Origin of the sequence: uncultured Methanobrevibacter sp. (genome assembly GCF_900314615.1) — an archaeon.
Classification (GTDB): domain Archaea; phylum Methanobacteriota; class Methanobacteria; order Methanobacteriales; family Methanobacteriaceae; genus Methanocatella.
The window spans coordinates 1-50,531 of record NZ_OMWA01000015.1 but is presented as its reverse complement, the minus strand read 5'-3'; the positions used below and the strand labels follow the sequence as shown (position 1 = coordinate 50,531).

Below are 50,531 nucleotides of genomic sequence, written 5' to 3'. Positions count from 1 at the left end.
AAAAACTATTTAAAAGTTAATAAAAAAATAGAATACCCAACTTACAATTCATCCACAACTTACAGAAGTTGTGGTATTCTTGCATTATTAAGATAAAAAAAGTAAAAAATTATATATTGGAATTCTATCCAATATATCTTAAATCATCTGCATTTCCGGCATTAGCTTTATTAATTAAATCCTGTTCCATTTGTTGAGCTTGAGCAATCATTTGTCTGGTTTCTTCAGCTCTTTCTTCAAGCTTATCAACATTTATTTCAAAATTAAGCAAATGAGCTAATTTATGTAATATCGCTTCTGCCGCTTGAGCATCGATGAAATAACCTGGAGTTTCACCCATTAGACAAGACCCCTGAATTCCCTGACGGGTTGCTAAACCTAAAAATAATCCGGAAGCACCGACGATACCACCGTCATTAGCTCTGATTTCAACACCTGCTTCTTTTAATAATTCAATGCAGGCTTCATCAGTAGCGGCACCGAAAACTTTAGGATTTTCTACATTCGGTCCTGTAACCATTCCGCCAAGTGTGTAAATTCTATTAATGTCGTAGCCTTTTACAAACTCTAAAATTTCCTTACAGACCAGATATTGGCCTTCAGGAGATAATGATTGTGTATTACCTACAAGTAAAATTAAATCCAAATTATCTTCCCCGACATCTCTCAGGTAATATAACTCATTGAACATGTTTTCAATAATACCTTCGTCCTTAACAAGAACTTGAGGCGGAAAAGTTGGAGAATAAATTTCTGCAAATTTAGTAGCTCCCAATTCATCAATCATATGATCAGCAGCTAATTTACCAACATGACCTAAGCCAGGTAATGCTTCAATAAATATAGGATTGTCTAATTCAATATCCTCTAAGACAGTAATTTCTGTAGTTTCCATATGGATTTACTCCTTCATTGACTCTTTTTTCAATATACGTCTATATTTACCATACTTATCCTCAACTGAAAATTTGGGAGGATAAATCACTTTGAGTTTGCCGCCGCATTTTGGGCAAGCTTCTTTTAAAGTATAAATGCCACATTCAGGACATTTATTCATTTTCATATTCATAAGAATCTAATTATCCAATTCTCTTAAAAATGAACCATTTCCGTCAGATTCTTCAACAACTGCAATACATCTATCAGCAGCAGCTTTTAATGCTTTTTCTGCTAATAAATAGTCAGTAGATTTTACAGTAATCCTATATCTTGGTGCACCTACACATTGGACTTTAATCTCTTCTTCCTCATCTCCATTATCTTCAGCAGCCTTAAGTGCAGAAATGATAATTTCAACTCCATTAGGCACAAAAGTTTCAATATCAACATATCCGCTGATGTGAACTTCAGGAGGAGTAATGTTCTTTTTAGCTACTTCAGTAATAGCATCTGCCCAATCTTGTGGGATTCCTTCTTCAGTAAGTGATTCAGCACCTTCATCGGAAGCAGTTTCAAAAGCACCATAAACATCACCGAAGATGTCCATAAGTTCGTAACCTACTTCATCATAAGCAGTATCCAAATCTTTATCTAAGGATTTAGCAGCCAATTCCAGGAATTTTTCTGCTTTCTGTTCGATTTTCCAATGTTGGATTTTTTTAGTTCTTTGATCTTCACGGATTCTTTTTAAGGAAGCATCCACATGTCCTTTTTTAGGATTTACACGGAGAACACGGCAAACAATTTTTTGGTTTTCTCTTACATGATCTCTGATATTTTTTACCCAACCAGAAGATACTTCAGAAATATGAATAAAAGCTTCTTTGCCCTGATATTCTTCTAATTTAGCGAATGCCCCATAATTAAGAACTTTGTAGACTGTACCTACAATAAGTTCCCCTTCATCAGGCCATTCTTGACTTTTTCTTACCATACTCTCACCAACATTAAATAAAAATTATATAAAAATAGTAAAAAATAAGTTAAAAACTAGAAATCTAGTTTAAAACTTTTTCGATGTGTGCAGTAATTTTAGCTTTAGCACCACGGGATTTAACGAGTGTTTTACCACAAATAATACATTTTACGTCTGATGCTGCACGGTCGAAAATTACTTGCTCATTGTCACAATCTAAACATTTAACTTTTAAAAAGTTTCCTCTACCTTTACTAACCATGTTAATCACCTATTTTGCTACAAATTCAGGTTTTCCTGTTCTGAAAGATTGTTTAATGTGAGATTTTCCACATTCTTTGCATTTAAGTCTTAAGTCTAATTTTTTAACTGGTTTGTTTCCAGCAGGTAAAGGCCTTGGGTAACCTCTGTAACCAGCAGTTACACGTCTGAATTGTCTTTGTCCCCAGGTTAACTCACTAGCTTTTCTTTTTTTAGCAGTGTGAACTTCATGCATTGTGTGTTTTTTACAATGAGGACAGTATGTTCTTTTTTCTTTTGGTATTTTCATTTTTTCACCGTTTAATACACCATTAGGTGTTTAATTAATAAATCATTGGAAATCTATTCATAAATTTATCTAAACTAAGTTTAAATCAAAAAATATTAGAGATCAAAACTGCATTGTAACGCATCAAGTCTACAGACAGCAGAAATCCAAATTATATAAAATATAATTTTTTAGTATCACAAATAGATATGCAACTATTTCTGTTTTATAAGTTATATAAAGTTAATGGAAAATTAGATTTTTACCTGGCGACCTTTGCGATTTTTGAAAAATATTTTTGCATTGACCATAGGTAAAGTTACCAGATCCTGTGGTCTGAATGGACCGTATACCTTTTCATCAACACCCATTATAGCATCAATATCATCAAAAACAAGCATTGTTACCAGTTCGGTATCCTTTGCAATTTTTTGAGATTCCAAATCATAAAATTCATCGGTTTCTTCGACTGCGTTAGGATTTTCTTCAAGATTCTCTTCAATAGGCTTTTTAGGTTTCACCTGAGGCCTTTCAGCTTCAGCACGTTTTTGCTGTGATTTGATAATCTGCTTTTCAATAGGTTCTCTTTTCTCGCCGACGATAGGTTTGGCTTTGCTGATTTCATCAAGCCTGTTTAAAACTTCATCATCATTTTTAGGAGTCTCTTTAGGAATTTCTTTTGGAGTTTCTTTAGGAGTATCCAAAGTAGTGCTTTGAGTTCCAACCGGATTTATAACAGTTGTTTTTTCTGAATCGTCATCATCTGACAGTTTATCCAAAGAAATGTTTCCCCTATGAGTTTTTAAAGTATCCAATAAGGAGTAGTAAAACTTTTCTTCTTCAGGAGTTAAATTCAGCGGAGTTGTATCAACCAGATCAAATTTTGGTTTTCCTGTGAAAAGATGGTATGAGCGATGAATATTGATTACAGCGGCTTCGCTGATTTTTTTCTCACGCCTTTCACAAATCTCTGTAGCAATAATCTGAGCCTGTTTAAGAGTACCGTGAGCATTAGAGAATGGATCTTCAATGGCCTGTTTTCTTAATCCATTTAAATACTCGTGAATATCGTTGTAAAAAGTTTCTTCTACACGAGCTAATGTACCATTATTACGTTCTTTCTTCTGAACTTTACGTAAAACTTGATAGAATTCATCCACTTAATATCATCTCTAATGTAGTGTTTAAAATAAAAAAAGGATAAACAAATGAAAAAAAATTATTCATCTGTTTCTAATCTAGGAGCAAGCAAGAAACTTAGTTTACCATCGCCAGTAACCATATTAAGGGTTAAACTTAATGGCATGTCAGTACCTAAGCCGATTTCAGCTTCCTCTGAAAATTTATCTGCTTTAAGCATTTCTCTGATTTTATCCAATGAGAATAAAGATTTTGCATGTTCTGAGATATTCTCACCATGGAGATATTTGATACTAGCATCACCAAATTCACCATCAGCTGATGCGATAAAGTAATCTTCATCAACCTGGAAAGCGATTTTATCTGAAAAGATATCAATATCGTTGATACAGTCTTTTAAGATAGAGAAACGTACTTTAAATGATGTTGGGTGATCAATTTGAGGTGGAACAGGGTTATCATATTCCATATCAATTAATCTTATTTTGAAAGTTCTTGTTGCATCTCCTTCAAAAGTAATAATGAAATTACCTTCATCAACAGACATTAAAACTCTGTCCTGAGATTTTGCACGTTTTAAAACTCTCATGAATTCATCAGTATCAATATTAATTTTTTCAGGAACGTCACAAATATATTCATCGAATAAACTTGATTTAAGCTCTAAATGAACGAAAGTTATGTGACTACGGTCTAAGGCATCTAATCTCATGCCCTCACTGTCAGTTTGAATTTGTACTTCATCAACAATTGATGAAATAGCATCAAAACTGGTTTTTAATATGTTAGAATCACTTAATTCTGCTTTAAACATAAATAATCCTCTAATTAGTAATGTATTAATATTTATTTTTTATATATTATAAATTTATCTTTTATTAGATTATTCATTTGCCGCTTTTTTCATGCTGGAAACATATTCTTTTAGAGGTTTTTCAGCATTTTCACCGTATTCTTCGATTATTTTGACAATTGCACTTCCGACAATTACACCATCAGCAATTTTACCTATTTCAGTTGCCTGTTCTGGAGTGTTTATTCCAAAACCTACTGCCAGAGGCAAATCACAAACATCACGAATATCAGATAGAATAGCATTTAAATCAGTTTTAATCTCAGAACGCATTCCGGTAACTCCTAAAGAGGATACAACATACATGAAACCGGTTGCGTCATTAGCTATCATCTGAATCCTTTCTTTTGAAGTAGGTGCAATCAGTGATATGACATCAACATCATTTTTACGTGCAATATCTGCAATTTCGCCTTTCTCTTCATACGGCAGGTCTGGAGATATGATTCCGTCAACGCCTAATTCATTACATTTTTTAAAGAACTCTTCATATCCATAAAAGAAAACGGGATTGATATAAGTTAAAAATACTATTGGAACTTCAGTTTTTTGGCGGACTTTACGAACAATTTCAAATACATCATCTGTTGTAGTATTGTGTTTCAATGCTCTGACATTAGCGTCCTGAATTACAACACCTTCAGCCATAGGGTCTGAAAAAGGAATACCTATTTCTACCAAATCACACCCGGCATCAACCATTGCCAATATATACTCTACAGTTTTTTCAACTGTCGGGTCTCCTGCAGTCAAAAAGCCTATAAATGCTTTTCCGTTTTTAAAAGCGTTTGGAATTCTACTCATCTAACTCAACTCCCCTGTATTCTGCAATTGATCTGACATCCTTATCTCCTCTTCCTGAAAGACAAATCATTATTATATCATCCTTATCCATTGTCGGCGCTATTTTCATTGCATGGGCAACTGCATGAGCACTTTCAATAGCCGGAATAATTCCTTCAGTCCTTGAGAGATATTCAAATGCTTCAACCGCTTCCTCATCATTTACAGGAACATATTCAGCTCTGCCGATATCTCTTAAATAAGCATGTTCAGGCCCTACACCAGGATAGTCAAGGCCTGCTGATACTGAATAAACCGGAGCAATCTGGCCGTAGTCTCCCTGATTGAAAAATGATTTCATACCATGAAATATTCCAATTTTACCTTTTGTTAAAGCAGCTGCATTATACGGAGTGTCAACCCCTTTTCCGCCGGCTTCACATCCAATCAGCCTGACCTCCTCATCATCGATGAAATTGTAAAATGCACCCATTGCGTTACTTCCTCCACCGACACATGCAACAACAGCTGTCGGAAGTCTTCCCTCTTTTTCCAAAAACTGCTCTCTTGCTTCAGCACTGATTACTGACTGGAAATCACGGACCATCATTGGGAAAGGATGAGGTCCCATTGTTGAACCTATTACATAATTAGTATCATGAACTCTTGCAATCCAGTCTCTGAATGCATCATTGACAGCATCTTTCAAGGTTTTTGTTCCTGATTTGACGGAGTGAACCTTTGCACCCAAGAGTTCCATCCTGTAAACATTCAATGCCTGTCTTTTGGTATCAACTTCACCCATGAACACTTCACATTCCATATCCAAAAGTGCAGCTGCAGTAGCTGTTGCAACCCCATGCTGACCCGCACCGGTTTCTGCAATAACTCTTGTTTTACCCATTTTTTTAGCAAGTAAAACCTGCCCTAAAACATTGTTGATTTTATGAGCGCCTGTGTGGTTTAAATCTTCACGTTTTAAATAGATTTTTGCACCGCCAAGGTCTTCTGTCATTCTTTTAGCATAATACAATAAGGAAGGTCTTCCCGCATATTCTTTTAGCAAATCATTCAGTTCATTTACAAAATCGGGATCATTCATGTAATGATTGTACTGCTCCTCCAGATACAGCAGCTCATTCATTAATGTTTCAGATATGTACTGACCTCCATAATCGCCATATCGTCCTTTATTCACTTTATAGCCTCCATGATTTCTTTAATTTTATTTTCATCTTTATAACCGTCAATTTCTAAACTTGAACTTAAATCTATAGCATAGGGATTAAACTGCTCAACAGCCTGTCTGACATTGCTGCTGTCGATTCCACCTGCTAAAAAGAACTTTTTAGTTAAATCTTTTCTAATCAGCTGCCAGTCGAATGTTTTACCACTGCCTTTCCCACTATCCAGCAGAAGATAATCAGCCTGAGATTTATCATGCATCAATAAGTCTGTATCCTGTGACATTTCAACAGCATTGATAATTTTTAGTTCATTATTAGTTTTTTCTTTTAAATTATTAATATAATCTTCACTTTCATCGCCGTGAAGTTGAGCAATTTCTATAATTCCCTTATTGAATAATGTCAATATTTCATCAAGCTCTGCGTCAACAAAAACACCAACAGAAATAATGTTATCATCTAAATTATCTTTCATTTGTATTGCAAGCTCATGTGAAACCTGTCTTTTGGAATTGGCAAATACAAATCCTATATAATCCGGCTTATATCTGTTTACTATTTCAATATCTTTCAAACGTCTTAATCCGCAGATTTTGATTTTAGGCATTTTTGAACTCCGAAATCATAGCTTTTTTATCATCACATTTCATTAAAGTTTCGCCTATTAAAACTGCATCGACATCATTTTCTTTTAATCTCCTTACATCTTCAGGTGTTTTAATGCCACTTTCAGAAATAAACACTACATCACCACTGACACATCTACGTAGACTTATACTATTTTCAATGTCTACGCTGAAATCTGTCAGATCCCTGTTGTTGACACCGATTATTTCAGCCCCTACATTAAGTGCAGTTCTAATCTCATTGCCGTCATGTGCCTCAACAATAGCGGAAAGACCCAAATCATGAGCCAAATCCAAAAATTTCTTTAACTCTACAATGGACAAAATAGAAACAATCAGCAATACTGCAGAAGCACCTATAGCTTTAGCTTCCCAAATCATATATTCATCAATGATGAAATCCTTTCTTAAAATCGGGATTGAAACATTCTCGGAAATTTCTTTAAGGTAATCGTTGGATCCCTTGAAAAAGTAAGGTTCTGTTAAAACGGAAATTGCAGATGCACCTGCATCCTCATAATCTTTTGCAATGAAAACATAATCAAAATCCTCAGCAATCATGCCCTTTGAGGGTGATGCCCTTTTGACTTCTGCAATTATTGATATTTCATCACCGCTTAAAGCCTCTTTAAACGGAAAATCCTGGGTGATGTTCATTTTAGCGACTTCATCCTTAAGATCATCCAATGACTTGTTTTTCTTTGATTCCACTAATCTTTCTTTTGTTTTTTCAACTATTTCATCCAACATGTCAATCATCTGTTTGTACATTCAATAAATCTTTCAAGCTGCTTTAATGCCTTTCCAGAATCAATAATTTCTTCTGCCAATGCAACACCTTCACGCAGGGATTCGACTTTTCCTGCAACATAAAGGCCTGCTGCTGAATTCAATAGAACAGCATTTCTTTTTGGACCTTTTTCCCCATTTAAAATGGAACGGGTAATTTCAGCATTGACTTTTGCATCACCGCCAACCAAATCCTCTTTGGAGGCCTTTTCCATGCCGAAATATTCAGGTGAAATTTCATATGACATTGTTTTGCCGTCTTTAAGTTCACAGACAAATGTTTTGTCACTGACAGAAATTTCATCCATGCCGTCAACGCCGTAAACTGTCAATGCAGATTTAACTCCCAAATTCTTTAAAACATCAGTTAAAGGCTCTACAAGATCTTTTTCATAGACTCCCAGCACTTCCATTGAAGCACCGGCGGGACTTGTCAGAGGCCCTAAAATATTGAAAATTGTTCTGATTGAAAGTTCTTTACGCACACCTGCAACATATTTCATTGACAAATGATAATTCTGAGCAAATAAGAAACATAAATTAATTTCCCTAAGACATTTTAAACTTTTTTCAGGCTCAATATAAATATTTACCCCCAGCTCTTCCAAGACATCTGCAGCACCACATTTACTGGAAGCGGACCTGTTTCCGTGTTTGGCTACAGGAACTCCTGCAGCAGATATTACAATGGATGAAGTTGTTGAGATATTGAATGTATTTGAACCGTCACCGCCTGTACCGACGATTTCCAAAACTTCCTTATCGTTCAGCAATCTTACACAGTGAGCCCTCATCGCTTCGGCTGATGCAGTGATTTCATCAATTGTTTCGCCTTTCATAGACATTGCAGTGAGATATGCACTCATCTGGACTTCACTTGCTTCACCACTCATGATTTCATCCATAGTCTGGTATGCTTCATCATAAGTTAAATCTTCATGTTTGTAAACTTTTAAAATAGCTTCTTTAATCATAAGATTCCCCTCTCTACTTTTTCCAAGAAATTTCTGATAATTGTTAATCCGTCAGGAGTTAAAATTGATTCAGGATGAAACTGCAGGCCGTAAACACTGTAACTTTCATGCTTTACCGCCATCACTTCACCGTCATCCTTTGCTTTTGAAATAATGTCAAGACAGTCCGGAAGAGTGTCCCTGACAAGACTTAATGAATGATATCTTCCGACACTAATTTCACTCGGAAGTCCCTTAAAGAGATAATCGTAATCAAGTGAAATTTTTGATGATTTTCCATGCATCAGCCTTGAAGCATGTGATATTTTACCGCCAAATGCTTCACATATTGCCTGATGGCCCAGACAAACTCCTAAAATCGGAATCTTATCGTAGAAAGTTTTCACAACATCAATGCATATTCCTGCGTTTTCAGGTTTTCCAGGACCAGGAGACAGTATAATGCATTCAGGATTCAAATCTGATATCTCTTCAAGTGTTATCTTATCGTTTCTTACAACCATGATATCCGGATTGATTTCACCAATCAGCTGATAAAGATTATATGAAAAACTGTCATAATTGTCAATTAAAAGAATCATTCTATCCCTCCGTCAGCAATTTTTAATGCATTTATTACGGCCGCAGCCTTATTTAAGCATTCGTCAAATTCATTTTCAGGTACGCTGTCTGCCACTATTCCTGCTCCTGAGCGAATGAAAACCTTATTGTTTCTTGCAAAGGCTATTCTGATTGAAATGCAGGTATCGATGTTTCCGCTTAAATCAACATAGCCTATGGCTCCGCCGTATATTCCACGTTTATTGTCTTCCAGTTCATTGATTATTTCACATGCTCTTAATTTTGGAGCTCCGGACAATGTTCCTGCAGGAAGAATTGAATCAATAGCTACAAGTGAATCCAAGTCACTTCTTAAAGTTCCGCTTACAGTAGATCCTATGTGCATCACATGGGAAAATCTCTCGATAGACAGGTATTTCTCCACATTAACAGAACCAATCTCGGATATTCTTCCGATATCATTACGGCCCAAATCAACCAGCATATTATGTTCGGCCAATTCTTTTTCATCACTGAGCAGCTCCTCTTCAAGTTTTAAATCTTCTTCAGGTGTTTTTCCGCGAGGCCTTGTTCCGGCCAGAGGAAATGTGAAGAGTTTATTGTCTGTGAGTTTAACTAATGTTTCAGGAGATGCTCCTGCAATTTCAATATCGTTACTTGAGAAATAAAACATGTAAGGTGAAGGATTTGTGGTTCTTAAAACCCTGTATGTATCAAAAAGGCTTCCTGAGATTTCAGCTTCTATCCTATTTGACAAAACAACCTGAAATATGTCTCCCTCTTTTATGTAATTTTTGGCTTTCAGAACCATATCACAGTATTTTTTCTTTGAAAATACCGGTTTAAAGTCAGAATGTAATTTTAAAGATTCGATTTTTGCTTTTTTACCGCATTTTATTAAATTTGCCATCTGTTTTAATTCAATGCAGGCAGTTTCATAATTATTTTCCAAATCATCATTCTTCATATTTACGATAAGGATAATTTTCTGTTTAAAATTGTCAAAAGCAATGACTTTATCAAAAAGCATCACATCTATGTCCTTGAACTGATCCTGGTTTTCTGCATCAAGTTTTAGTGAAGGCTCTGCATATTTTATATAATCATAAGCGAAATAACCTACAAAACCCCCAGTAAACGGCGGCAGGTTCTCTAATTTCGGAGACTTATTTTTTTTAACCAGATCTTTTATGATTTCACTGGGGTTTTCAGTTTCGATTACAACCTCGTCGTCGTTGAACTGGTCGAAATTTTCACTGCCTTTAATTTTAACGATGCCGTCCTGACAGGTGAATTCCAGAAGAGGGTCATAACCTAAAAAAGAGTATCTTCCCCAGTTTTGTGAATCTTCTACACTTTCCAGCATGTAACAGTGGTTACTGCAACCTTTTAAAATTCTTAAAACTTCTATAGGAGTTGCAATATCTGAGAATAATTCATAAGCGATTGGTATGCACTTATACTCCTTATTTTTTGAAATATCTTTTACTTCATCTAAACTTGGGAAAAACATTATATCACTAAATTATTATTTTATAAAATGTACTATTTAAAACCTTGTTGTCATTTTTTGTACATTATATTAAAACTTTAAAAAAATATACTTACATTTTATCCTGCTCTTTGGAAAACTCAATGACTATCTTTTTGATTTCACGGCTTTCCAGATAAGGGATTTTTTCTGTAAGTTCTTTTTCCAAATCATTGTTTAACTGCAATCTTTTTTGAACATATTCATCGCCTTCAAATTCACTGCGATACTGCTTATTCAAATTAGAATATTTAGTAATTAACGGCTGAATAACAGTTCCGATATCCTTATCCAACTGATCATTAATCAATTTTCTTTTTCTAATTTCAATGACAAAACCAACAACTGTTAAAAAGAATCCTAACACTGTGACTGTCAATGCAGGCACGAACACTTTATCATTGCCCAAAAACAATATGGCCAAAATGATTCCAATAAAAATTAATGCAACACCGATTTTTCTTAAATCCATGTTAAGATATCTATAATGTTTTATTATTTAACATTTTCAATTCTTTGAAAATTGAGATGAACAGAATTATTGCAGAAATCACTGCAAGAACACCAATAACCAACATGACACCAGGATTGTTAAATAATACCTCATGAACATCAACCAATCTGATAATTTCAGCAAATAAGTTATTTAAGAAATGAGCCAAAATAGGAACGCAAATATTATCGCTTTTAAGATATAAAATTGCCATGCAAATAGCAAAAACAACTGCTGAAGTCATGCTTCCAAAGCTATGAAGCGCACCAAAAAGCAATGAGGAAATCAGTACTGCAAAGACTGTAGGAACAATTAGTCTCAACCGGGACAGGAAAACACCCCTGAATATTAACTCTTCACAAACAGATGCAATAACAACTGTGGAGACAAATCCTCCAATCAAAGGCAAAGTGTCTATAATTGCCATTGAAGGCAGTGAAAAATTTACCAGAAACATTAACTGGGGAAAATAAGATACCGCATAATTTGTCAAATAGAGCATCCCATATGAAAAGAAAATATTCAAAAAAACTACAAACAGTATGAATTTCAAATCAATTTTGGAAAAAACACTTTTTAAATCCTCTTTAAAGCTTTCACCATATCTGCGTAATTTAAATATGAAATAAAAGATTAAAACAATATAAATCCATGTCTGGTTAAATGGAAATCCGAATTTAGATAACAAAAATAAAATCAGATAAGATACAATCAGTATTATCAAAACCGTCCTGATTTTAATATTTTTCAGATTATCGTTAAACAAAGACATAATATCAAATAAAAGTGTTTAAAAAATAAAATTAAAAAAATAGCATATATATTAACAATATGAACACTATATTAACATTTTTTTAGCATATATATTAACAATATAAAAGCATATTTATTAACACATGCAAACCAACTATTTTTTTTACAAATTCAAATGTCATTCAATCATCTTCATTGAACATAAAGACTTCTTCTATAGAATTTTTACCCAAAATTTTTGTAATTTTATAGGCTAATAATAAGGAAGGATTATAACGAGCATTTTCTAAAGCATTTATGGTTTGACGAGTTACTTGAGCCGCATCAGCCAACTCTTGTTGAGTTAAGCCTTTATTCTGGCGCAACTGTCGTATTTTTGTTTCCATATACTCACCTATTGCATAAATTAGAATAATATGCAAGTATATTAAAGTCTTTAAAAGGTGACTATATAAATGTTTTGAAAAAATTAAAAATTTAATAAAAAGAATGAATAAATATATGAATATATTTTAAAAATTATGAGTTGATAAAAAATGGCTATACATCCAATTGAATTTAGATATGGAACTCCCGAAATGAAACAAATTTGGGAAGAAGAAAATAAATTACAGAGAATGTTAGATGTAGAATCTGCATTAGCTCAAGCTGAAGGCAAACTGGGAATTATTCCACAGGAAGTTGCTGATGAAATTGCCGCAAAAGCTAATACAAACTTTGTAAAGCTTGAAAGAATGAAAGAAATTGAAGCAGAAACAAATCACGATATCGCTGCTTTATCAAAATCAATCACAGAAGTATGTGAAAACGGAGCCGGAGAATACGTTCACTTCGGAGCTACATCTAATGATATTGTAGACAGTTCAAATTCATTACTCATTCGTGACTCCATTGGAGTATTAAAAGAAAAATTAGAAAGATTAACAAAAATAATGCTCAAATTAACCGAAGAAAATAAAATGAAAGTATGTATCGGACGTACACACGGACAGCATGCACTTCCTACCACCTACGGTATGAAATTCGGTATTTGGGCTGATGAACTTCACAGACAATACGTAAGACTGGAAAATGCAGAATCCAATGTTTGTATTGGAATGATGGACGGAGCTGTTGGAACCACCGCAGCATTAGGCGAACAGGGATGGGAAATCCACAAAACCGTAGCAGAAATATTAGGATTACCTGCAGCTACCATCACAAACCAGGTTGTTCAAAGAGACAACCACGTAGAGTTCATAAGTGTTTTAGCAAATATTGCAAGTACCTTAGACAAAATTGCACTTGAAATCAGAAGTCTTCAAAGAACCGAACTCATGGAAGTCGGCGAATACTTCGATCCTGAAAAACAAGTAGGAAGCAGTACAATGCCACATAAAATGAACCCTATTACTGCTGAGAGAATATGCGGCATTGCAAGAATTGTCAAATCCTATGTCAATGCAGCTTTAGACAACAATCCGTTATGGCATGAAAGAGATTTAACCAACTCTTCATGTGAAAGAATCATGTTCCCTGAAAGCTGTATTTTAACCGATTACATCCTCAATTTAACCATAAAATTAATGAACAATTTAGTTTTCTACGATGAAAATATCGAAAGAAACTTAAACCTCACAAACGGACTGATTATGGCTGAAAGATTAATGGCAGAACTTACCCGTGCAGGAATGGGTAAACAAACTGCATACGGAATTGTAAGGAAAAATGCAATAAAAGCCAATAAAGAAAAATTATTATTAGGAGAATTAATCCTAGAAGATGAAGAGGTTCAAAAATACCTTACAGAAGACGATGTTGAAAAAATTATGGATCCTCACACCTATGTCGGCTCCATTTCAATAATCATTGACGAATTGCTTGAAAAATCTGAAAGCTGGTTCTAGGTGGAAGAATGGTTAGTGTAAAAGAATTAAAATCTATTGATTTATCTTCATTCACTATTATCACAACTGCAATAGGAGTATTATTTTCAATAATCTCCTCCATCATAATTTCGCTTTTTATTGGAATCTCAAATCCAAACGGAGCTGGGGTTTCAGTATATCTTATCTCAACAATGGTAGTCGGTACATTCATGTACACAATCTACAATTCCTTTTGCCAGGGTTTCATTTATAATCTCCTTGCAAAAAAAATGAACAACATTAAATTCATATTTGATGGCGGAAAAATCATTAAAGTAACAACAACCGAAACTGCAATTATAACAGCAATGATTGCAACAATTCAGGCAATATTACTCTATTTGGTTTCTGTATTAGTCCTGCCGTTATTGATTAATGCAGTAATGCAGACATTAATCTATGCTGGCCAGCAGGTATTAGCTTATAGCCTTTATCAGTTCATGATACTGATCAGCCAACCGACAACAATTGCAATGTTTATCTTCGGTACATTTATCATGACATTTGTTTTCGTACTGCTCGGATGCTACATTTACAACATTCTTGCAGGCAGAGGAAGAGGAATTGAAGTTAAATTATCAAAAGAAAACAACATGACAGTGATTGAATCTGTTGACATGATTAAGTTTGCAATTGCATTTGGTATAGTAAATGGTGTTTTAAGCATTATTACTGCAATTGTGATGATAGTCAGTGGTGGAACAGCAATTAGTGCAATATTTAATATTATTTTCTCACTAATTATCGGATTTGCCAGCGGTGCGCTAACAGCAATATTCTACAACTTCCTTGCACCTAAACTGGAAAAATTAAAATTAGAATTAAATGATTTATAAATCAATTTAATTCCAACTTTCTTTTTTTATTTCAGGAACATATCTCTTAAGCATCAGTGACAGAGATATGACAGTTACTGAACTTAATGCCATAGCCAAACCTGCAAGAGCAGGTTCAAATGTTATTCCAAATGCAGGATATAAGACACCTGCTGCGATTGGAATCAGAATGGAGTTATACGCAAATGCCCAGAAGATATTTTCTTTAATTCTCCTCATTACCTTTTTAGAAAACTGTACAGCTGCAACAACATTTTCCAAATCGCCTTCCATAACAACAATATCTCCGCTTTCCATTGCAATATCTGTTCCGTTACCCATTGCCACACCGATATCAGCCTGTGTTAAAGCAGGCGCATCATTAATACCGTCACCGACAAATAAAACTTTTTTAGTGTGATTTGCCTGGGTTTCTTTAACAATATCAAGTTTGTTTTCAGGCAGCACTCCTGCACGGACATTGTCAATACCGACTTCACGGGCCACATTAAGTGCTGTAGATTCATTGTCCCCTGTCAGCATATAGGTTTCAACACCCATCTTATGCAGTTCGTCAATGGTTCTTTTAGAATTTGATTTGATTTTGTCAGATAAGCTTAAGATACCTTTTACAGATTTATCCTGTGCTAAAAATATGATTGTTTTAGAGAGTTTTTCAAGCTCATGATACTTGTCTACCAGTTCGCTGGAAACGTCAATTTCATTTGCCTGCATTAATGACAGATTGCCTGCAAAAACATCTCTGCCATTTAATTTAGCTTTAAGTCCTTTACCGGTGATGTTTTCAAACTCAGTTGTTTGGTCCAAATCCAGATTCATCTCTTTTGATTTATTTACAATAGCTTTTGCAATAGGGTGATTGGAATTCTGCTCCACACTGGCTGCAAGTCCAATCAGTTCCTCTTCGGAAATTCCATAAGGGATTATGTCATCAACTTCAGGTTTTCCTTCGGTTATTGTTCCGGTCTTGTCAAATGCAGCAACATCGATTTGACCGGCATTTTCCAGAGTATCCCCATTTTTGATTAAAATACCGAATTCAGCTGCTCTTCCAACACCTACAGTAACTGCAGTTGGAGTAGCCAAACCCAAAGCACACGGACATGCAACTACCAGAATGGAAATCAGACATGTTAAAGAGAACAGCAAAGATGCTCCCAAAACAACATACCATATCAGGAAAACAATAATAGCTATAGTCAGAATAACCGGAATGAAGTATGATACAATAGTATTTGCGAATTTCTGAACCGGAGGCCTTGAAGACTGTGCCTTTTCAACCAGACGGATAATGTTTGAGAGAACTGTTTCTTTTCCGATTTTTTTGGCTTTGATGTGAAGTACGCCGTCCTGATTGATGGTTCCTGCAAATACTTCCTCCCCATCCTTTTTAACTTTTGGAATTGGTTCCCCGTTAATCATCGATTCATCTACATAAGATTCTCCGCCGACTACATCCCCGTCAACAGGAATCTTGTCACCAGGTTTTACCAGCAATAAATCATCAATAACAATATCTGCAATGGAAACCTCTTTCTGTGAGATTATCTCACCATTCTCATCCACTTCGATTGCTGTTGCGACAGTCGGCTGAAGTCCAATCAGTTCACGGATAGAATCGGAAGTCCTTTTTTTGGCTCGGGCTTCAAGATATCTTCCAATCATCAAAAATGAAGGAAGCATTACTGCTGAGTCATAAAACATGAAAGTATGGTCAAGGACAATGCCGAATGTTCCAAAGATACTTGAAATGTATGCAACAAGAATCCCCATTGAATACATTACATCCATATTCAGGTTTTTATGCATTAATCCATTGATTCCCGCTTTTAAGATAGGTAAAGACACATATAAAAACGGAACAATACTTACCAATAATGACAATAGCCCCATTGAGGATATGTGCAGTCCTGTAGCTTCATGAATAGAATGAGTTACACCCATTAAAGGATCCCATCCGCTGAACATCAAAATCATTAAAATAGCAGAAAAAAACAAACCGACAATTATCCTGTTACGTTTTTCGGCCAAATCCTTCTGATAGATTGCCTCTTCATCAATTTCAGTCTGACCTTCAACCCCTAAAAGTTCAAAGCCCAATGATGTAATCACTTCATCGATTTCATCCAATGTGACTTTTGATGAATCATATCTTATTTTTGCTGTCTGTGAGGTTAAATCCGCTTTAACATCAAAAATACCGTCCAGTCTTATTAAGAAATTTTCGACATTCATTGTACAGGAAGCGCAGTGCATTCCCTGAATTCTTATTGTCATTTCGTCTGAGTGAAGATCAAAACCTAAATTCTTTACTAATCTCTCCATCTCTTCATAAGAAATCTTTTTAGTATCAACTGTAATATGCAATTTATTTGCTGCAAGGTCTGCATCAACTTCTTCTACACCTTCTATTTTTCCAAAGGTTTTGTTAACACTTAAAACACAAGAAGCGCAGTGCATTCCTTCAATTGGCAAATCCATATGTTTATGCTTTACCATCCTATCACAACCGTTTCTATTATATGAAACAATGTATAATTTTTTTATATATATAAAAGTTTAGGTAATGCTAAAATTACTGGTGAAAAAAAGAAAAATAATTAAAGATAATTTACATTTATCTTTTTGTGAGGTATTGTCCTTCTAAAACGTACTCTCGGATAGCCTATGATAAACGCAGAGTACATATGCTTATTTTTATCTATCTGCGGGAAAAATTCCATTAATCTGACATGGTCAATCTCGTCAGCTTTCAAGATAAATAAAGAATAAAATCCTCCAAGACCAAGAGAGTATGCAAGAAGTTCCAAACGGGTATTTGCTATTACAGCACTGGTTTTGTCAGCTGAAAATGTTAAAATTAGCTGGTTTCCGCTCCAGAGAAGTGGGTGGAATTCTTTTGTGGAACTGTCTTTAAGGTAATCTCCGAATTCCCTGATTCTGAAAAACTTGTCTTCATCGACTTTAATTATATCATAAACAAGTTCCATGAATTCATCCAGTTTCTCATCGACAACAGCAAATTCCACATCCTGTTCGTTTTGAGCAGTCGGTGAATAATAAGCCCCTTCAAACAGCTTGTCAAAGGTTTCTCTGTCAACTTTCTTGTTTTTCCTAAACCATCTAATGGAACGTCTTCTTTTTAAAAATTCAAGAAGCTGATCATATTCCAGAACGTTTTCACGAGGATTGAACTCCTGAATTCTGTCTTCAAGGCCCTCATATGATTTAAGGGTTATTGCGCCGGCTTTACATATTGCCACACAGTGCCCGCATTCAAAGCATGTGCCGCTTCCAAGCTCACGAGCATATTCTTCAACTTCAATATTGTCACGAATACATACCTGTTGGCAGAGTTTGCAGGCAGTACATAATTCTTCATCAATTTTTAACTTCAATTCCATCCTGAATAACCTTCAAAATATTATCATTATTGCTTAAAACACTTACGTCATCTAAAGGATTTGAATTTACCAAAATCAAATCGGCAACATAATTTTCTTTAACTAATCCCAAATTATCCTGATTCATAAATTCTGCAGCTTTAACAGTTCCGCTGGCAATTGCTTCATCCTCGGACATGCCGATATCAACCAGATGAGTCAGCTCCTCCAGATTGTGTCCGTGAGGAATAACACCACTGTCAGTTCCCATGAGAATGTTTACACCTTCTTCATATGCAACTGAAATGTTTTCCTTGTGGACTTTAACTATCTCTTTCAGTTTGGCTGTTTTTTCGGCCGCATAACTGTCCCATGCAGGAAAACCGTTTTTATATAAGAATTGATGGACAAGCAATGTAGGAACTAAGCTGACATCTTTTTCAGCCATTTTTCTTGAAGTTTTCCTATCTATGAATGTCCCATGCTCAATTGATGAAAATCCTGCATCAATACAGTTTTTCATACCTTTTAAACTATGACAATGGGCTGATACTTTCATGTCATTGACTTTGGCTTCATTGACTATTGTCTTTAATTCCTTTTTGTTGAACTGTGAAAATTCCGGTGAAGTGTTTGTTGTTAAAACACCACCGCTTGCCATGACCTTTATAAAATCAGCGCCTGCTCTTTTAACTTCACGGGTCTTTTTAAGAACCTCTTCAACACCGTCACACCTTCCTTTTGGAAAACCGGGATAGATTATTTCCATGTCAAAGCCTGAAGGAAGGAGCAAATCAAAATGACCACCTGTCATAACCAGAGGAGTAATTGATAAATAAACTTTGGGAGCTACAAAGAGTTTTCTCTGCTGTGCTAATTTAAAGCTTAAATCAGCAGATCCGCAATCCCTAATTGATGTAACGCCTGCATTGACTGTCTGCAATGAGTGGGGAACCGCATTGTAAAAATGAATTCCCAAAGGATTTGCCATATTTTCCTCTTTGTGAAAGCCTTTAGCAAAAATATGAGAATGACAGTCAATAAATCCGGAAAGCAGATAATTATCCTCACCATCAATAACATTGACATTACTTTTGGAGTTAATGGATGGTGAAATCTCTTTTATCAGACCATCCTCTATCAATACGCTTTGAGAGGTTTTGATTTCATCAAATGGATTGATTATATTGACGTTTTCAATTAGAGTCTGCATATGCCACCTATAAAATTTCTATTGTTCCATTATCCCCATCGACTTCAACCAAAGTTCCGTTTGTTAAATCCTTGGTTTGGGCAGGTGAGTCAACCATTGCAATATCAGACATGATTGCACCGGTTGCGATAATAGGTTCTGCGTTTAAACAGATTATAGCTTTTGGTGCAGTATTATTTTTTTTCATCTGGAAAATAACATAAGATCCGACAGTAGACCCTTTACCGCCCGGGATAAATAAAACTTTATCTTTAATAATTTCGCCTTTTAATTCATGGTTAGGGTCGATAATTTCACCATTTTCAGGATTAACTCCTCCTAAAAAACTAATAGGTTCCGATGAAACAATCAGTTCCCCTTTTCCTTTACCTTTAGCGATACTTCTGCATTCAATCATAATACCCTCAATTTATAATAATTTATCTTCAACATATTCTCCACGATTTAAAGCGTTGGTGGATTTAATAACATCAACCAGTGCCCAAATCCAAATAACAGTACATAATATAAATCCTACAAGCAATAAGATTAAAATAGCTGATACAACATAGGCCAACAGGAATATTGCGCCTTTACGGTTCAAACCTAAATAGAAATGACCTAATCCAGGGAAAATAATAGATAAAATAACTGATATTACCATGTTTTTTTCTTCATATACCTGAACAGAGGTATTGGTTTTAGGCTGATTAACATTATTTTCAGTGTCATATCCACAGTTAGGGCAGAACTTAGCGTTTCCGTCAAATTCATATCCACAGTTACGGCAGTACTTAACATTATCGCCTTTATTGACTGATATTTCTTCTTCAGTTACAGTTGGGGTTGTTTCTTCGACTTCTACAATTTCATTTTTTTCTGGAAGTTTAGCTCCGCAGTTTTTGCAATATTTTGCATCCGGAACTTGTTCTCCACAATCTGGACATATTACCATTTTTTCACCCTTAAATAACATCTTTTTTCATTATTTCTCTTAAAACAGCAGTAGCATAGGATCCTTTGTCTATTGAAAATTCGCATAAAACACCTTCATCGGTAGGAGTGGCTTTTCCGTCCCATACCTGAAAACGCATTTGGCGTCTGAGGCCGTGACTTCCGAGACGTGGCATTTTTGGAACTTCAAAATCCTCTTTAGTATGATTATATTTTTTCAATATATTTTCTTCCATTTCACCAACTTTTCCTCCTGCAAAAGGAACTTTAGTTCCGAATAACGGACAGGTAGGGTTTGCTTTAAAGTCAGTAATAAGTTCCTGGAACTCCTCTGGAGTTTTATCACGAACAATGTGCTCTTCGGTATCAATAACAATATCTCCTTCAATATATTTATCAATACCCATTTCGACACGATTGCTTACTGCTTCATTAAATAAATAAGACTGATATGCATGAACAAACATTCTTTGCAAAGGCTTTGGAAGTGCGTGCAGTGCATTCATATATGATTTGTCTGTCAGCTCACCTTTTTTAGAATCCCTAATCAATTCCTTTATCATCATTTTCTCGTAACGCATTCCTTTTCCCATTAACTTTAAGGATTCTTCAAGATTTCCATCATCAAATGCTTTTCTGGCCATCTGATTGTCATCACCCTCATCTTCCTGAGGATTACCTATGTAAATGCCAACTGCCTTTTCAAGGTCATTTTCAACCAGTGCTTCCCCAACAAGATGAGTTATGGTTCTTGGCTTACCGAATCTTTGCCAGCCGAAGTAATTTGGAACGCCGGTTTTTTCCAATTGTGCTAAAACCTCATTTGCAATATCTGCACTTTCCTCAACATCATCGAGGTCACGAATTAGAATTTTAAATTTGTTTCCTTTTAACTGGCCCATTCTAAGCTTTTTACGGCCACGGATAACTTTTAAAAAATCAGTTTTATAAATATCAAGATTTTGGACCTGATTTAACTGTTCTTCAGAATCCATATTAGCTATGCAAATCCACTGACGTGTGATTGCCTTTTTATCTTTCATACCGGCAAAGCCCATTCTTTTTCTTGAAATGTGCAAGTCACGGGCAATATCCAGGACAACATCCAGTGTGGTTCTTCCCAATTTTTCAATCCAGACATAAACGTTAGGACCTTCTCCTTCAGGGATGACCTCCGGAATTTCTTCAACGTAAAAATCTTCATATTGGTTTCTAATTGTTCCACCAATACATTTCTGGCTAGTTACATAAGTATTAGCATTTAACATAATAATCACGGAAAATAATATGCCCTGACCGGGATTTGAACCCGGGGAATGGGATCCGCAGTCCCATGTGTTATCCAAACTACACCATCAGGGCTAACAAAATAAGATAACATATAACTATAAGATTTTTATAGTATATAAATGATTACCATACATATAATGTGTATGAATAGTCACCGTAAGTTCTTATAGCAACTGAAACATTATCTGCTTTATCAAAATTTCCTGATGATGCCAGTACTTTACCTTTCAGCTTATTGTTTTCACAAAACCTGTAGTTCGTCAATTCATAGCTGTCAAATTTCTCTTTGCAAATGTCTGAAACCTGACGAATAGATTTTTTTGAATTTCTATTGTCCTTTAAAATTGTTGAAATCTCACCCAAAAATGTTTGTTCGGTGAAATTTATTTTTCTAGACAATAACTCCATAGTATCCTGAGCAGATTTAATGTCATGAGATTCATAGGAATAATCAGGAGAAGGTATTGAAATTACAGTGTTTATAACCAAAACTGCTATCAATAGTACGACTACAGCAAGTATTGACTCAATTAAATAAAAACTTCCTTTTTGATCTGTCATGACTTAACATTAGCAATTGAAATTATTATAAAATACGGAAGTGCGACTGTATGCTTTTGTGCAAAATCACAGATTAGAAAGTTTAAACAATACTTTTTATAAATAAAGTATTAGTAATTAGGTGATGAATCGATGATATGGCAGAACAAGGCCCTATAAAGAAGGAAAAGAGGAATTTTAACAAGAAAAGGAGAAATTAAATAATTTCTCCCAGTTTAATTTTTCAAAATATGTTTAATGACTTTATCTTTTTTAGCAATAGCTGCATCTGAAGCTTCCTGAACCTTCTGTTTCATTTGTTCAAAGTCTTCAGGTGTTGTTTCACCGACCAGTTTTTTGATTTTAGTATATGCTGCTTCCCTAAACAACGGAACCAGTTTCTCTTCAGTTGAATCCTCTTTGATTAAAATAGGCTCACCGGAGTTGTTGACCTCACCGATTTCAGAAATGTCAACGTCATATTTGGATACCGCTTTTTTAATATCTCCGACAATTTCAGGAGGTGCTATAAGCATCAGTGAATCTGTTGAAACGCCTAAAGGGTCAATGTTTAATGTTTCAAGCATATTCAAAACATTTGGTGCAACCATCTGTCTTATTTCTTTTTCATAAAATTCCAGACCGACACCAGTAGTGTTTGATATTTCATGAGCGTCCCCCCTAAGACCTCCGTTAGTTACATCAGTCATTGCATGAATATCCTTAACCAAATCAGCTTCGAAAAGTGCATGTGACGCCTGAACGAAATTGACGTTCATTGTATCCCATACGACATCGAAAAATCCGTTGTAAAGAGCTGTAGTTGTTATTGTTCCTCCACCGGAACCTTCTGTTAATAAAATCACATCCCCTTCAGTTGCGCCTTTCCTTGCGGTTGGAGGATAAGCTGATACCCCTACGCTTCCAACTGCTGAGACAAATCTGTCACCTAAAACCATGTCTCCTCCGACACGAAGAGTACTTCCTGCAACAATAGGAACATCAACAAGTTCTGATACTGCAGCAACACCTGCAGTAAAGTCAAATATCTTTGCAACGTCCCCGTCATCGGCAAGGTGAACATCACTCAATATTGCTACCGGGTCCGCACCCATTACGCAGACATCCCTTAAGGTAGCTCTTGTTACATGAAATCCGCCTAAAAACGGATATTCGCTTAAACGTGAGTGTATCCCGTCAACTGCAGTGGTAATGTAAACTTCATCATTGTTAACCGGAGCTTTGACTACACCGCCGTCGTCCTGTTCTGACGGATTGACCAGTGAAGCTGTATTTGTTGATGCAACGATTTCAGCGATTTTTCTGTGGACAAAAAAGTCCCCCGCACCGCGTGAACCTACACCCATTTCTCCCATGAGCACATCAGCCTTGTTTACACTGGCTATTTCTTTTAAAAATTCGTCATCACTTTCCTGTAATTTTAAAGTTGTTGAGACTTCATCAATTACTGCTTTTGCCATTTCTACTGAATTTTCTTCTGATATTTTTTTGTATTCACGTATTCTTACAGCTAAAATTTCTGCTAAGTCATTATAATCATAATCATCAATTCTAGCTCTTACAAAGCCTTCAATATCCATAATTAAATCTCCAAGTTAGTAAAGTTTTTCAAAATTTTTAATCCGTATTTTCCACTTTTTTCAGGATGGAACTGTGTTGAAAACAGATTGTTTTGTGCCAAACTGGCTACAACATCCCCTCCATACTCACAGACTCCGGCAACAATGCTTTCATCATCGGCAATAACATGATAAGAATGAACAAAATAAAAGAATTCCCCATCAATACCTTCAAGTATTGGAGAATTGTTTGTGACTTTCAGTTTATTCCAGCCCATATGAGGTATTTTAACACCTTCAGGAAGCAGTTCTACATGTCCTTTAAATAAATCCAGGCCTTTAACGCCGGGAGATTCTTCACTTTCACTTAAAAGAACCTGCTGACCGAGACATATTCCCAAAAATGGCTTGTCATCAGATACATGCTCATGAATGACATCCTCAAATGGCTTTAAATTTTCCATTGCACTTCCGAATGCTCCAACACCCGGCAATACCAGATAATCTGCATCCGCAATAACTTCCTTATCATCAGTTATCTGATATTCTGATCCAATCTTTTTAAATCCGTTGGAAATGCTTTTAAGATTTCCGCTTTTATAATCAATAATAGTTATCATTTTACAACCATCCAATAGCTGATCTAATCATTCCGCCAAAGTCTGAAAACACAATCTCATCAGTTCCTAAAGTTTTAGAGTGTGCATCAAGCTCTGCAACAACATGAGTATATCCTAAATCCCTTAAAGGCTCCACAAGACGTGGACCATCTGTTACTGCTACAGATTCCACGTCAAAGTCCTCAATTGGAAATGCGTGAGGCACTCCAAATACAACAATCAAGTCCAAATCTTTATCTTTTAAATATTCAGCGGCATTATTTCCAGTTACAGGATATTCATCAAGCCCGCCGGTTATATAATCAGCTTCGATGTCCAGCTGACTTTTAATATTTACTGCATGCTGCCTGATTCTTGGAAGACCTATGTTTTCATCGAGATTAGCCACAAAAATCGGTTTGTTGTCTGGATTGATTTTTTTATAGTCAAAATTAATTATATCTGCAAACAGATATGATGTTTCCTTTTTCACATTTAAAACAAAAGCAACTTTTTTGTTGTCCTTTAACGCATTGACAACAGTTTTTGCAACAGCTTCTTTTGAATCACCGAAATTAGGTTTTATGTATTTTCCCTGTGCCATTCCACGGGTTTTTTCAACTTCAGTTGCTTTTTCAAGCATTTCAATTTGCCTGTCAGCTTCTTCCTGTGGAATTACACCGCATTCAACTGCGGCTTCTAAAACCATTATTGCACCGACAGTATTGTCACCTTCACCTGAACCTCCATGAGATTCAACAGGTATTACTGTACATGGCAAATCTGCTGTTTCAATCGCATCTTTTAAATCTTCACCGATTATCATACTGGCACAGGTTCCTGCAATTCCCATCAGTTTAGGTTCAAATTGATTATAAGCTTCAGTTAAAGTTTCAACTAGTTTTTCACCTGCACCCAATATAAAATCGTTTTCAGACATTCCAGTAGTTACTACACGAACCCCGTCACTTTCTAAAAGCCTTGCTGTTCTAAAACAGCATCCGGTCGGTCCATGCATTACAATAACGTCAACATTCATATCCCTTAAAGTATAAAGAGTAGCGGCAATCGGACTTGGTCTTGGATGTATAATTTTTATCAACTCACAATTTTTTTAATAAATAAATATTTTAAATTATTAATTTATATAATTATTTAAGGAGATTTGTGTATGAAACTTGACAAACAAATTTTAGAGGAAAAAATCAGAGAATACAGAACATTCAAAAGCTGTTCTGAATCAACATTAATGGGACTTTGTGAAACTGCAGAATATCCAATAAGTCAGGCCGAAATGGTAAAATTAGGATGCGGATTTGCAGGCGGAATGGGCGGAACATTCGATGAAGGAACCTGCGGTGCCGTAACAGGAGCACTTATAGCAAACGGTTTGATAAACGACGACCCGTCTGAAATAAAAGCAAATGTGAAAGAGATATTCAACGCATTTAAAGAAGAATACGGAACTGTCAGATGCGACAAAATAAGTGACAAAGGAAAAGATAAATCCCCATGTGTCGACTGCTGCGTATTTATTGCAAACAAAGTTGCTGATCTGCTTGACAAATAACTTAATTCAGTACAGTTTTTAGCTTGTTGATTGTGTATCTTGCGTATGTAAAGTTTAAGATAGATGCGATAATCCTACCTACAGCAAGACCAACCCATATTCCGGTCAAACCCCAGTTAAAGACAATACCAAAGAGATAGGTAAAGAATACTGTGAAAATGAGTTCTCTTATTATTGTCCAGAAAAGACTTGTAGTTCCACGGCCAATTCCCTGATAGAAAAAGCTTGAAGGCATTCCTATTCCAACTAAAAGCAAACCAAAGCAGGCAATTCTCAGGAAGCTGGTTATTTCTGGAATCAGTGCTGCGGTTTCTGGAGTATATGCAAAAATCAATGACAACTGGGGAGCAAATATTACAAGAAGAGCGAGTATAACTGCTGAAATCATTGTTGCAAATTTAGTTCCGTAAGTATGTGTTCTTTTAAGATAATCCCAGTTTTTTGCACCATAGGCACTTCCGGTTACGGCTGCAACTGCACTACCGATAGCTGTCAGAGGCATTATACCAAAGAGATACAGTCTCTGACCAGAGGTAAATGCCGCAATACCATATTCACCACCAACCATGGATATGAAAATCAGATAGAAACTCATTGCAAGTGACATCATGAACATGTCAAGTGATGATGGAATTCCGACCTTTAAAATGTCACCGGCTATTTCTGAATCAAATTTAAATCCTTTAAGATTAACGTCAACATAAGTGTCCTTTTTAATTAAAATCCAATACATTATGACTATTGCTGATCCTAGAGAACTGACAATAGTTGCAAGGGAAGCACCTGCTGAACCTAAACTTAAAACATATATGAAAACCGGATCCAAAATGAAATTCAGGATTACAGAGACAATTATTGCATACATTGCTCTTTTCATATCACCTTCACCACGCAGAATTCCGCTTCCTCCGTTGGCAAACATGAATGCAAATAAACCTAAAAACAGAGGAGTTCCGTATTTGATTCCCTCAACCAGTGACTGGCCACTAGCCCCGTATGCCTTAAGCAAAGGTTCCTGAATGATAATAAGACTTAAAGTTAAAACAATTGATGCTATTAAAAATATTAAAAGAGAATGACTGGCTGCCTTGCTGGCCCTTTCATGATTTTTTGCTCCAACGGAACGACTAATACTGCTTGTGGCACCGTTTCCAAGCCCTACGCTAAAACCATTTAAAATCATGAATATCGGTGTTACAAAACCTATTCCTGCAATTGCCGCCTGACCCAAACCTGCAATCCATATACCGTCAACAATATTGTATGATGCTGTTAAAAGCATTGATATCATTATAGGAATTGCCAGTTTTCGAACAGCAATTTCAGGTTCTCCTCTCATCAGTTCAACATTTTTATTAGCCATCTATAATCTCCATACATAACTATAATTTTCATATAATATAAGCATGCTTAAAATTAGAAAACCGATTGATTAAATTATTATTCATATGGTGATTCATTAAAAATTTTAAAAGAAATTTACTTTAACATCAATGATTTGCTAAAATGAAGTTGAATGAAAACTAAGATATATATCCTCAACTGAAAATAAGCAGTAAAATTAAAATATCAGTCGTTAAAGTAAAACTAAAATTCCAGCTGTTCGGCTATGCACATCTTACATACTGCATTTGGAGATTCAAGATTGGCATCCTTAACGGGACAGTAAAATTTTCCGTCATGCTCTTCAACATACAATGATCCGGGAAAAGGAGTTCCTACAGGATGAATTGGTTCATGAAGAATGAAAGTAGTGTAGAGCGAAATGATTCCATAGATTAGAGGAAATTTGGTTTTTGATGTGTGAGATTCTGCATCATGATATGACTTTAAAGTGGCTACAGCATCAATGAACTCTTCTTTATCAACAGGTTCATCGTAATGATTTTTATCGCTGTGAACATCCTTGATGCGTCCTAAAAAATATTTTGCATATACGCCATGACTTTTCTTTTTGTATCCGTCCTGTACATATTTAGACTCTTCAATCATTTCGGCATTAACGGCCATCAGGTCAAAAACGGAAATGGTTTCGCAGTATTTCTTTAAAATATCCAAAATGGACTGCGGTGAAACCGTATTTTCACTTGAAACTACATCTGAAAAATCATCATACATCTCAACATCAGTCATGAAGTAAAATATCTTAGTCTTATTAAAAATAATTTTCCAATTTAAAAAAAATATTTAAATAATTTATTGGATAAAAAAAGTAATATGGTAAATCCAATTATTGCAGCAGTATTATCTTTTTTCATTCCCGGCTTAGGTCAAATTATTGCAGGCAGATTTAAAAGAGGAATAATATTTTTAGTTATTGCTATCATTATAATCATTTTTGCAACAGTAATATTCCAGAGCTGGATTGTTAGAATAATTGATGTATTATTCGCTGTATTTGCTGCATATGACGCATATCAAATGGCTAAAATACAAATGAGAAGATATTAACTTTTCTTTTTATTTCTTTTTTTAACTTGTCAAAAACCAAACACCCAACAGAATAACCAAGAGCACCACATTTAAAACTGTAAAAACCAGCAGATATCTGATTTTAAATTCATCACATTCACGGATGAGAATCTTATATGAAATAAGATTTGCCATCGAAGCTATCAGAGTTCCAAAACCTCCAATATTAATTCCTATTATAATAGCTTCATAGTTTGTGCTGAAACCGCTTAAAAGCATTGCAGATGGAACATTGGAAATTACTTGAGAAGCGATAACACCCCAAATGACTTCATTGCCAGCAATATACCTTTCAAAGAGTGATGTGAAAAATGAGATATTTTCAAGGTTTCCAATCAATATGAAAAGCGCTATGAAAGTCAAAAGCAAAAAGTAATCAACACCGAGAAAAACCCTTTTAAAGAAATTTTCATAAGAAATTTCCACTTTACTCACTGCAGGCAGAGCAATTTCATCTTTAGGTGCGAAAAATGATACAACAACTAAAAATATTACTGAAACTACAATATATGGTAAAAGCAGTAGGAAAAATGATTCAAATGAGACATTTGAAACTGTATACATTACAATATTATGAGGCGCTCCAATTGGAAGAACCATACACCCCACATTAGCGGCAATAGTCTGCAGAGCTACAGTAAGTATTATCAAATCAGTCCGCTCAACTTTTCTTAAGGCAAGAATGGAAAACGGAACGAATATGATTAGAGAAACATCATTGGTTATAAAAATTGAACTGAAAAAGCATGTAAAAACCAGCAAAAGCACCAGACTTCTGGTATTTCCGATTTTTGTCAGTAATTTTCGAACCAGTATCTCAAAAACAGCCAGATTTTTAAGAACTTCAACAATAAGCATTATTATAAAAAGAAGTATTAACGTATCCCAATTGATGTAGTTAAAGTAATCGAAACTGGGTTTTAGAAAAAAACATGACACAATAGCTAAAACTAAGGATACTGAAAAGACTATCTCTTTTTTAAAAAAATCAAAACTTTTAGCTATAACATCATTCATAATATCAAACTAATCTGCATCCTCTTCCATTGTTTCAAGAAGAAAACTCACAGGCCTGAATCCGTCATTGCAGGATATCATTGCAGATTTCTTATTTTTCATCCAGCCGTCATAAAAATCGCTGGCGCCATTCGCCAAACCCATCACAAAAGGAGAAAGACTTTCCCATGCACTGTCACAGAAATTATCAGGTTTCACCCAGCCGTTTGCAATGAAGACATCCCCTTCTTCAACGTCACATTCATGCTCCAGCGGATTTTCGTATTTGTCAATCAAATCATCATGTCTGACTTTTCTCATGACTGTAATTTTAACTTTTTTCATTTCAATACCTCCAAATCACTTTCTTCGTATCTGTTATGGCCTTTAATACTTTTTTTATATTTCCAGCATGTTATTGCATCATCCAATGATTTGTCCTTATTATTTTCAAAGAAATCTCTTATATATTGATTATACTGAAATTGTTTATCAATCTTTGTTTTTTCCTTCGAGTTTTGAATCTCATAATAAGCATCAATCGCATCCCTGTAAGTTTTTTCAGGATTGGATTTCAGCCATTTTTGAAACTTTACTTTGAATTTGAAACCTTTTCCAATTTCTTTTTCAAAAAACGCTCTTTTGTCTTCACTGCATTTAAAATTTTCACCAAGTTTAGAGTCAAGAGAAATTTCAGATGGTTGCCTGGCGGGAAATTGCTTTGGAACATCTTCGGCCAGTTCTTCACCAGTTTTTAAATAATGGATTATCCTATTTTCCAAATCGATTTTACTGCCGCTGACTTTCAAACCTTCAGATCTGCAAAAATCCTTTAATTCTTCTTTTAAAAAATAATATTGCCTGAATTCTTCAGGTTTTAAAGATTTAGAAAGTTTTGACATGTAAAATCTAAAAATAAAAAAAGAGAGGATTTAACCTCTTGTTATAATACTGATAATGTCGCCGTCTTTAAGCTCATAATCACTTGCAATGCGCATTTTTGATCTTGCATCAACTGCATGCATGAAGTTATCTCCGATATCTGTGTGAACCTGATAAGCTAATTCACGTGGATTTGAGCCTCTTTTAAGTAAAATACCGTCCGGTAAAACATTACCTTTCTGGTCAGTATATTTATTTTCATCCTGAACAGGATATACTACAATATTGTCCAGTAATTCAAAAATACCATAATTTAAGGCATCCTGAACACCAGTACTTCCATATTTGTCCAGAATATTAGTTTGAATATATTCAAGAGCTTTCAGCTGATTTGGATTTAAATCATCAGGCTTTAATATTTCAAAGTGGTCTTCACCGGAAACATAACTAATCAGACCTGCTTCTGCCGCTCTTACAAGGGCTATTTCAGATTCTGCTGAAGTTGGAATTACATTAGGATACTTTTCCTTAATCCTTTCAATATTTTCAGCTGAAGTTGGCAAATCCGCCTTGTTTGCAATAATCATCATAGGTTTTGCAATGTGCAGGATGTTTCTTGTAAGTTCAATAAGGTCTTCTTCTTCCCATTTATTGTAATCAGGTTCTATTGTTCTTTTAGCCTCAATAATATCTTCAATAGCTATTCCTGTACCTGATAACTGGTCAAATAATACTTTTGAAATATCCAAATGTTCAGCTCCGACTTTTCTTATAAGTCTTACCCAGTTTTTAGACAAAATTCCATACATCCACATTACGATTTCATTTTCCAGAAATTCCAAATCGTCAAGAGGATCATGGCTTCCCGCATCAACCGGATTTCCTTCAAGGTCAGTTGAACCTGAAGCATCAATAACATTGATGAATACTTTAGCCTGCATTAAATCATCTAAAAACTTATTACCCAATCCTTTTCCTTCATGAGCTCCAGGAACAAGACCTGCAACATCTATTAATTCAATTGGAAGCAGTCTTTTTCCGTCAATACAGATTGAATTGTGAGGATTGCATGTAACACCTAATTCTTTACATGGACAATCTTTAATAACATGAGCAACAGCTTTGTTGGCATCAATTGTTGTGAATGGATAATTTGCCATTTCCACAGCAGATGCAGTAGCTGAGTTGAAAAAGGATGATTTTCCGACATTTGGTTTTCCACAAACTGCAATTTGAAGCATAATAATCACTTAATTTTTTAACATCTAAATGTTTGTTGTTAAAATTATAAATAGTTTCAGAACTTAATTATTAAATATATGAAAGATGAAGAAATTGAACGTCCACAGGCCATGAAGATTCGTCAGGGAATCCAGGATGCAATGACATATTCACTTCCGGACAAACAGTTTAGTGAGAAAAAAATTGATTTGGTAGAAGTAAATATAGAACTTGCAGATTTAGGATGGAATTTTAATAATTACAAGATTTTAAACCTTACTGATATCCATTTAGGCCAATGGATTAATCCTGAATATCTGGAAGATCTCATCGATTATGTAAACACATTGAATTATGATTTGGTCACACTGACCGGAGACTATTTTTCATATGTTGTTGACGGATATGAAGAGGCTTTAGCTGATTCATTCAAGAAATTGAAATCACGTGACGGGAAATTTGGTGTTTTGGGAAATCATGACCACTGGATGGGCTCAAGCATTATCAGAGACATATTCAAACAGTCAGATATCATTGATTTGAGCAATGACGTTCACACTCTCGAAAGAGACGGGGAATTTTTAAATATCTGCGGAGTGGACAGCTGTACAGTTTGCGCTGACAATCTAGACAGAGTTATAGCTAAAATGCCCAAAGGCATACCTAGCATATTGCTTGCCCACGAACCTGATTTTGCAAAGGAATCCTCACAGACAAATTTCTTTGACCTTCAAATCTCCGGACATTCACATGGAGGGCAATTCATCATCCCAAAAGTTGAAACAACTCCATTTAGAGGACCAAATTCTACAAAATATCCTGTCGGACTGTATAAAGTCAGAGATATGATTCAATACACAAGCAAAGGCCTTGGAACAAACTCATTTAGAATTAGAATAAACTGTAAACCTGAAGTTACAATCATTACTTTGAAAACTGGTAAAAAGCAGAAAATTGAGATAGAATGAGCTTTAAAAATAAACTAATTTACTCCCTTAAAACCATCATTACAACATTATTTTTATTTGCCGGAGGGATTTTTTCTGTAATATTTGTTGAGTATATCAGTTCCGGCTTTACAATAGGACCTCTTTATAATGCAGTAGTGATAATGATTGCATTTACCATTGCCAATGCTATTCTATGGCCAATATTCAGGCGATTTTTAATGAAGTTTATCATATGGACTTTCGGTATCGGATCGCTTTTTATCAATTCAGTGATATTTTACATATCCACATACTTCATTCCAGGAGTTCATGTTGATTTTTACGGTTTCTGGCAGGTTCCGATTGTTATTGCGATTGTTACAACATTCATAACCAACATTACAAATACCAACTACTATGATTCCTACATTAAAAACTACATTGCAAGACATGCCAAAAAAAGAAAAAGCGAGCATAAAAAACAATATTCAGGAGTAATAATGCTTGAAATTGACGGATTGTCTTTCAATACTTTAAAAAAAGCTGTTGAAAAAGGAGTTATGCCGACACTTGAAAGCTGGATAGGCAAAACTCACACGTTAAAGCAGTGGGAAACTGACCTGTCTTCACAGACCGGAGCAAGCCAGGCAGGAATCCTGCATGGAACCAATAAGGATATCGTTGCCTACAGATGGGTTGAAAAAGAAAATGACAACAACATTATAGTTTCCGGAAAGTTAAGCCATGCTCGCCTAATTGAAGATAAAATAAATGACGGGAACGGGCTGCTTGTTAATGGAATCAGTATTGCCAACATGTTTTCCGGAGACAGCAAACTGTCCGCTCTAACATCTTCAAGAGTGGGAAGCATTACCAGAATATATAATAAAACATTGCATACACTGTTTTTAGATTCATATAACTTCCAGAGAATATTCGTACTCTTTTTATGGGACATTCTACTTGAATTCAAATCCCAGATTGTACACACCCTTAAAAATATCCGGCCAAGAATTAGACGAACTCCCGTTTATGCTGCAGTCAGAGCAGGTGCAAATGTAGTGCTGAGAGAGGCCACAACCGAAGTTCTCTCAAGTGAAATACTGACCGGAGATATCGATACCGCATACGCCACATTTATGGGATATGATGAAGTGGCCCATCACTCAGGAGTTGAGGACGATGACGTATGGGGCGTTTTAAAACAAATCGACCTTCAGTTTCAAAGATTAAAATCCGCAATTGAAATGAGTGAGCGCAACTACGAGATGGTTATTTTATCAGACCACGGCCAAAGTAACGGCGCCACATTCAAACAGAGATATGGAATAACACTTGAAAATTATGTTCGCAGACTGCTTCCCGATGATTTGACATTCTACAAAAGCGAATACAATATTGACCACTTTAGAGATGCGATTTTACCTGAAAACAGGCAAATCCAAAACATTAAAGAGCGTGTTGAAAATATCCGCTATGACCTATTTGATGAAAATGAGTCCCTGCAGAATTTAAGGGAAGAAATTCAAAACAGAAAACCTGCAATAATCTTTGAAAACGAAACATTTATCAATTTACGTGAAAAGTATTCGAACAGCCTAGATTATATTAAAGGATATGAAAGCAGCCAGCAAAGCAGTAAAAAAGCTCAAGACTCCGAGCTTATTGTTTTAGGTTCCGGAAATATGGGTCTGATTTATCTCACCCAATGGAAACAGCGTCTGACCTATGAAGAGATTGTAATGCTATTTCCGGATTTAATTCCGGGCCTTGTAAAGCATTCAGGAATCGGTTTTGTACTTGTAAACTCACTTACAAACGGAGGAATGGTAATCGGGCAAAATGGAATTTATTATCTTGAAAGTGATGAAATTGTCGGTAAGAATCCTCTTGAAGGCTTTGGAAAAAACGCTGCAAAACATCTTAAAAGAGAAAACAGCTTTAAAAACATGCCGGATATTTTAGTCAACAGTTTCTATGACGAAAAAAATAACGAAGTATGTGCTTTTGAAGAGCTCATCGGATCTCATGGAGGTCTTGGAGGCGACCAGTCAAAGCCGTTTATTTTATATCCTTCACAATGGAAAGATCCCGGCGAACTGATTGGAGCAGAATCAATTTATAAATTCTTAAAAAAGGAAATTGAAGAGTTAAATTCTTGAAAGCCAGTAATCCAAGACATCTTCAATATTTTCATCAAAACTGATTGTTTTATCTTTATTTTCACGGGTTGGCTGAGGATAATCCAGATTGAACCTAATCAGATTTGCATTAGGATTTGACAAAGTCATCCTTTCAAATGGAAAACGTATAATTGCAGGTGTATTGTATCCCACACCAAATTCCATAAATACTACTTTACTGCCGTCGATTTTTTCTAAAAATTTTTCATAGTTATTATACATTTCATGCCATTTTTCATCTTCAACAAATGTATTGTCCACTCTTAGGTTAAGTTCCATCTCTTCACCGCAGACGGGACATTTCGGTATCAGCTCAGATGGAATTTTAAAGTTTTCTGTTTTATCCAGCCATTCGTGAACCTGAACTTCATTTGAATACAGTTTATCATGACACGGTTTTGAGCATTGTAAAAGTCCATAATCACCCTGTGTTGCAAAGATTCTTGACCCGTCAAATCCGTTAATCCAGAACTGACTCTCCACATTGGTAGTTATTACAAAATAATCCCTGTTTTCAACTAGTTTTAGGAGTTTCTGATATACATCAGTTTTTCCAACATCATATCTGTTTGCAAAAACATGCCTTGCCCAGTATGCCCATTTCTCCTCCGAGGATTCAAAAGGGTAAAATCCTGAAGAGTACATGTCTGTAAATCCATATTCTTCAATGAAATCTCCAAAATATTTTTTGAACCTTTCACCGCTGTATTCAATTCCGGCCGCAGTCGAAAGCCCTGCTCCGGCACCAATTAAAATATAATCTGCATCATCAATGACTTTTTTAGCCCTATCCAATCTTAAAACAAACTTTTCCATTTAATCACCAAACAACAATTTCGTATAAATATAATAATCCTTATCTGTAAACACATTGAATATAACATGTTTCAGACTTGTTTCATTTGAATTCAGATAGTCTTCTACAGTTTTTACTGCAATTTCTGCCGCCAAATCCTGAGGAAAATTAAAAACTCCAGTTGAAATACAGCAGAATGCCAATGATTCCAGTTTATTGTAACTGGCAATTTCAAGGCAAGACCTATAACAGCTCGCAAGAGCTTCACAATCTTTATCAGCTGGTTTTAACCCCTGGGCAATTGCCGGACCGACAGTGTGAATAACATATTTTGAAGGAAGATTATAAGCACCTGTGATTTTAGCTTTTCCGATTTCCTCATCAACACCCTGTTGGCGCATAATCCTGTCGCATTCCTCTCTCAGCTGAACTCCCGCCGCCGAATGTATCACATTGTCAATGCAGTTATGCAAAGGAATGAAACATCCCAGCAACTTTGAATTTGCAGCATTTACAATTGCATCAGATTTTAAAGTTGCAATATCTCCCTGCCAAAGCATTAATTTACCTTTAACTTCTTCAATCTCATCGACTGAAGTTAAATTTTTATTTTTAGTTTCAGCAGTTAAAAACTCATCCTGAACTTTTAAAAATTCATCTGATACCTTAGAAGGCATTCTCACATTCATCAACGCACGAAGCAAATTTCTTTTTTCCTGATAATTATCCGGGACATCGATTCTTTCATCCCGTTCTTCAATCAGGTAATTCAGTAAAAAATCCAACTGTTCTTGTGTATTCATCTAATACCTCCCAAATTTGTTAATTATAATTTAATTTTAAGCATTTAAATGATTTTTGTAACTTTTAGGAAACCATGTAACTAAAAAGTAACTATATATAATAAATTTAAACAAAATATCAATATGAACTCTGAAAAAATTGTCTGCCCAGTTGACAAGACTTTAAATCTGATTAATAAAAAATGGAGTATCCAGATAATTAGAGACTTATTTTTTGGCAAAAAACACTTTAAGGAATTTAAGGAAGACAATCCAAAATTAAGCAATAAAGTACTGTCAAATTGTCTGAAAGAACTGGAGGAAAATGGTCTGATAGAAAAAGTTGTTGTAAACACCACTCCCGTTACAACAGAATACTATCTAACCGAATACGGCAAATCCATGAATAAGGTAATCTATGAATTAGCCATGTTTACACTCCATGATGAAAACGACAACAGCTACTCTGATGAAACTAGAAATGCATTAAAAGAATCATTTAAGAAGACTTTGGAAATTGAGGATTAAAATGAACGGTAAAATTTACATTATTGGAATAGGACCTGGAGCAAGCGAATATCTAACTAAAAAAGCAATCGATACTGTTAAAGCAAGTGATTACACTGTTGGAAGCACACGTGCAATCGATTTGTTTGATGATGTTCAAAACAAACTCGCATTTAACGTTAAAGAATTATTGGATACTTTAAAAAAAGGTGTCGAGCTGGCCTGCGAAGGAAATACCGTGTCAATTTTATCAACTGGAGACCCTGGTTTTTCAGGAGTTTTAAATACAGTACTGAGACTGTCCGATGAACTCAACTTTCCAAAAGAAAATATTGAAGTCATTCCTGGAATAAGCTCCCTTCAGCTGGCCGCTGCAAAATGCCACATTCAATGGGACAATGCCAATGTGATGACATTTCACGGAAGGGAAAACATTGAAGATATTCTGCCAGTTATAAATAACGGAAAAGTAACCATAGCGCTTCCTTCAAGAAAAGTGAAGGATATGGCCCAGTTTTTGCTTGACAATGGTGTTGACCCTAAGCGTAAAGTTGTAGTCTGTGAACGCCTAAGCTACCCTGATGAGAAAATTGTCGAATCCACTTTAAAAGAGATTGCTCAAAGTGAATTTACCTATATGTGCATTATTGTCATATATTAGGATAATTTATCCATAAAATTCATTTTTAAAAACATTTACGATTTAATTTTAAAAATAAAGTTCATATAGTAGAGTTCAGATACTTTAATTGTTGATTTCAAAAATTGACAATTAAGGTAGATATTATGAACATAAAAATAAACACCATATGTTTCATTTTTTTGCTTCTATTTTTAATCACAGCCGTTTCAGCTACAGACAATGAAAATGAAACATTAGAAATGATTTCACAACCAGATCCTAGCGAGGATTTATGTAGTGTTAATGTAGAAAGCAATGACGAACTGCAGAAAAGTGATGATGAGAAATTAAGCGAAACCGTCATATACAGTACGCTGATTAAGGAAGGTACTAAGAAAAAAGTAACTTTAAGTGCCCCAAATGTTAAGATGTATTATAAGGACGGAAGCAAATTCACGGCAACTTTGAAATTCCAGAAAATGGTAATCGGAAACGCTAAAATCAAAATTCAGATTGACGGGAAAACCTACACCAAAACAACCAACAACAAAGGACAGGTATCTCTGAATCTGAATTTAAAAAGCGGAAAATATACTGTTTTAAGCACATGTGACGGGAACAGTGAATTTGAAGGAGCAAGTGCAAAAAGTACTGTGACCATCAAAAGTACAATCAAAGCCAATGATTTTTCAAAATACTATAAAAACAGCGCATCTTATTCTTCAACATTTTATGATAAAAAAGGAAAAGCGCTGAAAAGTACGTCAGTGAAATATAAACTGAACGGAAAAACATATTCAGTTAAAACCAGCACCAAAGGTGTCGGGAAACTTGCTATTGATTTAAAACCTGGATCATATTCACTTTCAGTCATTAATTCGAAAACATCAGAAACAGTCACAAAAACCGTTACGATAAATTCATTGATTATCAGCAATGATTTGACATTCAGCGAGAACAAAAAAGGCAAATTCAACGTTAAAATATTAAACAGCAACGGAAAAGTCTCAGCAAAACAGAAAGTAACAATCAAGGTTGACGGCAAAACCTATACAAAAACAACAAACAGCAAAGGAATTGCAACTCTTGAATTAAGTCTTAGCAGCGGAAAATACACTATCACAACCCAATATTCCGGGCTAAAAGCTACAAACAAAATTACAGTAAACAAACTTATTAAAACCACAAACTTTACACATTCCATTTTAATTCCAGACTACGTCAATGTAACAACCGACCACGTCTTTGACTATAACGGATACACTTTAAAAAGCGGACTGCACGGCATAATTAAAATGCCTAAAAATGAGCTTTTCACAATACAGATGGGAAATAAAAGCTACATGTTTTCAAACACCAAATTCGATGGCATATCCTCATCATTGATAGGTTACAAATATCATTTTATCCCAATGGACGGAGGTGCAGTTAAAAGCGATGCAAATAAAAGCAATTTAAAGGGAAATGGAATAATAATTTCAAAAAGAAGCGGATTTACACAAATCGACTATCAGTCCAGAACAGGAGACAATGTTGAACTGTTCGCAGTATTTGCCGATAGAGACATGATGAACAGTGAAACCTTCACATACATGCAGAACGAGAAGGTTATTGCCAAAGTCAACGTTTTAACACAAAGCTTTGACGAATTCGGATTGAGATACAGTCTGGCCAAATTTTACCAAAAATCGATTTATGATTTTAACTACAAAAGCTATGATGAAATAACCAACCACAATACCAAATCAATTAAATTTTTAAAAACAGACACTCCAGTCACATTTTCATATTTCGGAAAAGATATTGTTGGTCCCGTACCAGAAGAGGACATAATCACAAGATTCAGTGTTAACGGAAAGGAAGAACTTGAACAAAAAGAAACAATAAGCTACGGACTTGGTGAAAAATACCGCTCCACCGTAGGTTTTGAAGTCCTGCAGGCTTACAGCATTATTACAGAAAAGATAACTGCAAAAACTCTAGAAAGCTGGATGAACAACAACAAAGCATATCTCAACAGATTTGGAGTAATGAACGCATACGGAATGCATCTGGCATCACTTCAAACTGTCTGGCTTGCAGACAAACTGGCAGATGAATATGCTGCAGATTTTGGAGTCAGCTGGAAAAGAACAAAAGCTACAACCATACTTGGCGGAATAAATCTAGAAGATACTTATCTAAACATTTTAAATGCAGATATGGGAATGGAAGTTACAGGAAATAAGGACAACATCAATTCATTCAGATTAATAAATTCACTTCAGCTGCCCAATATCGAAGAATATTGTCTGGATTCAGTATCATTAAGGTATTTGGATTTTACTACCAATTCACAGGACAATATGTACATAGCAATGAACAGCAATAGATCCAGCATAGCACAGATTGGAGAAATGATATACATATTTGCAGAAGACGGAAGCGGGTCCGCAATAATTTTCAATACCAGCAGCGGAGTTGCAAATGTCATTCATACCCATAATGATGTGACCTATAAGGGTTCATCAATATCAACTGTCTGCGACTGCTGCAGCATTGTTCAGCTTGCAAATGACATAATCAGCGGAGTAAACAACGCACTAAACCTTTTTTCAAATGTACATACCAAAATAAAAGAATTTATGGATCAGATTCATCCTATGAGTAAAATTGCCTATAAAATGCTCACACAGGCAGGAGGCAAGATTTTAACCGGAGCAACCAAAGCCACTTTAAGCGTGATTGGAAACATGGTTTTCATTCAGCAGCTTGGAGTGGACTACAGAGATACCACCGATCAAAAAGACTGGTACAAATATATGGATACACTTACATTTACCAGGCCTGGTTATCTTCAAAATAAAAAGGTGTACAATATTCCAAATGGTAAAGGAAGTTATGATTACCTTGAAGTTGGAATAAATAGTGACTTGAGCCTTAACAGAGATGATGCAATAATTATAAGTGATGGAAACACCAAAAAGTTAACCAGAGCTGAAACTTATAACTATTTCAGCGATGAATATTGGTCACCTATTAATGTCCCTACAAAATATTGGGATAAAAGTTGGAACGGGAGTGTAAAATGAACAATAAGGACATAATATTAATAGTGATATTATTCATCATATTTGGTGTGCTGATTTTTACTACACCATCCATGGATGGTCGAATATCCTTAGACATATGGATACTGTTTATTGCAGCAATTTTTGCAGCAGTAATAATTCAAATAATAATATCACACCGTAAAAAATCTATAAATGAGCTGATTGAAAAATTCAAAAACCAGCACATAGTTGTTCAAATCCTAGAAATTGCATTTATACTGCTATTTTTATATGAATTGATTAGTATGCAACAATTAAGAATAACAAGCTACATATTTGGTTTGCTTGTCATTGCATTATTTATAGAATGGTTTTTGAAAAAAGAAGAATAGTTAAAGTTAAAATAATTAATTTATTTTAACTTATTTTTTTATTTTTTATAATTGAATAGCTTCCTGGGTTACTTCATCGTTGTCTTTTCCTTCATAGAGGATGTGAGCCAGGTTCAATAATTTTTCCTGACCTTTAACTTCATCTTTGAATAAAGGAACTTCGGCAATGTGCTGATTTGGGAATTTCTGGTCAATCAAAGCCAGACGTTTTTGCTGCAATTTGTGTCTTGAATGGCAGAAATCACAGTCACAGATATCAGGCATTACCTGATTTACAATAACGCTGTCAACAGTAATGTCATGTTTGCCTAAAGCTTCCAAAGCTCTTTCAGATTCATAAATTGACATTTCTTCAGGAATGACAACCATCTTGAATGTAGTTCTGTCCGGATCAGACAGTACTGCTTTTGCCTGATTGATTTGTTCTTTAGTTCTTTTTAAATCCTCGGATGTTTGAGGATTGTCAACTTCGTCCATGAAAGGCATGATTTTTCTTAAAGCGTTGGTTGCTGAACCTAATTTTGCCTTAAGCATCATCATTTTACCCACCCATGAGTCCATTACTTCAGGAAATGACAGCAACCTTAAAGTGTGTCCGGTTGGAGCAGTATCAAATACAACAACATCGTATTCTTCAGAATTCATTACTCCCATAAACATTTCAAATGCTGCAGCTTCATCTGCTCCCGGAGAAGATGATGCCATATCCAATTGGTCAGATAAGAAATCCATACCGAATAAGCTGTCCTGGTCGTCAGGATTAGCTGCTTTTTGAGCTTCAAGCTGAGCCTGTTTTTGAGCCATTGCAACATCAGGGTCTATTTCAACTGCAAAGAGATTTGTTTTGATTTCTCTAGGGTAACTTCCAATTGGAACTTCCAATGAATCAGATAAAGAATGTGCAGGGTCAGTTGATACAATTAAAGTTTTTTTACCTTGTTCAGCTAACCATAATGCAGTAGCGGAGGATACAGAAGTTTTTCCGACCCCACCTTTTCCACCTATAAAAATAAATGTTGTTTTATCTTTGTTAAATTTAAAATAATCTTTAAATGCCAAGTAATTTACCTCCTTAAATAAACTTAACTTTTAGTAAGTACGTTGATTTTCGATTACTTACCCTCATTTTTCATGAAATTTTTTTCATAAAAATATTCCGTGCAAGAGCAGTAAAAGTATATGATTTTAATTAAACTTACATTTTGTAACTATATTTATTTTCATATACTAACATATAGTTTTCGGTCAGAAAATCGAATACTTACCAAATGCTCTCTAGCACAATTTATAGACTTATTAACATATAAACATAAGTCATGAATAACGAATAGCGAGATGAAAAAAATGAGTAATACAAATGAAGAGTTACTCCAAGAGTTTATAACTACTAGAGGACTCTCTAAATCAACATATTATAGTTTTAGAAATACATTAAGACACTATTGCAATTTTCAAGAAAAAACATTGCAAGAATTGTTGGACGAAGCAGAGGAAGAAGAAGAACAAAAAATCAGATGGAAAAAAAGAACTCTTAAAAAAAGACTAATCAATTACATGAACTACTGCAAAGAAAACATGACTCTTAACTCTGCAAAAAACTATTTAAAACTGGTTAAAATCTTCTACCACCACCATGAAATAGAAATTCACTTAACATTGTTCATTTCAGTTTGTCATTTATTTTTAAAAATGGTTTTTAAATTTTTTTTGAATAAACTTAAATATTTTATCAAAGATACATACACCTGAATAATTTTTTAGGTGTAAATATGAAACTTAATAAATTTATAATACATTTTTTTATTATAATGGTCTTTTTAATTTCAATCACGGCAATATCGGCGGTTGATTTAAACGATACCGGGGATTTTGATGTTTTAAACGATGCTAGTGGTGAAAAATCATTCAAAGACCTTTCTAGTGCGATTGAAGTTGAAAATTCAAAGTTTACATTTGAAAATGATTATCGCTTCAATAATGAAACTGACAAAAGTTATTCTAGTGGAATCAATATAACTAAGAATAATTTTGTCATTAATGGAAATAATCATAAAATTAACTGTAACGGTCAATCTAGAGCATTTTATATAACTGGAAAGAATGTTATAATAAATAATTTAATCATTGAAAATGCGCTTTACGGGTATGGTTCAGCAATTAGAGCCAATTCCCAGTTAACATTGAACAATGTTACTTTCATAAATTGCCTTGGAGATGGTGAATCATATGATAATAATGGTGCCATTTATTCTCACAATGCTACATTAAACGTTAATAATTGTAAATTCATTGACAATGGTGGAGCTAATGGTGCTTCAATCACTTCTGTTATGGGTGCTGTAAATGTTGTCGACTCCACATTTGCAAGCAGCAGCGATAAAATTATTAAAGGGCAAATCTATTTGAGCGGATCAGTATTAAATGTTGATAATTCCAATTTTTTAAATACCACTTCAAAATATGCCGCTGCAATCTTTTCTATAAATGATGGTAGTGTAATAGTTAAAAATTCCAAATTCAAAAACCTGTTCGCTTATAAAACTGCAGGTGCAATTGGAGCAAAAGTTATTTCAAAACTAACAATTTCCAACTGTGAATTCGATAATGTGTCCAGCATAAACAATGGGGGCGCAATTTATGCAGATATTTTTGGGGACGGGTCTGTTTTCGGAAGTATGACTAGTATAACTAATTCAGTATTCAACAACTGTTATTCCGGTTTTGGAGGTGCTGTCCTTCAATTGGATGGAAATCTAGTTATTAAAAATACAAATTTCACTTCCAATGCTGCAGGTTATGAAGGTGGTGCAGTTTATACAAGCTATACTGATGTTAAGATTTACAATTCTAAATTCAAATCCAACATTGTATTAGATGATGTATCTTATGGTGGAGCATGCTATTTTGATGATGGCAGTGCACTCCTTAATGGAAATGATTTTGTAAACAATACCGGTTATGAGGGTTCTGCAATTTATGCATATGATAATGATTTAACATTAACTGGAAATTACTTCAACAATCCATCTGATACAATAAGCGTATACACAGTATATGGGAAAGTGATTAAGAATAATAATAACAATTACACATCTGATGTTAAATCTTTCGACAATACCAATAACTTCTATAATTTCGAAGGCGCTCCAAATAAGTTTATAATAATCAACAACACTCTTTCATTTGATGAGATGCCTGTGAAATTTGATTTGAGAAATTACGGTTGGATAACTCCTGTTAAAGATCAGGGATTCATGGGGTCCTGCTGGGCATTTGGAAACATGGCCGCATTGGAATCCGCATTGCTTAGGTATACAAATAAGACATATTCTCTATCTGTAAACAATATGCAAAATGCAATGCTCAAATATTCAAAATACGGTGTAGACACTCTTTCTGAAGGGGGAAATGCATTCACTGCTGTTGCATATCTGGTTGATTGGCTTGGAGTTTTCCCAGAGGATTATGATGGTTACGATGAACTTGGTAAAATTTCATCATTGTATATAACTCCTGAAAACATTCACATTCAAAATGCAGTTGTAATTCCTACAATAAAAAAAGCCTCAGATAGGGATTTAATCAAAAATGCTTTAATCAATTATGGTGCTGTAGCAGCAAGTCACCGTGCAGATTTCAATCAAAACAAATATTTCAACAAATCAAGTTCTGCACAATATTGTTATGATGAATTCGATTCAACCCATAGAATCTGTATCGTTGGATGGGATGACAATTATTCAAGATATAATTTCCTAAAAACTCCTGAAGGTGACGGCGCATGGATTTGCAAAAACAGCTGGGGAACCAATTGGGGTGATGGAGGATACTTCTACTTATCATATTATGACACTACTTTTGGTGATAAGGAAAGCGTCTGTTACATAATTAACAATGACTCATACAACAGGATTTACCAACATGATGTTGGTGGAGAAGGCAAATGGGTGCCTGAAGGCAAGTATTATGCTAATGTCTTCACAGCTGATGAAGATGAGCTTATTGGTGCTGTCGGAACATTTTTCAACCAAAGTGGCAGAGAATATGAGTTCAATATATCGGTAAATGATATTAATGTCTACACTCAAAAAGGCATAAGTAAATTGAGCGGATATGAAACAATAAAATTAGATAAACTTGTCCAAATTAAAAAAGGGAGATAAATTTAAAGTTACCTTTAAGAATATGTTATATGTTGCCCATGACCTCAGAATTCATCCGCAAGCAGGTCAATCTTTTGTAAGTGACAATGGCAAGGAATGGGAAGATTTGAGGAAAGTGCTATTTATAGGTATTCTCAAGGCATATACAGTTTCTGACTTGAATATTACTAATAATCTAGTGAAATATTATGCTAATGACACTCCGTTTGTTGCTCATGTTGGTGCAAACGAAACTGTCATTTTTGAATTCGGTGATAAAAACTATACTGTCGTAGCAGATGAAAACGGCTTGGCAAAACTTCCAATAGATGCTAGTGTTGGGGGGTATTCTATTACTACAACTTACAATAACACTTCTATTGTCAATTATGTTCTTATAAAAAGTACTATTGTTTCTTCTAATGTTACTAGAGGTTACAACAGCAATTATAATTATAAAGTTCAGGTATTGACTTCTGCTGGAACTCCACTAAACAACACTCAAATCTCAATTTCAGTCAATGGTAAATCTAAAAACTACACAACTGATGCATCAGGATATGCTACTGTTCCATTTACTAAATTGACTAAACAGCAAACAATTGTTGTTGTAAATCCTTCAAATGATGACAGAAAAACAACTAAAATTGTTGTAAAATCAAGATTTGTTGGTGCTAGCAATGTTGCAATGTATTACTTTGATGGATCTAAATTCCAAGTTAGAATAATTGGTGATGATGGTAAATATGTTGGAAAAGGTCAAACAGTTACCATTAAACTCAACAAGAAAACTTACAAAGTAAAAACAAGTGTAAACGGTTATATTACTTTGAAAATACCAAAAACACTGAAACCGGGCACTTACAAATTAACAGCAACATATAAAGGCCAAACTATCAAAAAGGCTATAAAAGTAAAACAAAATCTTAAAACCACTAAAAAATATTCTGTTAAAAAGACTGCTAAAAAACTTGTCATTAAAGCAACACTCAAGAATGGCAAAAAAGCAGTCAAGGGTAAAAAATTAACTCTTAAGATTAATGGTAAAAAATTCAGTGCAAAAACTAATAAAAATGGAATTGCAAAATTTATCATTAAGAAAAATGTTATTCAAAAACTTAAAAAAGGTAAAACATACGCTGTTAAAGTGACTTACCTTAAAAACACCATAAAAACAACTGTTAAAGTTAAGTAGATAATTTTTATCTACTTTTATTTTTTTGTTAATTGTATTCTATTTTTCCTAAATAAGATTTATTATATTTAAAATTGTTTAAACTATTAAAAAAATGTTTTCTTATTTCAAAAACTTTTTATATATTTTTTAATAAATTTTTTACATGATTAATCAGGGAGATGCTATTTTGAAAATATATGGAATATGTTTAGTTGTAGCATTGATATTTATATTTTCCATGGGTGCTGTTTCAAGTCAGGATGTTAATCAGACATCTGATTTGGCAGTTGATTCAGTTGAGGAGATTGAAATAATCTCCAGCTCTGAAAATACGTTCACGGATTTAAATGAGGATATATCAAATGTCACTGTCATTAATTTAACAAAAGATTATGCATTTAATGAAGATAATGATAAAAATTATGTCAATGGTATTGCAGTCAATAATGATTTGACAATAAATGGTAATAATCATGTTATTGATGGTTCATCCAAATCAAGAATATTCACTATCAATTTTGGTAATGTCATAATAAATAATTTGGTTATTAAGAATGCTCAAAATTCTGCCATATTTATTAAAAATGCCACATTAACAACCAATAATGTTACTTTTGAAAACAATATCGGTGGGGAAGAGGGTGGAGCAATTCATGCTGAAAAAGCTAATTATTCAAGTGTTAATGATAAATTCATAAATAATTTTGCAACAATATATGGTTCTGCAATATTTGTTAAGGATAACTCCACTTTAACGGTCAAAAATGACATTTTTAAAAGTGATAAACATATGTACTGGGGTTTGATGGAGGTTAAAAAGTCTCAATTCACTATTTCGGATACTGATTTTTCCAATATGACTTCTAATTATACTGTTGCTGTTCATGCTGAAGACAGTTACGGTAGTGTTAAAAATTGTAATTTTAATAATTTGCATGCTAACATCACTGCAGGCGCATTGGGATTCAAGGAATTTGCAAAAACAATCATAATCGATAACTGTACTTTCACAAATGTTTCATCTAGAAAAAATGCTGGGGCATTGTACTTGGATGTAAGTGGAATGGATTCATTTAGTTATAATGGCTATGTATCAATTGCAGATTCTCAATTTATTAAATGTTCTTCAAACTTTGGTGGGGCATTTATTCAGTTAAGTGGTAATTTAAAAGTATCAAATTCAATTTTTAAGGAAAATATGGCTTATTATGAGGGTGGAGTGGTCTATATGTCTCATGTTGCCTCAAGTTTTGAAAATTCAGTATTTTATGGTAATGGGGTAAATCAGTCAAATATGAGTGGGGCTATTTACAATGATTTAGGCAATTTAACAGTCACAAAATCAAACTTTACAGATAATTCCGGTTCAATATACATTTATGATTCCAATTACACTATTTCAAATTCTCGTTTTAAAGGTAATAATATTAATGTTTATTCATTTTTTGATGGTAAAACTGCTATTTTGAAAGATAATGCTTTTGATGAGGGTAATAATACATTAAATCAAAAATCATATAAGTATACTTATGAATTGAACAATGTTCCAATTGATTATAATCCGATTTTTTTTGATTTGAGTTTAGTTAATGCCACTTCATTTGATTTACGTAACTATGGGCTTGTAACACCTGTAAAAGCCCAAGGATGGATGGGATCTTGCTGGTCTTTTGCATCAGCAGCTGCTCTTGAGTCTGCATTGTTGAAGGCAACTAATGGAACTTTAATTGTGGACGTTTCAGAAAACAATGAGAGGAACATGGCTTTATTTTACTGTGTCCATGGAGGAAATAGTGATGAAGGAGGTAGTGGTGACCAAGGTGCAGTAAATTTCATAAGTCTGGGAGCTATCGATGAGAAATATGACACATATGATGAACTTGGAAAAGTGTCTCCTTCATTTGATGATATTGCTAAATATTATGCGTATAAATCTATTTTCGTAGAATCTCGTTTAAATATATCAGACAATTACAAAATCAAAGAAGCGCTGGTCAAATATGGGGCTTTAGCAGTAAGTGTTTTATCTGAGAATGTTGAACCGTTTTATAATAATGTAACTCATGCAATATATTCAAATCAGTCAAAAACCGGGGACCATGCAGTTACTTTAGTTGGATGGGATGACAATTATTCTGCAAGCAACTTTAAAATAACTCCTCCTGGCGATGGAGCTTGGATTATTAAAAATAGCTGGGGTTCTGACTGGGGAGATGGAGGATATTATTATGCTTCTTATTATGATAGGTCAGTATTTGTAAATGATGTGAATATAGTGGGATTTGTCATTGATCCGACAATTTCATATAAAAAAGTCTATCAATATGATGTTTCCGGAGACATTACATTTTTTAGGAACCTAGTAGATGATTTTAATTTTTCCAGCATTGATGGTTTGTCTAAATTTGAAGTTAATAAAATTTTCAATGAAAATACAATAGCTTCAACTTATATAAACACTTTTGTCGCTGATGGAAATGATATAATTTCTGCTGTTGGAACCTACTTTACTCATGTTGGCGAAAATTATACTATCACAATATCTGTTGGAGGAAAAGAAATTTACACTCAAAATGTAACTCCATCATATTTTGGATATGAAATTTTCAAATTGGATAAGTTGATATGTGTAAATAAGGGAGATATCTTTTCTGTTAAAATCTCAGGTAAACAACTTGCTTATGTTAGTTCAAGAAATAAAATCCCTGAAAATGTTTCAATTAACTATAAGAATGGAACATTCATAGACATGGCTTTAGAAAATACTATCGCTGCAATTAAAGTCTATACTAATCCAAACTTAAATGCGGGTGGCTTGGAGAGATATTACGGTGATAAGTCTTCTTTAACTGTCAATGCAACTCCAGGTGATGATGTAACATTTGAAATAAATGGAATAACTGCAACAGTTAAGGCTGATGAGAACGGTACTGCAAAATTGGGCGTTAATTTGGATCCTGGAAGTTATGATGTTGTCATAACATATAACGGAACTATTTGTAGATATTCAATAGTTGTAAATACCACAATTGTTTCTCAGGATGTTACAATAGGATACAACAGTAATTATGACTATAAAATCAAGATTTTAAACAGTACTGGTGATGCTTTAAGAAATGTTATTGTTAATGTTACTGTTAATGATGATCAAAAAGAGGTTATAAGTGATGATGAAGGTTATGTTACAATCAATTTCGCTAATTTGACAACTAATCAAGCTATTGAAATTATCAATACTGTAACTGGTGAGGTAGCTAAAAATACAATCAAAGTTGTCTCCAGATTCAGTGGAAATTCAAACATTAATATGTACTACTTTGATGGAACTAGCTATAAGTTCAAAGTTTATGGGGATGATGGTAAATTGGTTGGTGCAAATCAGTTAATAACTGTTAAACTCAACAAAAAGACTTCTAAATTCAAAACAAATGCTAATGGTGTTGTAACATTTAAAATACCTAATACAGTCAAACCTGGAACATATGCAATAACTGCAACATACAAAGGTCAAACTGTCAAAAATACTGTTAAGGTAAAGCAAGTTCTCAAAACTTCCAAAATCACTGTTAAAAAGTCTGCTAAAAAATTAGTTTTAAAAGCAACCTTGAAAAACAAAAAAGCTATCAAAGGTAAAAAACTAACATTCAAGTTCAATGGTAAAAACTATAAAGCAAAAACTAACTCAAAAGGTATTGCTAAGGTTACCATAAAGAAAAATGTTATTAAAAAGCTTAAAAAAGGTAAAACATACACTGTAAAAGTGACTTACCTTAAAAACACCATAAAAACAAAAGTTAAAGTCAGGTAGATATTTTTATCTACTTTCTTTTTATTTTTTTTCAGTTTTTTCAAATGCTAAACAGAGATAATTGTCCTGTTCTACATATATCGTGCCGCAATGGATGAATCCTAACTTTTTTACAAGATTTTGCATCACTATATTGTCTATATGGGTGTCTATGCCGATGTGGTTGCACTGATTATATGCCCAATTAATGCAAAATGATCCAATTACTTTTTCAGAACCGTCACTGGCTAATCTATGGATTACTCCGTAAGATGAATCATCAATCCATGAACCGTCTGTAATTTTAGCATATGTTGGTTCAATGTCTTTTCCTTGGATAAAAGCGAATGTTCCAATGATTTCAGCATTGTCGTTTACACAAACATGACTGATGCCTATATTGAGACTCTTTCAAAAACTTTGTTGATTTGAAATTTTTTGATGAAAATTAGTTGTGAATTTTTAATTTTATCTAAAAATAGTTAAATTTAATAAATAGATGGAGTAAAAGTTTTTATTATACCTAATCAAAAAACAAATACTCCAAATAGTATTTTAGATGTTAAACAATATATATTTTGCGATTCAAAGGAGGATTAGTCCTTTCAGATCCTCGTTTTGTGAAAATTTTTAAATCCTGTCAAAAAGCTCTGAAATCTTTTGATTTAAGTTTTAAAAAGGATGTT

The 50,531-nt window shown here is 34.5% G+C and carries 50 protein-coding genes and 1 tRNA gene; 14 read left to right on the top strand and 37 right to left on the bottom strand.

Annotation, left to right across the window (positions count from 1 at the left end):
* Positions 1 to 124 precede the first annotated feature (124 nt).
* The 17 genes from QZN33_RS06225 to QZN33_RS06145 form a co-directional block, all read right to left on the bottom strand.
* A complete protein-coding gene (locus tag QZN33_RS06225; RefSeq protein WP_296790089.1) occupies positions 125 to 895 on the bottom strand; it encodes a proteasome assembly chaperone family protein in 771 nt (256 codons plus the stop codon).
* Positions 896 to 901: 6 nt separating this feature from the next.
* Complete coding sequence (locus tag QZN33_RS06220; RefSeq protein WP_296790088.1) at positions 902 to 1,069, bottom strand: RNA-protein complex protein Nop10; 168 nt, start codon at positions 1,067 to 1,069, stop codon at positions 902 to 904.
* Positions 1,070 to 1,075: 6 nt separating this feature from the next.
* A complete protein-coding gene (locus tag QZN33_RS06215) occupies positions 1,076 to 1,873 on the bottom strand; it encodes a translation initiation factor IF-2 subunit alpha (RefSeq protein WP_296790087.1) in 798 nt (265 codons plus the stop codon).
* A 64-nt stretch (positions 1,874 to 1,937) separates the two neighbouring features.
* Positions 1,938 to 2,117 (bottom strand): 30S ribosomal protein S27e, encoded by a 180-nt coding sequence (locus tag QZN33_RS06210; RefSeq protein WP_067044971.1) that lies wholly within the window; start codon positions 2,115 to 2,117, stop codon positions 1,938 to 1,940.
* A gap of 9 nt (positions 2,118 to 2,126) precedes the next feature.
* Positions 2,127 to 2,405, bottom strand: a complete 279-nt coding sequence (locus QZN33_RS06205; RefSeq protein WP_069575597.1) for a 50S ribosomal protein L44e — start codon at positions 2,403 to 2,405, stop codon at positions 2,127 to 2,129.
* Positions 2,406 to 2,638: 233 nt separating this feature from the next.
* A complete protein-coding gene (locus tag QZN33_RS06200; protein ID WP_296790086.1) occupies positions 2,639 to 3,544 on the bottom strand; it encodes a hypothetical protein in 906 nt (301 codons plus the stop codon).
* 59 nt (positions 3,545 to 3,603) lie between these two features.
* On the bottom strand, positions 3,604 to 4,338 hold the full coding sequence (gene pcn / locus QZN33_RS06195) for a proliferating cell nuclear antigen (pcna) (RefSeq protein ID WP_296790085.1): 735 nt from the start codon (positions 4,336 to 4,338) through the stop codon (positions 3,604 to 3,606).
* 69 nt (positions 4,339 to 4,407) lie between these two features.
* Positions 4,408 to 5,181, bottom strand: a complete 774-nt coding sequence (trpA, locus tag QZN33_RS06190; RefSeq protein WP_296790084.1) for a tryptophan synthase subunit alpha — start codon at positions 5,179 to 5,181, stop codon at positions 4,408 to 4,410.
* Positions 5,174 to 6,358 (bottom strand): tryptophan synthase subunit beta, encoded by a 1,185-nt coding sequence (gene trpB, locus QZN33_RS06185; RefSeq protein ID WP_296790083.1) that lies wholly within the window; start codon positions 6,356 to 6,358, stop codon positions 5,174 to 5,176. Before trpB ends, trpA begins: the two co-directional genes overlap by 8 nt.
* On the bottom strand, positions 6,355 to 6,954 hold the full coding sequence (locus tag QZN33_RS06180) for a phosphoribosylanthranilate isomerase (protein ID WP_296790082.1): 600 nt from the start codon (positions 6,952 to 6,954) through the stop codon (positions 6,355 to 6,357). The genes trpB and QZN33_RS06180 overlap by 4 nt, the downstream gene beginning before the upstream one ends.
* Positions 6,947 to 7,744 (bottom strand): indole-3-glycerol phosphate synthase TrpC, encoded by a 798-nt coding sequence (trpC, locus tag QZN33_RS06175; protein ID WP_342764139.1) that lies wholly within the window; start codon positions 7,742 to 7,744, stop codon positions 6,947 to 6,949. The genes QZN33_RS06180 and trpC overlap by 8 nt, the downstream gene beginning before the upstream one ends.
* Complete coding sequence (gene trpD / locus QZN33_RS06170) at positions 7,729 to 8,736, bottom strand: anthranilate phosphoribosyltransferase (RefSeq protein WP_296790080.1); 1,008 nt, start codon at positions 8,734 to 8,736, stop codon at positions 7,729 to 7,731. Before trpD ends, trpC begins: the two co-directional genes overlap by 16 nt.
* Positions 8,733 to 9,317 (bottom strand): aminodeoxychorismate/anthranilate synthase component II, encoded by a 585-nt coding sequence (locus QZN33_RS06165; RefSeq protein ID WP_296790079.1) that lies wholly within the window; start codon positions 9,315 to 9,317, stop codon positions 8,733 to 8,735. Before QZN33_RS06165 ends, trpD begins: the two co-directional genes overlap by 4 nt.
* Positions 9,314 to 10,810 carry an anthranilate synthase component I gene (gene trpE, locus QZN33_RS06160; RefSeq protein WP_296790078.1) on the bottom strand — a complete coding sequence of 499 codons (1,497 nt, stop codon included), beginning with the start codon at positions 10,808 to 10,810 and terminating at the stop codon, positions 9,314 to 9,316. Before trpE ends, QZN33_RS06165 begins: the two co-directional genes overlap by 4 nt.
* 91 nt (positions 10,811 to 10,901) lie before the next feature.
* On the bottom strand, positions 10,902 to 11,300 hold the full coding sequence (locus tag QZN33_RS06155) for a hypothetical protein (protein WP_296790077.1): 399 nt from the start codon (positions 11,298 to 11,300) through the stop codon (positions 10,902 to 10,904).
* Positions 11,301 to 11,310: 10 nt separating this feature from the next.
* The gene (locus tag QZN33_RS06150) at positions 11,311 to 12,093 is read right to left on the bottom strand and encodes a CPBP family intramembrane glutamic endopeptidase (protein WP_296790076.1); all 783 of its coding nucleotides are present in this window, start codon (positions 12,091 to 12,093) and stop codon (positions 11,311 to 11,313) included.
* Between the two features lie 163 nt (positions 12,094 to 12,256).
* Positions 12,257 to 12,460, bottom strand: a complete 204-nt coding sequence (locus QZN33_RS06145; protein WP_296790075.1) for a helix-turn-helix transcriptional regulator — start codon at positions 12,458 to 12,460, stop codon at positions 12,257 to 12,259.
* 150 nt (positions 12,461 to 12,610) lie between these two features.
* Between QZN33_RS06145 and purB the strand changes: the two genes are divergently transcribed.
* Both purB and QZN33_RS06135 read left to right on the top strand, forming a co-directional pair.
* Complete coding sequence (gene purB, locus QZN33_RS06140) at positions 12,611 to 13,960, top strand: adenylosuccinate lyase (protein ID WP_296790074.1); 1,350 nt, start codon at positions 12,611 to 12,613, stop codon at positions 13,958 to 13,960.
* A gap of 8 nt (positions 13,961 to 13,968) precedes the next feature.
* Positions 13,969 to 14,817, top strand: a complete 849-nt coding sequence (locus QZN33_RS06135) for a hypothetical protein (protein ID WP_296790073.1) — start codon at positions 13,969 to 13,971, stop codon at positions 14,815 to 14,817.
* A 6-nt stretch (positions 14,818 to 14,823) separates the two neighbouring features.
* Here QZN33_RS06135 and QZN33_RS06130 read toward each other — a convergent pair whose 3' ends face one another.
* From QZN33_RS06130 to cfbD, 11 genes are all read right to left on the bottom strand, one after another.
* Positions 14,824 to 17,316, bottom strand: coding sequence for a heavy metal translocating P-type ATPase (locus QZN33_RS06130; RefSeq protein ID WP_296790072.1), 2,493 nt, complete (start codon positions 17,314 to 17,316; stop codon positions 14,824 to 14,826).
* Positions 17,317 to 17,417: 101 nt separating this feature from the next.
* Positions 17,418 to 18,221 (bottom strand): nitroreductase family protein, encoded by an 804-nt coding sequence (locus QZN33_RS06125; protein WP_296790071.1) that lies wholly within the window; start codon positions 18,219 to 18,221, stop codon positions 17,418 to 17,420.
* A complete protein-coding gene (locus QZN33_RS06120; RefSeq protein WP_296790070.1) occupies positions 18,199 to 19,413 on the bottom strand; it encodes an amidohydrolase family protein in 1,215 nt (404 codons plus the stop codon). Before QZN33_RS06120 ends, QZN33_RS06125 begins: the two co-directional genes overlap by 23 nt.
* A gap of 7 nt (positions 19,414 to 19,420) precedes the next feature.
* Entirely contained in the window at positions 19,421 to 19,810 is a 390-nt protein-coding gene (locus QZN33_RS06115; protein ID WP_296790069.1) for a DUF126 domain-containing protein, read from the bottom strand.
* Positions 19,811 to 19,822: 12 nt separating this feature from the next.
* A complete protein-coding gene (locus QZN33_RS06110) occupies positions 19,823 to 20,347 on the bottom strand; it encodes a zinc ribbon domain-containing protein (protein WP_296790068.1) in 525 nt (174 codons plus the stop codon).
* A 10-nt stretch (positions 20,348 to 20,357) separates the two neighbouring features.
* A complete protein-coding gene (truD, locus tag QZN33_RS06105) occupies positions 20,358 to 21,614 on the bottom strand; it encodes a tRNA pseudouridine(13) synthase TruD (protein WP_296790067.1) in 1,257 nt (418 codons plus the stop codon).
* A gap of 20 nt (positions 21,615 to 21,634) precedes the next feature.
* Positions 21,635 to 21,708, bottom strand: a tRNA-Arg gene (locus QZN33_RS06100).
* Positions 21,709 to 21,759: 51 nt separating this feature from the next.
* Complete coding sequence (locus QZN33_RS06095; RefSeq protein WP_296790066.1) at positions 21,760 to 22,197, bottom strand: hypothetical protein; 438 nt, start codon at positions 22,195 to 22,197, stop codon at positions 21,760 to 21,762.
* Between the two features lie 215 nt (positions 22,198 to 22,412).
* Complete coding sequence (locus QZN33_RS06090; RefSeq protein WP_296790065.1) at positions 22,413 to 23,777, bottom strand: AIR synthase-related protein; 1,365 nt, start codon at positions 23,775 to 23,777, stop codon at positions 22,413 to 22,415.
* A gap of 2 nt (positions 23,778 to 23,779) precedes the next feature.
* Entirely contained in the window at positions 23,780 to 24,376 is a 597-nt protein-coding gene (gene hisH / locus QZN33_RS06085) for an imidazole glycerol phosphate synthase subunit HisH (protein ID WP_296790064.1), read from the bottom strand.
* Position 24,377: 1 nt separating this feature from the next.
* The gene (gene cfbD, locus QZN33_RS06080) at positions 24,378 to 25,445 is read right to left on the bottom strand and encodes a Ni-sirohydrochlorin a,c-diamide reductive cyclase catalytic subunit (RefSeq protein ID WP_296790090.1); all 1,068 of its coding nucleotides are present in this window, start codon (positions 25,443 to 25,445) and stop codon (positions 24,378 to 24,380) included.
* Between the two features lie 81 nt (positions 25,446 to 25,526).
* On the opposite strand from cfbD, the gene QZN33_RS06075 reads away from it, so the two are divergent.
* A complete protein-coding gene (locus QZN33_RS06075; protein ID WP_296790063.1) occupies positions 25,527 to 25,925 on the top strand; it encodes a C-GCAxxG-C-C family protein in 399 nt (132 codons plus the stop codon).
* Position 25,926: 1 nt separating this feature from the next.
* On the opposite strand, the gene QZN33_RS06070 is transcribed toward QZN33_RS06075, so the two are convergent.
* Both QZN33_RS06070 and QZN33_RS06065 read right to left on the bottom strand, forming a co-directional pair.
* On the bottom strand, positions 25,927 to 27,288 hold the full coding sequence (locus QZN33_RS06070) for an MATE family efflux transporter (RefSeq protein WP_296790062.1): 1,362 nt from the start codon (positions 27,286 to 27,288) through the stop codon (positions 25,927 to 25,929).
* A 224-nt stretch (positions 27,289 to 27,512) separates the two neighbouring features.
* Entirely contained in the window at positions 27,513 to 28,058 is a 546-nt protein-coding gene (locus QZN33_RS06065; RefSeq protein WP_296790061.1) for a DUF2115 domain-containing protein, read from the bottom strand.
* Between the two features lie 84 nt (positions 28,059 to 28,142).
* Between QZN33_RS06065 and QZN33_RS06060 the strand changes: the two genes are divergently transcribed.
* The gene (locus QZN33_RS06060) at positions 28,143 to 28,376 is read left to right on the top strand and encodes a hypothetical protein (protein ID WP_296790060.1); all 234 of its coding nucleotides are present in this window, start codon (positions 28,143 to 28,145) and stop codon (positions 28,374 to 28,376) included.
* 21 nt (positions 28,377 to 28,397) lie between these two features.
* Here the strand turns inward: QZN33_RS06060 and QZN33_RS06055 are convergent, their stop codons facing one another.
* From QZN33_RS06055 to QZN33_RS06040, 4 genes are read right to left on the bottom strand one after another with little or no spacing between them, the layout of a single operon-like run.
* Positions 28,398 to 29,414 carry an SLC13 family permease gene (locus QZN33_RS06055; RefSeq protein WP_296790059.1) on the bottom strand — a complete coding sequence of 339 codons (1,017 nt, stop codon included), beginning with the start codon at positions 29,412 to 29,414 and terminating at the stop codon, positions 28,398 to 28,400.
* Between the two features lie 9 nt (positions 29,415 to 29,423).
* Entirely contained in the window at positions 29,424 to 29,738 is a 315-nt protein-coding gene (locus tag QZN33_RS06050; protein WP_296790058.1) for a TIGR04076 family protein, read from the bottom strand.
* Entirely contained in the window at positions 29,735 to 30,295 is a 561-nt protein-coding gene (locus QZN33_RS06045; protein ID WP_296790057.1) for a DUF6434 domain-containing protein, read from the bottom strand. The genes QZN33_RS06050 and QZN33_RS06045 overlap by 4 nt, the downstream gene beginning before the upstream one ends.
* A 30-nt stretch (positions 30,296 to 30,325) precedes the next feature.
* Complete coding sequence (locus tag QZN33_RS06040; protein WP_296790056.1) at positions 30,326 to 31,516, bottom strand: redox-regulated ATPase YchF; 1,191 nt, start codon at positions 31,514 to 31,516, stop codon at positions 30,326 to 30,328.
* 78 nt (positions 31,517 to 31,594) lie between these two features.
* On the opposite strand from QZN33_RS06040, the gene QZN33_RS06035 reads away from it, so the two are divergent.
* Positions 31,595 to 32,464 (top strand): metallophosphoesterase, encoded by an 870-nt coding sequence (locus QZN33_RS06035; protein WP_296790055.1) that lies wholly within the window; start codon positions 31,595 to 31,597, stop codon positions 32,462 to 32,464.
* Positions 32,461 to 34,587 (top strand): phage holin family protein, encoded by a 2,127-nt coding sequence (locus QZN33_RS06030; RefSeq protein ID WP_296790054.1) that lies wholly within the window; start codon positions 32,461 to 32,463, stop codon positions 34,585 to 34,587. The genes QZN33_RS06035 and QZN33_RS06030 overlap by 4 nt, the downstream gene beginning before the upstream one ends.
* Here QZN33_RS06030 and QZN33_RS06025 read toward each other — a convergent pair.
* Positions 34,576 to 35,424 carry a hypothetical protein gene (locus QZN33_RS06025; RefSeq protein WP_296790053.1) on the bottom strand — a complete coding sequence of 283 codons (849 nt, stop codon included), beginning with the start codon at positions 35,422 to 35,424 and terminating at the stop codon, positions 34,576 to 34,578. The two genes, QZN33_RS06030 and QZN33_RS06025, sit on opposite strands and share 12 nt — an antisense overlap.
* Positions 35,425 to 36,207, bottom strand: a complete 783-nt coding sequence (locus tag QZN33_RS06020; protein ID WP_296790052.1) for a protein-ADP-ribose hydrolase — start codon at positions 36,205 to 36,207, stop codon at positions 35,425 to 35,427.
* A gap of 123 nt (positions 36,208 to 36,330) precedes the next feature.
* On the opposite strand from QZN33_RS06020, the gene QZN33_RS06015 reads away from it, so the two are divergent.
* From QZN33_RS06015 to QZN33_RS06000, 4 genes are all read left to right on the top strand, one after another.
* On the top strand, positions 36,331 to 36,714 hold the full coding sequence (locus QZN33_RS06015; RefSeq protein WP_296790051.1) for a helix-turn-helix domain-containing protein: 384 nt from the start codon (positions 36,331 to 36,333) through the stop codon (positions 36,712 to 36,714).
* Position 36,715: 1 nt separating this feature from the next.
* Positions 36,716 to 37,354, top strand: coding sequence for a cobalt-precorrin-7 (C(5))-methyltransferase (locus QZN33_RS06010; protein WP_296790050.1), 639 nt, complete (start codon positions 36,716 to 36,718; stop codon positions 37,352 to 37,354).
* A 125-nt stretch (positions 37,355 to 37,479) separates the two neighbouring features.
* Complete coding sequence (locus QZN33_RS06005) at positions 37,480 to 40,386, top strand: Ig-like domain-containing protein (RefSeq protein WP_296790049.1); 2,907 nt, start codon at positions 37,480 to 37,482, stop codon at positions 40,384 to 40,386.
* Positions 40,383 to 40,739 (top strand): hypothetical protein, encoded by a 357-nt coding sequence (locus QZN33_RS06000; RefSeq protein WP_296790048.1) that lies wholly within the window; start codon positions 40,383 to 40,385, stop codon positions 40,737 to 40,739. Before QZN33_RS06005 ends, QZN33_RS06000 begins: the two co-directional genes overlap by 4 nt.
* Positions 40,740 to 40,784: 45 nt before the next feature.
* Here QZN33_RS06000 and QZN33_RS05995 read toward each other — a convergent pair whose 3' ends face one another.
* Positions 40,785 to 41,798, bottom strand: coding sequence for an ArsA family ATPase (locus tag QZN33_RS05995; RefSeq protein ID WP_296790047.1), 1,014 nt, complete (start codon positions 41,796 to 41,798; stop codon positions 40,785 to 40,787).
* Between the two features lie 285 nt (positions 41,799 to 42,083).
* Here QZN33_RS05995 and QZN33_RS05990 point away from each other — a divergent pair, with 285 nt between their 5' ends.
* The 4 genes from QZN33_RS05990 (at position 42,084) to QZN33_RS05975 (ending at position 49,866) form a co-directional block, all read left to right on the top strand.
* Complete coding sequence (locus tag QZN33_RS05990) at positions 42,084 to 42,488, top strand: hypothetical protein (protein WP_296790046.1); 405 nt, start codon at positions 42,084 to 42,086, stop codon at positions 42,486 to 42,488.
* 59 nt (positions 42,489 to 42,547) lie between these two features.
* Complete coding sequence (locus tag QZN33_RS05985; protein WP_296790045.1) at positions 42,548 to 44,902, top strand: C1 family peptidase; 2,355 nt, start codon at positions 42,548 to 42,550, stop codon at positions 44,900 to 44,902.
* A 22-nt stretch (positions 44,903 to 44,924) separates the two neighbouring features.
* Positions 44,925 to 46,076, top strand: coding sequence for a hypothetical protein (locus tag QZN33_RS05980; RefSeq protein ID WP_296790044.1), 1,152 nt, complete (start codon positions 44,925 to 44,927; stop codon positions 46,074 to 46,076).
* A 145-nt stretch (positions 46,077 to 46,221) separates the two neighbouring features.
* Positions 46,222 to 49,866 carry a C1 family peptidase gene (locus QZN33_RS05975; RefSeq protein ID WP_296790043.1) on the top strand — a complete coding sequence of 1,215 codons (3,645 nt, stop codon included), beginning with the start codon at positions 46,222 to 46,224 and terminating at the stop codon, positions 49,864 to 49,866.
* Positions 49,867 to 50,531 lie beyond the last annotated feature (665 nt).

Coding starts and splice junctions, on each gene's coding strand:
- trpC (WP_342764139.1), bottom strand. CDS start 7,744: ATGTACAAACAGATGATTGACATGTTGGATGAAATAGTTGAAAAAACA.
- QZN33_RS06040 (WP_296790056.1), bottom strand. CDS start 31,516: ATGCTTCAAATTGCAGTTTGTGGAAAACCAAATGTCGGAAAATCATCC.
- QZN33_RS06225 (WP_296790089.1), bottom strand. CDS start 895: ATGGAAACTACAGAAATTACTGTCTTAGAGGATATTGAATTAGACAAT.
- QZN33_RS06030 (WP_296790054.1), top strand. CDS start 32,461: ATGAGCTTTAAAAATAAACTAATTTACTCCCTTAAAACCATCATTACA.
- QZN33_RS06005 (WP_296790049.1), top strand. CDS start 37,480: ATGAACATAAAAATAAACACCATATGTTTCATTTTTTTGCTTCTATTT.
- QZN33_RS06000 (WP_296790048.1), top strand. CDS start 40,383: ATGAACAATAAGGACATAATATTAATAGTGATATTATTCATCATATTT.
- QZN33_RS06035 (WP_296790055.1), top strand. CDS start 31,595: ATGAAAGATGAAGAAATTGAACGTCCACAGGCCATGAAGATTCGTCAG.
- QZN33_RS06025 (WP_296790053.1), bottom strand. CDS start 35,424: ATGGAAAAGTTTGTTTTAAGATTGGATAGGGCTAAAAAAGTCATTGAT.
- QZN33_RS06045 (WP_296790057.1), bottom strand. CDS start 30,295: ATGTCAAAACTTTCTAAATCTTTAAAACCTGAAGAATTCAGGCAATAT.
- QZN33_RS06090 (WP_296790065.1), bottom strand. CDS start 23,777: ATGGATATTGAAGGCTTTGTAAGAGCTAGAATTGATGATTATGATTAT.
- QZN33_RS06110 (WP_296790068.1), bottom strand. CDS start 20,347: ATGGTAATATGTCCAGATTGTGGAGAACAAGTTCCGGATGCAAAATAT.
- QZN33_RS06165 (WP_296790079.1), bottom strand. CDS start 9,317: ATGATTCTTTTAATTGACAATTATGACAGTTTTTCATATAATCTTTAT.
- trpA (WP_296790084.1), bottom strand. CDS start 5,181: ATGAGTAGAATTCCAAACGCTTTTAAAAACGGAAAAGCATTTATAGGC.
- QZN33_RS06015 (WP_296790051.1), top strand. CDS start 36,331: ATGAACTCTGAAAAAATTGTCTGCCCAGTTGACAAGACTTTAAATCTG.
- QZN33_RS06065 (WP_296790061.1), bottom strand. CDS start 28,058: ATGACTGATGTTGAGATGTATGATGATTTTTCAGATGTAGTTTCAAGT.
- QZN33_RS06010 (WP_296790050.1), top strand. CDS start 36,716: ATGAACGGTAAAATTTACATTATTGGAATAGGACCTGGAGCAAGCGAA.
- QZN33_RS06020 (WP_296790052.1), bottom strand. CDS start 36,207: ATGAATACACAAGAACAGTTGGATTTTTTACTGAATTACCTGATTGAA.
- QZN33_RS06205 (WP_069575597.1), bottom strand. CDS start 2,405: ATGAAAATACCAAAAGAAAAAAGAACATACTGTCCTCATTGTAAAAAA.
- QZN33_RS06095 (WP_296790066.1), bottom strand. CDS start 22,197: ATGACAGATCAAAAAGGAAGTTTTTATTTAATTGAGTCAATACTTGCT.
- QZN33_RS06220 (WP_296790088.1), bottom strand. CDS start 1,069: ATGAATATGAAAATGAATAAATGTCCTGAATGTGGCATTTATACTTTA.
- QZN33_RS05985 (WP_296790045.1), top strand. CDS start 42,548: ATGGTCTTTTTAATTTCAATCACGGCAATATCGGCGGTTGATTTAAAC.
- QZN33_RS06180 (WP_296790082.1), bottom strand. CDS start 6,954: ATGCCTAAAATCAAAATCTGCGGATTAAGACGTTTGAAAGATATTGAA.
- QZN33_RS06060 (WP_296790060.1), top strand. CDS start 28,143: ATGGTAAATCCAATTATTGCAGCAGTATTATCTTTTTTCATTCCCGGC.
- QZN33_RS06135 (WP_296790073.1), top strand. CDS start 13,969: ATGGTTAGTGTAAAAGAATTAAAATCTATTGATTTATCTTCATTCACT.
- QZN33_RS06120 (WP_296790070.1), bottom strand. CDS start 19,413: ATGCAGACTCTAATTGAAAACGTCAATATAATCAATCCATTTGATGAA.
- hisH (WP_296790064.1), bottom strand. CDS start 24,376: ATGATAACTATTATTGATTATAAAAGCGGAAATCTTAAAAGCATTTCC.
- QZN33_RS05990 (WP_296790046.1), top strand. CDS start 42,084: ATGAGTAATACAAATGAAGAGTTACTCCAAGAGTTTATAACTACTAGA.
- QZN33_RS06050 (WP_296790058.1), bottom strand. CDS start 29,738: ATGAAAAAAGTTAAAATTACAGTCATGAGAAAAGTCAGACATGATGAT.
- QZN33_RS06075 (WP_296790063.1), top strand. CDS start 25,527: ATGAAACTTGACAAACAAATTTTAGAGGAAAAAATCAGAGAATACAGA.
- QZN33_RS06055 (WP_296790059.1), bottom strand. CDS start 29,414: ATGAATGATGTTATAGCTAAAAGTTTTGATTTTTTTAAAAAAGAGATA.
- QZN33_RS05980 (WP_296790044.1), top strand. CDS start 44,925: ATGTTATATGTTGCCCATGACCTCAGAATTCATCCGCAAGCAGGTCAA.
- QZN33_RS06215 (WP_296790087.1), bottom strand. CDS start 1,873: ATGGTAAGAAAAAGTCAAGAATGGCCTGATGAAGGGGAACTTATTGTA.
- QZN33_RS06130 (WP_296790072.1), bottom strand. CDS start 17,316: ATGGTAAAGCATAAACATATGGATTTGCCAATTGAAGGAATGCACTGC.
- trpE (WP_296790078.1), bottom strand. CDS start 10,810: ATGTTTTTCCCAAGTTTAGATGAAGTAAAAGATATTTCAAAAAATAAG.
- QZN33_RS06145 (WP_296790075.1), bottom strand. CDS start 12,460: ATGGAAACAAAAATACGACAGTTGCGCCAGAATAAAGGCTTAACTCAA.
- QZN33_RS06070 (WP_296790062.1), bottom strand. CDS start 27,288: ATGGCTAATAAAAATGTTGAACTGATGAGAGGAGAACCTGAAATTGCT.
- QZN33_RS06210 (WP_067044971.1), bottom strand. CDS start 2,117: ATGGTTAGTAAAGGTAGAGGAAACTTTTTAAAAGTTAAATGTTTAGAT.
- pcn (WP_296790085.1), bottom strand. CDS start 4,338: ATGTTTAAAGCAGAATTAAGTGATTCTAACATATTAAAAACCAGTTTT.
- trpD (WP_296790080.1), bottom strand. CDS start 8,736: ATGATTAAAGAAGCTATTTTAAAAGTTTACAAACATGAAGATTTAACT.
- QZN33_RS06115 (WP_296790069.1), bottom strand. CDS start 19,810: ATGATTGAATGCAGAAGTATCGCTAAAGGTAAAGGAAAAGGGGAACTG.
- purB (WP_296790074.1), top strand. CDS start 12,611: ATGGCTATACATCCAATTGAATTTAGATATGGAACTCCCGAAATGAAA.
- QZN33_RS06150 (WP_296790076.1), bottom strand. CDS start 12,093: ATGTCTTTGTTTAACGATAATCTGAAAAATATTAAAATCAGGACGGTT.
- truD (WP_296790067.1), bottom strand. CDS start 21,614: ATGTTAAATGCTAATACTTATGTAACTAGCCAGAAATGTATTGGTGGA.
- QZN33_RS06155 (WP_296790077.1), bottom strand. CDS start 11,300: ATGGATTTAAGAAAAATCGGTGTTGCATTAATTTTTATTGGAATCATT.
- QZN33_RS05975 (WP_296790043.1), top strand. CDS start 46,222: ATGATTAATCAGGGAGATGCTATTTTGAAAATATATGGAATATGTTTA.
- QZN33_RS06125 (WP_296790071.1), bottom strand. CDS start 18,221: ATGGAATTGAAGTTAAAAATTGATGAAGAATTATGTACTGCCTGCAAA.